Origin of the sequence: Tsukamurella strandjordii, assembly GCF_039525985.1 — a bacterium.
Taxonomy (GTDB): domain Bacteria; phylum Actinomycetota; class Actinomycetes; order Mycobacteriales; family Mycobacteriaceae; genus Tsukamurella; species Tsukamurella strandjordii.
Genome location: NZ_BAAAII010000006.1, coordinates 171,106 through 228,188 on the forward strand (window position 1 = coordinate 171,106; position 57,083 = coordinate 228,188).

General features: G+C 69.9%; 51 protein-coding genes and 1 tRNA gene (2 of these 52 only partly in view). 29 read left to right on the plus strand and 23 right to left on the minus strand.

Going from position 1 to position 57,083, the window contains the following annotated elements:
• A protein-coding gene (locus tag ABD108_RS12105) for an LLM class flavin-dependent oxidoreductase (protein WP_220659663.1) crosses the window boundary here: on the minus strand, window positions 1–933 show its 5' portion. It extends 186 nt beyond the left edge of the window; 933 of the gene's 1,119 nt are visible here — the first part of the coding sequence; it begins with the start codon at window positions 931–933; the stop codon falls past the left edge of the window.
• A gap of 231 nt (window positions 934–1,164) precedes the next feature.
• Between ABD108_RS12105 and ABD108_RS12110 the strand changes: the two genes are divergently transcribed.
• Both ABD108_RS12110 and ABD108_RS12115 read left to right on the plus strand, forming a co-directional pair.
• Complete coding sequence (locus ABD108_RS12110; protein WP_343930421.1) at window positions 1,165–4,491, plus strand: thioester reductase domain-containing protein; 3,327 nt, start codon at window positions 1,165–1,167, stop codon at window positions 4,489–4,491.
• Window positions 4,492–4,632: 141 nt separating this feature from the next.
• Window positions 4,633–5,226 carry a single-stranded DNA-binding protein gene (locus tag ABD108_RS12115; protein ID WP_343930422.1) on the plus strand — a complete coding sequence of 198 codons (594 nt, stop codon included), beginning with the start codon at window positions 4,633–4,635 and terminating at the stop codon, window positions 5,224–5,226.
• A 606-nt stretch (window positions 5,227–5,832) separates the two neighbouring features.
• On the opposite strand, the gene ABD108_RS12120 is transcribed toward ABD108_RS12115, so the two are convergent.
• The 3 genes from ABD108_RS12120 to ABD108_RS12130 form a co-directional block, all read right to left on the minus strand.
• Window positions 5,833–6,567: a hypothetical protein gene (locus ABD108_RS12120; RefSeq protein ID WP_343930423.1), complete on the minus strand. Its 735-nt coding sequence runs from the start codon at window positions 6,565–6,567 to the stop codon at window positions 5,833–5,835.
• A gap of 11 nt (window positions 6,568–6,578) precedes the next feature.
• On the minus strand, window positions 6,579–6,938 hold the full coding sequence (locus ABD108_RS12125) for a hypothetical protein (RefSeq protein ID WP_343930424.1): 360 nt from the start codon (window positions 6,936–6,938) through the stop codon (window positions 6,579–6,581).
• 214 nt (window positions 6,939–7,152) lie between these two features.
• A complete protein-coding gene (locus ABD108_RS12130) occupies window positions 7,153–8,364 on the minus strand; it encodes a cation:proton antiporter domain-containing protein (protein WP_343930425.1) in 1,212 nt (403 codons plus the stop codon).
• Between the two features lie 155 nt (window positions 8,365–8,519).
• On the opposite strand from ABD108_RS12130, the gene ABD108_RS12135 reads away from it, so the two are divergent.
• Genes ABD108_RS12135 through ABD108_RS12145 form a run of 3 tightly spaced genes read left to right on the plus strand, consistent with a single transcriptional unit; the run spans window position 8,520 to window position 11,842 of the window.
• Window positions 8,520–9,932 carry a nitrate/nitrite transporter gene (locus tag ABD108_RS12135; protein WP_343930426.1) on the plus strand — a complete coding sequence of 471 codons (1,413 nt, stop codon included), beginning with the start codon at window positions 8,520–8,522 and terminating at the stop codon, window positions 9,930–9,932.
• A 26-nt stretch (window positions 9,933–9,958) separates the two neighbouring features.
• A complete protein-coding gene (locus ABD108_RS12140; protein ID WP_305111504.1) occupies window positions 9,959–11,083 on the plus strand; it encodes a uroporphyrinogen-III synthase in 1,125 nt (374 codons plus the stop codon).
• A gap of 12 nt (window positions 11,084–11,095) precedes the next feature.
• A complete protein-coding gene (locus ABD108_RS12145) occupies window positions 11,096–11,842 on the plus strand; it encodes a sirohydrochlorin chelatase (protein ID WP_343930427.1) in 747 nt (248 codons plus the stop codon).
• Here the strand turns inward: ABD108_RS12145 and nirD are convergent.
• From nirD to ABD108_RS12160, 3 genes are all read right to left on the minus strand, one after another.
• Entirely contained in the window at window positions 11,812–12,222 is a 411-nt protein-coding gene (gene nirD, locus ABD108_RS12150; RefSeq protein ID WP_305111506.1) for a nitrite reductase small subunit NirD, read from the minus strand. The genes ABD108_RS12145 and nirD overlap by 31 nt on opposite strands.
• Window position 12,223: 1 nt before the next feature.
• Complete coding sequence (nirB, locus tag ABD108_RS12155; RefSeq protein ID WP_220659456.1) at window positions 12,224–14,773, minus strand: nitrite reductase large subunit NirB; 2,550 nt, start codon at window positions 14,771–14,773, stop codon at window positions 12,224–12,226.
• 137 nt (window positions 14,774–14,910) lie between these two features.
• Window positions 14,911–18,828 carry a bifunctional nitrate reductase/sulfite reductase flavoprotein subunit alpha gene (locus ABD108_RS12160; RefSeq protein WP_343930428.1) on the minus strand — a complete coding sequence of 1,306 codons (3,918 nt, stop codon included), beginning with the start codon at window positions 18,826–18,828 and terminating at the stop codon, window positions 14,911–14,913.
• Between the two features lie 291 nt (window positions 18,829–19,119).
• Between ABD108_RS12160 and ettA the strand changes: the two genes are divergently transcribed.
• The 4 genes from ettA to ABD108_RS12180 all read left to right on the plus strand — a co-directional run bounded on the left by ettA (window position 19,120) and on the right by ABD108_RS12180 (window position 26,344).
• Window positions 19,120–20,793, plus strand: coding sequence for an energy-dependent translational throttle protein EttA (gene ettA, locus ABD108_RS12165; RefSeq protein WP_220659454.1), 1,674 nt, complete (start codon window positions 19,120–19,122; stop codon window positions 20,791–20,793).
• A 299-nt stretch (window positions 20,794–21,092) separates the two neighbouring features.
• A complete protein-coding gene (locus ABD108_RS12170; protein WP_343930429.1) occupies window positions 21,093–25,217 on the plus strand; it encodes an NAD-glutamate dehydrogenase in 4,125 nt (1,374 codons plus the stop codon).
• Between the two features lie 87 nt (window positions 25,218–25,304).
• Window positions 25,305–25,703: an acyl-CoA thioesterase gene (locus ABD108_RS12175; protein ID WP_305111650.1), complete on the plus strand. Its 399-nt coding sequence runs from the start codon at window positions 25,305–25,307 to the stop codon at window positions 25,701–25,703.
• Window positions 25,700–26,344 carry a DUF8185 domain-containing protein gene (locus tag ABD108_RS12180; RefSeq protein ID WP_220659451.1) on the plus strand — a complete coding sequence of 215 codons (645 nt, stop codon included), beginning with the start codon at window positions 25,700–25,702 and terminating at the stop codon, window positions 26,342–26,344. Before ABD108_RS12175 ends, ABD108_RS12180 begins: the two co-directional genes overlap by 4 nt.
• 12 nt (window positions 26,345–26,356) lie before the next feature.
• Here ABD108_RS12180 and ABD108_RS12185 read toward each other — a convergent pair whose 3' ends face one another.
• The gene (locus ABD108_RS12185) at window positions 26,357–26,974 is read right to left on the minus strand and encodes a MerR family transcriptional regulator (RefSeq protein ID WP_305111522.1); all 618 of its coding nucleotides are present in this window, start codon (window positions 26,972–26,974) and stop codon (window positions 26,357–26,359) included.
• Between the two features lie 75 nt (window positions 26,975–27,049).
• On the opposite strand from ABD108_RS12185, the gene ABD108_RS12190 reads away from it, so the two are divergent.
• Window positions 27,050–27,535 carry a DUF4188 domain-containing protein gene (locus ABD108_RS12190; RefSeq protein ID WP_220659449.1) on the plus strand — a complete coding sequence of 162 codons (486 nt, stop codon included), beginning with the start codon at window positions 27,050–27,052 and terminating at the stop codon, window positions 27,533–27,535.
• Between the two features lie 7 nt (window positions 27,536–27,542).
• Here ABD108_RS12190 and ABD108_RS12195 read toward each other — a convergent pair whose 3' ends face one another.
• Window positions 27,543–29,138, minus strand: coding sequence for a glycoside hydrolase family 13 protein (locus tag ABD108_RS12195; RefSeq protein ID WP_343930430.1), 1,596 nt, complete (start codon window positions 29,136–29,138; stop codon window positions 27,543–27,545).
• A 63-nt stretch (window positions 29,139–29,201) separates the two neighbouring features.
• Window positions 29,202–29,606: a globin gene (locus ABD108_RS12200; RefSeq protein ID WP_220659447.1), complete on the minus strand. Its 405-nt coding sequence runs from the start codon at window positions 29,604–29,606 to the stop codon at window positions 29,202–29,204.
• A 79-nt stretch (window positions 29,607–29,685) separates the two neighbouring features.
• On the opposite strand from ABD108_RS12200, the gene ABD108_RS12205 reads away from it, so the two are divergent.
• From ABD108_RS12205 to ABD108_RS12220, 4 genes are all read left to right on the plus strand, one after another.
• Window positions 29,686–31,137: a sensor domain-containing diguanylate cyclase gene (locus ABD108_RS12205; protein ID WP_343930431.1), complete on the plus strand. Its 1,452-nt coding sequence runs from the start codon at window positions 29,686–29,688 to the stop codon at window positions 31,135–31,137.
• 143 nt (window positions 31,138–31,280) lie between these two features.
• Entirely contained in the window at window positions 31,281–31,868 is a 588-nt protein-coding gene (locus ABD108_RS12210) for an HNH endonuclease (RefSeq protein WP_220659445.1), read from the plus strand.
• 63 nt (window positions 31,869–31,931) lie between these two features.
• The gene (gene ctaJ, locus ABD108_RS12215) at window positions 31,932–32,186 is read left to right on the plus strand and encodes an aa3-type cytochrome oxidase subunit CtaJ (protein WP_220659444.1); all 255 of its coding nucleotides are present in this window, start codon (window positions 31,932–31,934) and stop codon (window positions 32,184–32,186) included.
• A complete protein-coding gene (locus ABD108_RS12220) occupies window positions 32,173–32,655 on the plus strand; it encodes a DUF5130 domain-containing protein (protein ID WP_220659443.1) in 483 nt (160 codons plus the stop codon). The genes ctaJ and ABD108_RS12220 overlap by 14 nt, the downstream gene beginning before the upstream one ends.
• A gap of 56 nt (window positions 32,656–32,711) precedes the next feature.
• Here the strand turns inward: ABD108_RS12220 and ABD108_RS12225 are convergent, their stop codons facing one another.
• Window positions 32,712–33,032: a YchJ family protein gene (locus tag ABD108_RS12225; protein WP_343930432.1), complete on the minus strand. Its 321-nt coding sequence runs from the start codon at window positions 33,030–33,032 to the stop codon at window positions 32,712–32,714.
• A gap of 99 nt (window positions 33,033–33,131) precedes the next feature.
• Between ABD108_RS12225 and ABD108_RS12230 the strand changes: the two genes are divergently transcribed.
• On the plus strand, window positions 33,132–33,593 hold the full coding sequence (locus ABD108_RS12230) for a nuclear transport factor 2 family protein (RefSeq protein WP_220659442.1): 462 nt from the start codon (window positions 33,132–33,134) through the stop codon (window positions 33,591–33,593).
• A 59-nt stretch (window positions 33,594–33,652) separates the two neighbouring features.
• On the opposite strand, the gene pepN is transcribed toward ABD108_RS12230, so the two are convergent.
• On the minus strand, window positions 33,653–36,220 hold the full coding sequence (gene pepN / locus ABD108_RS12235) for an aminopeptidase N (RefSeq protein WP_343930433.1): 2,568 nt from the start codon (window positions 36,218–36,220) through the stop codon (window positions 33,653–33,655).
• A 157-nt stretch (window positions 36,221–36,377) separates the two neighbouring features.
• Here pepN and ABD108_RS12240 point away from each other — a divergent pair, with 157 nt between their 5' ends.
• On the plus strand, window positions 36,378–37,010 hold the full coding sequence (locus ABD108_RS12240) for a mycothiol-dependent nitroreductase Rv2466c family protein (protein WP_220659440.1): 633 nt from the start codon (window positions 36,378–36,380) through the stop codon (window positions 37,008–37,010).
• 71 nt (window positions 37,011–37,081) lie between these two features.
• On the opposite strand, the gene ABD108_RS12245 is transcribed toward ABD108_RS12240, so the two are convergent.
• A complete protein-coding gene (locus tag ABD108_RS12245; RefSeq protein WP_343930643.1) occupies window positions 37,082–38,083 on the minus strand; it encodes a M48 family metallopeptidase in 1,002 nt (333 codons plus the stop codon).
• 452 nt (window positions 38,084–38,535) lie between these two features.
• Here ABD108_RS12245 and ABD108_RS12250 point away from each other — a divergent pair, with 452 nt between their 5' ends.
• The 6 genes from ABD108_RS12250 to ABD108_RS12275 all read left to right on the plus strand — a co-directional run bounded on the left by ABD108_RS12250 (window position 38,536) and on the right by ABD108_RS12275 (window position 42,327).
• Window positions 38,536–39,018, plus strand: a complete 483-nt coding sequence (locus ABD108_RS12250) for a ribose-5-phosphate isomerase (RefSeq protein ID WP_220659439.1) — start codon at window positions 38,536–38,538, stop codon at window positions 39,016–39,018.
• Window positions 39,019–39,822, plus strand: a complete 804-nt coding sequence (locus tag ABD108_RS12255) for an Fpg/Nei family DNA glycosylase (protein WP_343930434.1) — start codon at window positions 39,019–39,021, stop codon at window positions 39,820–39,822. It begins immediately after the preceding gene.
• Window positions 39,823–39,929: 107 nt separating this feature from the next.
• Window positions 39,930–40,901, plus strand: coding sequence for a PE-PPE domain-containing protein (locus tag ABD108_RS12260; protein ID WP_305111530.1), 972 nt, complete (start codon window positions 39,930–39,932; stop codon window positions 40,899–40,901).
• Window positions 40,902–40,919: 18 nt separating this feature from the next.
• On the plus strand, window positions 40,920–41,195 hold the full coding sequence (locus tag ABD108_RS12265) for a DUF3618 domain-containing protein (RefSeq protein WP_305111531.1): 276 nt from the start codon (window positions 40,920–40,922) through the stop codon (window positions 41,193–41,195).
• A gap of 83 nt (window positions 41,196–41,278) precedes the next feature.
• Window positions 41,279–41,602: a hypothetical protein gene (locus ABD108_RS12270; RefSeq protein WP_220659435.1), complete on the plus strand. Its 324-nt coding sequence runs from the start codon at window positions 41,279–41,281 to the stop codon at window positions 41,600–41,602.
• Window positions 41,603–41,643: 41 nt separating this feature from the next.
• Complete coding sequence (locus ABD108_RS12275; protein WP_305111533.1) at window positions 41,644–42,327, plus strand: hypothetical protein; 684 nt, start codon at window positions 41,644–41,646, stop codon at window positions 42,325–42,327.
• Between the two features lie 6 nt (window positions 42,328–42,333).
• Here the strand turns inward: ABD108_RS12275 and ABD108_RS12280 are convergent, their stop codons facing one another.
• Both ABD108_RS12280 and ABD108_RS12285 read right to left on the minus strand, forming a co-directional pair.
• Window positions 42,334–43,002 carry a hypothetical protein gene (locus tag ABD108_RS12280; protein ID WP_220659433.1) on the minus strand — a complete coding sequence of 223 codons (669 nt, stop codon included), beginning with the start codon at window positions 43,000–43,002 and terminating at the stop codon, window positions 42,334–42,336.
• A complete protein-coding gene (locus tag ABD108_RS12285) occupies window positions 42,999–43,589 on the minus strand; it encodes an HhH-GPD-type base excision DNA repair protein (RefSeq protein WP_220659432.1) in 591 nt (196 codons plus the stop codon). Before ABD108_RS12285 ends, ABD108_RS12280 begins: the two co-directional genes overlap by 4 nt.
• Before the next feature lie 101 nt (window positions 43,590–43,690).
• Between ABD108_RS12285 and ABD108_RS12290 the strand changes: the two genes are divergently transcribed.
• Window positions 43,691–44,482, plus strand: a complete 792-nt coding sequence (locus ABD108_RS12290; protein ID WP_220659431.1) for a crotonase/enoyl-CoA hydratase family protein — start codon at window positions 43,691–43,693, stop codon at window positions 44,480–44,482.
• A 6-nt stretch (window positions 44,483–44,488) separates the two neighbouring features.
• Here ABD108_RS12290 and ABD108_RS12295 read toward each other — a convergent pair whose 3' ends face one another.
• Both ABD108_RS12295 and ABD108_RS12300 read right to left on the minus strand, forming a co-directional pair.
• Window positions 44,489–45,157, minus strand: coding sequence for a response regulator transcription factor (locus tag ABD108_RS12295; protein ID WP_220659430.1), 669 nt, complete (start codon window positions 45,155–45,157; stop codon window positions 44,489–44,491).
• The gene (locus tag ABD108_RS12300) at window positions 45,154–46,317 is read right to left on the minus strand and encodes a sensor histidine kinase (RefSeq protein WP_343930435.1); all 1,164 of its coding nucleotides are present in this window, start codon (window positions 46,315–46,317) and stop codon (window positions 45,154–45,156) included. Before ABD108_RS12300 ends, ABD108_RS12295 begins: the two co-directional genes overlap by 4 nt.
• 175 nt (window positions 46,318–46,492) lie before the next feature.
• Here ABD108_RS12300 and ABD108_RS12305 point away from each other — a divergent pair, with 175 nt between their 5' ends.
• Both ABD108_RS12305 and ABD108_RS12310 read left to right on the plus strand, forming a co-directional pair.
• Complete coding sequence (locus ABD108_RS12305; protein ID WP_220659428.1) at window positions 46,493–46,645, plus strand: hypothetical protein; 153 nt, start codon at window positions 46,493–46,495, stop codon at window positions 46,643–46,645.
• A gap of 61 nt (window positions 46,646–46,706) precedes the next feature.
• On the plus strand, window positions 46,707–48,173 hold the full coding sequence (locus tag ABD108_RS12310) for a cytochrome P450 (RefSeq protein ID WP_343930436.1): 1,467 nt from the start codon (window positions 46,707–46,709) through the stop codon (window positions 48,171–48,173).
• A 3-nt stretch (window positions 48,174–48,176) separates the two neighbouring features.
• Here the strand turns inward: ABD108_RS12310 and ABD108_RS12315 are convergent, their stop codons facing one another.
• The 4 genes from ABD108_RS12315 to speB are packed head-to-tail and all read right to left on the minus strand — an operon-like array spanning window position 48,177 to window position 53,114.
• Window positions 48,177–49,874 (minus strand): flavin monoamine oxidase family protein, encoded by a 1,698-nt coding sequence (locus ABD108_RS12315; protein ID WP_425579783.1) that lies wholly within the window; start codon window positions 49,872–49,874, stop codon window positions 48,177–48,179.
• On the minus strand, window positions 49,871–50,698 hold the full coding sequence (locus tag ABD108_RS12320) for a carbon-nitrogen hydrolase family protein (RefSeq protein WP_343930437.1): 828 nt from the start codon (window positions 50,696–50,698) through the stop codon (window positions 49,871–49,873). The genes ABD108_RS12315 and ABD108_RS12320 overlap by 4 nt, the downstream gene beginning before the upstream one ends.
• Window positions 50,695–52,155 (minus strand): amino acid permease, encoded by a 1,461-nt coding sequence (locus ABD108_RS12325; protein ID WP_343930438.1) that lies wholly within the window; start codon window positions 52,153–52,155, stop codon window positions 50,695–50,697. Before ABD108_RS12325 ends, ABD108_RS12320 begins: the two co-directional genes overlap by 4 nt.
• A complete protein-coding gene (gene speB, locus ABD108_RS12330; protein WP_220659424.1) occupies window positions 52,152–53,114 on the minus strand; it encodes an agmatinase in 963 nt (320 codons plus the stop codon). Before speB ends, ABD108_RS12325 begins: the two co-directional genes overlap by 4 nt.
• Window positions 53,115–53,265: 151 nt before the next feature.
• On the opposite strand from speB, the gene ABD108_RS12335 reads away from it, so the two are divergent.
• Window positions 53,266–53,823: a helix-turn-helix domain-containing protein gene (locus ABD108_RS12335; RefSeq protein ID WP_343930645.1), complete on the plus strand. Its 558-nt coding sequence runs from the start codon at window positions 53,266–53,268 to the stop codon at window positions 53,821–53,823.
• Here the strand turns inward: ABD108_RS12335 and ABD108_RS12340 are convergent.
• Both ABD108_RS12340 and ABD108_RS12345 read right to left on the minus strand, forming a co-directional pair.
• The gene (locus ABD108_RS12340) at window positions 53,810–54,610 is read right to left on the minus strand and encodes a crotonase/enoyl-CoA hydratase family protein (RefSeq protein ID WP_343930439.1); all 801 of its coding nucleotides are present in this window, start codon (window positions 54,608–54,610) and stop codon (window positions 53,810–53,812) included. The two genes, ABD108_RS12335 and ABD108_RS12340, sit on opposite strands and share 14 nt — an antisense overlap.
• Window positions 54,607–55,431 carry a helix-turn-helix domain-containing protein gene (locus tag ABD108_RS12345; protein WP_343930440.1) on the minus strand — a complete coding sequence of 275 codons (825 nt, stop codon included), beginning with the start codon at window positions 55,429–55,431 and terminating at the stop codon, window positions 54,607–54,609. Before ABD108_RS12345 ends, ABD108_RS12340 begins: the two co-directional genes overlap by 4 nt.
• A gap of 83 nt (window positions 55,432–55,514) precedes the next feature.
• Between ABD108_RS12345 and ABD108_RS12350 the strand changes: the two genes are divergently transcribed.
• The 3 genes from ABD108_RS12350 to ABD108_RS12360 all read left to right on the plus strand — a co-directional run.
• Complete coding sequence (locus tag ABD108_RS12350) at window positions 55,515–56,306, plus strand: sulfite exporter TauE/SafE family protein (protein ID WP_343930441.1); 792 nt, start codon at window positions 55,515–55,517, stop codon at window positions 56,304–56,306.
• Window positions 56,307–56,359: 53 nt separating this feature from the next.
• Window positions 56,360–56,433 (plus strand) — tRNA-Gly (locus ABD108_RS12355).
• A 92-nt stretch (window positions 56,434–56,525) separates the two neighbouring features.
• On the plus strand, window positions 56,526–57,083 hold the beginning of the coding sequence (locus tag ABD108_RS12360; protein WP_343930442.1) for a DUF7847 domain-containing protein. 726 nt of this gene lie beyond the right edge of the window; 558 of the gene's 1,284 nt are visible here — the first part of the coding sequence; its start codon is at window positions 56,526–56,528; its stop codon lies beyond the right edge, outside the window.

Sequence of the window (57,083 nt, forward strand, 5' to 3'; positions counted from 1 at the left end):
GATGAGGTCGGCCACCTCGTCGTGCGAGCCGACCAGGGCGGTCCCGGCGCCGCCGCGGACCAGGCCCACGCCGGTCCACAGGCCCGGATACACCTGGAGGCTGCGGGCATCGGCGGCTTCGTCGAAAGCCGCACCGCCGCCGTGCAGTTCGCGCATCAGCCGCTGGCCCTCGGACTCGCTCCTGGCGAGGTTGGCCTGCGCCGCGCGGACGGCCGCGGGATCGAGATTGCCGAGCAGGCGGTTCGCCTCGGCCCAGGCCTCCTCGGACGTATCGCGAGAGATCACGTGCAGCCGGATGCCGTAGGTGAGCTCGCGTCCCTGGGCTGCGGCCAGTCCACGGATCCACTCGATCTTCTTGGCCACCTGGGCGGGCGGCTCGCCCCAGGTGAGGTAAGTGTCGGCGTGCTGGGCGGCGACGTCGCCGGCGGCGGGGGAGCTGCCGCCGAAGAAGATCGGCGGCGCGGGCTCGGGGCGCCGCGCCAGCAGGGCGTTCTCCGCCGAGACGTACTTCCCTGCGACGTTCACCGGCTCCGAGGACGTGAAGAGCTGCCGGGTGATGTCGAGGAACTCGCCGCACCGGGCGTAGCGCTCGTCCTTGGTCAGGGTGTCGCCGAAGGCGCGCTGCTCGGACGACTCACCGCCGGTGACCACGTTGAGCAGGACGCGGCCTCCCGACTGCCACTGCAGCGTGCTCGCCATCTGGGCGGACAGCAGCGGGCTCACCAGACCGGGGCGCAGGGCGACGAGGAACTTCAGGGTCTCGGTGGATTCGGTGAGCAACGCCGCCGTGAGCCAGGCGTCCTCGCACCACAGGCCGGTGGGGATGAGCACCGCCTCGAACTTGTTCGCCTCGGCGGCCAGCGCGAGCTGCTTGAGGTAGTGCAGGTTCGCGGGGCGATCGCCGCTCATGCCGCTGCCGTGCCCTCCCGCCATCAGGTTCCGCGAATCGCCGTAGGTGGGCAGGAACCAGTGCAGATGGAGGGGGTTGGGCGAGCTCACGGCAGCCTTCCGTCGATGGGGCGGGGTACGGGGCGCCAGTCCACCACCGCGGGGGCCGTGGGGGCCAGGTTTCGACTCGTGATGCGTCGAACGTGCGGAGCTACCGATCAGTAGCTAAGCTAGGGAATGAGTTAGTTAGAGTTCCGTAGTGAAAAGAGGTGTCAGATGTCGATCGAGACGGTGCAGAACGGTGACCCCGCGACCACTGGAGCCGGCGGGGCAGGGGCCGCCGGCCCACAGGCCGAACGACTCCCACAGGTGATCGCGCGGATCTTCGACCAGTTCGCGGATCGTCCGGCGTTCGCGACGCGGGAGGGCGGTCCGGGCACGCCCTACGTCACGGTCTCCTTCGGCGAGATCTGGCGGCGGGTCACCGCGCTGGCCGCCTCCTGGCGAAGCGAGCTCGACCCGGGCGACTTCGTTGCGATCCTGGGATTCACCAGCGCGGACTTCGTGACCGTCGACCTCGCGACCACACTGCTGGGAGCGCCGAACGTGCCCCTGCAGGCCGGAGCGCCCGCCGCTCGGATCGCCGCGATCCTCGACGAGACCCGACCGAAGATCTTCGCCGTCAGCGCCGATCAGGTGGAGCTCGCGGAAGAGGCGCTGCGCGAGTCCACGGCGACGCCCCGCGTGGTGGTCTTCGACGGTGGGTACGAGGGTTACGAGGGCATCGAGGCCGACGTCCTCGCAGGCGAGGCATTGCCGCAGCCCGAGTTCTTCGCTCCCGAGCCCGATACCGATCCGCTGGTGACCCTGATCTACACCTCGGGCAGCACCGGGACGCCCAAGGGTGCGATGTACACGGAGAAGCTGGTGGTGGACGCCTGGCTCAAGGTGGACAGCATCGTCGATGTGGACATGCCGTCCGAATCACTGCTGCACTTCCTGCCGATGAGCCACATGTACGGCCGCAACTGGCTGATCGCCGGGCTGGCCTCGGGCGGCACCGGTTACTTCGCCGGTGCATCCGATATGTCCACGCTGTTCGACGACCTCGCGGCCGCCCGTCCCACCGCCATCGGGCTCGTTCCGCGCGTGTGCGAGCTGGTACACCAGCGTTTCCTGGCAGTGGAGGCCGAGACCGATGCCGAGACCGCGCGCGTCGAGCTGCGCGACCGCATGCTGGGTGGCCGGCTGCAGGCTGCGATGTGCGGCAGCGCCGCGCTGTCCGCTGAATTGCAGACCTTCATGGAGTGGTTGCTGGGCATCGACATCCAGATCGGCTACGGCTCCACCGAAGCGGGCGGGGTCATCCGGGACGGCGTGATCGTGCGGCCGCCGGTGACCGAGTACAAGCTCATCGACGTTCCCGAACTCGGCTACTTCACCACCGATACCCCGCATCCCCGCGGTGAGCTCCTGGTGAAGTCGAACCAGCTGATCCCCGGCTACTACCACTCCGATAAGCAGGTGCGCGACGACGAGGGCTTCTACCGCACCGGCGACGTGATGGCCGAGCTCGGCCCGGACCGCCTCGAGTACGTGGACCGGCGCAGCAACGTGATCAAGCTGGCGCAGGGCGAGTTCGTGCCGATCGCGCAGCTCGAGGCGGTCTACGCGACCAGCCCCGAGGTGGAGCAGATCTTCGTCTACGGCACCAGCGAGCGGTCGTACCTGCTGGGCGTCGTGGTCCCCGCGGGAGGTCGCGAGGGAGAGACCGATGCCGAGACCCGGACGCGCGTGCTCGACAGCCTGGCGGCGATCGCCCGTGAGAACGACCTCGCCGCTTACGAGCTGCCGCGCGATGTGATCATCGAGCGGGATCCCTTCTCCCAGGAGAACGGGCTGCGTTCCGGCATCGGCAAACTCGTCCGTCCCGCGCTCACCGCCCGCTACGGCGACGCGCTGCACGCCCTGTACGCCGAAGCCGATGCCCGCCAGCGCGAGGGCCTGCGGGCGCTCGACGCGTCGGGTCCCGTGATCGACGCGGTGGTCGCTGCCGCCGCACTCACGCTCGGCGCCGAGGCCGATGACTTCGACGCCGGCACCCGGTTCGGCGACCTCGGAGGCGACTCGCTGTCGGCGCTGTCACTGGCCACCACGCTGGAGGGCCTGTACGGCGTCCCGGTGCCGGTGCAGACGATCGTCGGCCCCACGGCGACACTGGGCGGCGTCGCGGACCACATCGAGCGGGCCCGGTCGGGCGCCGTGGGCGCGCCCACCGCAGCCTCGGTGCACGGGACGAACGCCCAGGTCGCCCGCGCCGCGGACCTGACTCTGGAGAAGTTCATCGACCCGCAGCTGCTCGCTGCGGCACCGGCGCTGCCGGCCGCCACCGGCGAACCCGCCACCGTGCTGCTCACCGGCTCGACCGGCTACCTGGGCCGGTTCCTGCTGCTCGAGTGGTTGCGCCGGGTGGCCCCGCACCGCGGCACCGTGATCGCGCTGGTGCGCGGCGCGGACGCCGATGACGCACGCCGGCGCGTGGTCGCCGCCATCGGCGACGCCGACCCCGCGCTCACCGCGGAGTTCGCTGAGCTCGCGCAGGAGCACCTCCAGGTGATCGCGGGCGACTTCGGAAGCCCGTCGCTCGGCCTGGACGAGGCCACCTGGACCGATCTCGCTGCGCGCGTGGACCACGTGGTGCATTGCGGCGCGTTGGTCAACCACGTGCTGCCCTACGACCAGCTGTTCGGACCGAACGTGGTGGCCACCGGCGAGGTGGTGCGTCTCGCGCTCACCACCCGGCGCAAATCCATCGACTACGTCTCGACGGTGGCCGTGGTCCCGCAGGACGACGGCCGCGTCCTGGCCGAGGACGACGACGTGCGCGTGCACGGCGCCGAGCGGCGCATCGGCGCCGATGCCTACGCCAACGGCTACGCCGTGAGCAAGTGGGCCGGTGAGGTGCTGCTGCATGAGGCGGCGGATCTCGCAGGTCTTCCCGTACGCGTCTTCCGGTCCGACATGATCCTGGCGCACAGCAGGTTCCACGGGCAGTTCAACGCGGTCGATCAGTTCACCCGGCTGCTGTTGAGCATCGCAGAGACCGGCCTGGCGCCCCGTTCGTTCTACGCTCCGGATGCCTCCGGGCACCGTCCGCACTACGACGGCCTGCCCGTGGACTTCACCGCCGAGGCGATCACCACGCTCAGTGCCGCCGGCCGTGAGGGCTACCGAACCTTCCACGTGCTCAACGCCAATGACGACGGCGTGAGCCTGGACAGCTTCGTGGAGTGGATCGAGGCATCGGGCCGCGAGATCGAGCGGATCGACGATTACGACACCTGGTTCACCAGGTTCGAGCAAGCGCTGCAGGCCCTCCCGGACGAGGCACGACAGCGTTCCGTGCTGCCACTGCTGCACGCGGTGCGCGAACCGGCCCCGGCTGCGGGCACATCCGCGCTGTCGGTGGATCGGTTCCGCGGGGAGGTGCGCGACGCGGGCGTGGGCCCCGGCGACATCCCGGTGCTCGATCGCGCGTTGATCGAGAAGTACCTGCGCGACTTCGAGACCGCGGGCTGGCTGCCGCCGGCGCAGAACGGATGAGCGGCTTCCTCCACAGGTAAGCGTATGTAACTTCATTCCTCCACAGGGCCCGTCGCGGACACGGTTCGCGGCGGGCCCTGCGCGTGACACTCGACCCGGGGGCCGGACCGTCCGGCCGCCGACGAGGACGAGGAGGGCGTCATGCCCGGAGTGATGATCTACGCCGCCGGATACGTGACCAACGACCTGACCTATCGAGAATCGGCTCGGGGCGAGCGGCACGACTTCCTGAGCTTCACGATGGCGCACAACAACGGCTTCTTCGACGAATCGGGGACCTGGCGGCAGACCAGCACCTTGTGGCTCAACGTCAAAGCCTTCGGTGCCCTGGCCCGCAATGCCCGGGGAGCGATCGCCAAGGGGCGTCCGGTGCTGGTGCACGGTGAGCTCAAGCACGAGACCTTCGACGGTGCGGACGGGCACAAGCACAGCTCCCTGGACCTCAAGGCCGATTCGATAGGGTTGAACCTCCGGTTGTGCAGTGCGCTGTACACCGGATCGGGGGAGCGGACCCGGGAGGCGTCGTCCGGCACCGTCGACGACGCCGGAGCAACCGAGGGGGGAGCGCTCGACGGTGGGACGTCGCCCACCGCGACCGCGACCGCGGGTGCCGGGGGCGCGGACGGCTCGCCCGACGGGGCGGGTCCCGACGGAACAGTCGTGGTCCGTGGCTTCGACGACGCCGAGGACGCCGGGCGGGAACCCGCCGCTGTCGGGGCGGAACCGCCGTTCTAAGCCCAGCCTGCCATCCGGTAGTCGTCAGGGAGCGCGAGGCCGGGAGAACCGTGCCAATAGCGGTGTCAGCGGTCCCTCTCGATCGGTGTGGCGCACCGCAATATGCTGTCTGAGACCGCGCGGTTGTGGTTCGCCCGGAGCGTGGTCGAAGGAGACTGGCTGTGCATCGGGGGCGGAACGGTTCCAGGCTTCGCCGGCTGCGGCACGGTGAGTATGCCTGTATCGCGTTGGTGGCGGTGCGGCGGTGGTCGATCCTCCCGGTCCTCCCTACCGCGGTCCCCGCTCGCACACCGTTGCGAACCGAACGTCGCATCATCGAGGTGCGCGCGCTGCGCCGCAGGGGCCGACGAGAACTGGTCGCCTACTGTATTGAACCGGGGCGCTGTAATGCCGCTGATTCTTATGCGTCGCAGACCTTCCAGGAGTCGCCTTCCTTGACCAATTGGTATTGCCGCGGACGGTCCGGGGCCGCTCGACAGTGGCACTCGCGGGCTTGTGAAGTACCCGATGGGTTGCTGGTGCCCCGGACGCGGACCATAGGGCGGGGGTTGGTTGTAGGTCATCGTGCAAGCCTCAGGAGGCCGTCATCAATCAGCGGTGAATTGTTCATCGCAGATCCGAACCTTCGGCGTACGCGTAGATCGGTGTGATCATTAGTTGATCCAGCATCTTATCGAAGGGGCCGACGCTCAGCTCGCTGTCCTCATCGAGCAGTGCTTGGCCCGGCGGCAGGTCTGGGGAGACGCAGAGGCTGGTCTGTATTGCGTATCCAGTTACGCGCAGCAGCCGACGGGAATCGATCGGGTCGCGGCCCTCCCAGCCGTAGTCCTCCCAGTCTGGGATGCCGTCTGGTAGTCCCGTCCAGTCCGCGAGATTCGTCATGTGTGACGGAGGGGTAAGTCCGCAGGTTTCGGTGTCCGGGGCCGTGAACCCGGCATGAACGTTGCGGAGGAAGTATTGCGCTTCCCCCGGGAGTGCGTCGAAGAACTCGGGGCCTTCGTCGCCGAAGCTGGCGGGGCTCCATCCCAGCCAGATCGCCTTCGGCCCTCCCACGTCTTCGCAGATGTAAACGAGCATCGGATCGTGCTCACCCGGTGTGGATATGACGCGAACATCGAGTAGGGACAGGCGGAACGCTACGGCGAAGCGAGGGACCAGGCTGAGGAATCCCGGGTTCCATAAGCTGAGGGCGCTGTCGATTCGTTCTTGCGGGTCCGTCGACTGCAGCATCGTCGTCCACGTTGCCGGCATGCGAGGGTGTGTTGCGGACTGAGCATCCAAGACGGTGAACTGTGCTCGCCCATACGGTGCGAATGCAGCTTCAACCTCCGCCTGATCCATGGCTCTTCTCCTCATCCTTGCGTATTGCTGTCGGCGAGTGCGCTGATCAGGAGCTTCAGCTCCGCACGCTTCTGCTCTTGTAGTCGGGAGTATTCTTCCTGCCAGGTCTGGAGAACGCCTCCCATGTTCTCCACTGCTCGGGATCCCTCTTTCTTGTTGGGAGTCCTTCCGAGCCATGCAAGGTTCGTTGGTGTATTCATCACTGCCCATTGCTGGTCAGGTGTGAGTTCAGTAAACCGGGGCAACTGGGCAATCTCGGCCTTCGGAACGATGTGATCGGGGCTCACGGCCGCTAACCCGTTCATCGGACCACCCACCACTCTGCCGTATTCCTGCCCTGTCGCTGGATCGGTATCGGTTGGTGATGGCATCGGCTAACCCTGAAGCTCGATCTGGGGATACGGGTATACGGGGCGCTCAGGCCTGCCGCACCGGGCCGGGGAGATCGCTGCTGTCGCCGGGCGACGTACCGGAGGTGGAGGAGGCCGAGGGCGAGGCGATCGAGGAGCTCGGCACCGGGTACCGACGGGGTGGCGGACGAGACGTCCCAGCCCTCGCTCGCCGCCGTGCCCGACTTCTGATCGGCTACTGCGCGGAGCGGTTCCGGACCCGCCGGTCGTGGCCGGCCACGGCGACGGGTGCGCCCACGGTGTGCAGCACGATGCTGCCCAGGACCACGAGGGAGGCGATCGCCAGGACCAGTTCGGCCGGGTCGCCCTCGGGCAGAGTGTTGTACGCGATCAGCGCGAAGACGATCGTGGATGTGCCGCGCGGTCGGAGCCAGCCCAGCGCGAGCACTTCGGACCGGGGGAGCCCACTGCCGATCTGAGCGATCGCCTCCGGCAGCACCCGGAGCACGGTAAGCGCCAGCGCGGCGAAGGCGAGGATCTGCCAGGGCACGCCGTCGCCGAGCGCGACCACGATCACGGCGCCGAAGACGAACCACATCGCGGCGGTCAGTAGCGCACCGACGTCCTCGGTGAGACCGACCTCGGCGCTCGCGGCATCGCCGCGCCGGAACCGGTAGACGATCCCGCAGATGAACGCGGCGACGAATCCGTTGCCACCCAAGCCCACCGCCGCGGCATAGGTGAGGAGGGGGATCGCGACCAGGGCGAGGCGGCGGGTGCGCTCCGTGGACCACCCCGCGCGGTCGCTGTGGATCACGGCGGTCTCGGTGATCAGGCCCATCACGGCACCCACGGCCAGGGCGATGAGGGACGCCGGTGCGGCGTTGACGAGTGCCGCGAGCGGATCGTCGCTGTCGTTGGCGGGGTTGGCCCAGAGCAGGGCGAACAGAAAGATCGGGGTCACCAGTCCGTCCGTGTACCCCGACTCGACCGTCAAGACGTCGCGCACCCGCTCCGGCACGTGCCGATCGCGCAGCAGTGACGGCGCCGAGGCGAAGTCGATCGGGGCGATCACGCAGGCCACCAGGAGGAACATCGACCAGCCGAGGGCGGGGAGCAGGAAGGAGGCAGCCACCATCGTCAGCGCGAGTGCGACGGGGATGCCGATCAACAGCCCGCGCGCCGCGAGCCGGGGGTAGCGGCCCAGCAACGACCCCCGGACCTCGGTGGCGTCGACGAACAGCAGGACCGCCAGGATGATCTCGGCCGCCCGCTGAGCCGCGGTGGTGTTCAACGCGGCGGCGATGGAGCCCTGCGCTGCCAGCCCCACGGCCGCGCCGGCGAGCACCATCACCAGCGGAGCGGAGACCCACCATCGCTCCATCCGGGTCGCCAGGAGGCACCACACGATGAAGGCGCAGGTCCCCGTGAGGATGGCCGGAATCATGCGGCGATTGTCTCACTGCACCGGCTCACCGCCGAGCAGCTGCGGTTGTGAGAACGGGTTTACCGCCGGGACACGCGCCGGTGCGGGCCCGCAACATGGCTTCCCTACCTTCGGGACATTCGATTCGCGTTCCGAAGGTGCACAGGAGGTCGACAATGGCGCGCTCACACACGATCACCGATTGGGATCCCGAGAACACGCAGCAGTGGGAGTCCGGCGGTAAGCAGATCGCCAAGCGGAATCTGTTCTGGTCGGTGATGGCCGAACACGTCGGATTCTCCGTGTGGTCGCTGTGGTCGGTGATGGTGCTGTTCATGCCGCAGGACGTGTACGGACTGACGACCGCCGACAAGTTCCTCATCGGTGCCACCGCCACCCTGGTGGGATCGCTGCTCCGCCTGCCCTACACGCTGGCCACAGCCCGTTTCGGCGGCCGCAACTGGACCATCTTCAGCGCCTTCGTCCTGGCAGTCCCGGTGATCGCGACCATCGTGATCCTCGCCAATCCCGGTCAGCCGCTGTGGGTGTACCTGGTATGCGCGGCGCTCACGGGCTTCGGTGGCGGCAACTTCGCCTCGTCGATGACCAACATCAACGCCTTCTTCCCCCAGCGGCTCAAGGGCTGGGCCCTCGGGCTGAATGCGGGCGGCGGCAACATCGGTGTGCCGGCGGTCCAGCTCGTGGGCCTGCTGGTGATCGCCACCGTCGGCGATCGCCAGCCGTACTGGGTGTGCGCGGTGTACCTCGTGCTGCTCGCCGTGGCGGGGATCGGAGCCGCCCTGTTCATGGACAACCTGCAGGTGCCCACCGTCGACACCGCGGCCATGCGGAAGGCGACCACGGATCGCGACACCTGGATCGTCTCGCTGCTCTACATCGGTACCTTCGGATCGTTCATCGGCTTCTCCTTCGCGTTCGGTCAGGTGCTGCAGGCCACCTTCAAGGCCGGCGGGGACACCGCCGCTCAGGCCTCGCTGCACGCGGCCCAAATCGCCTTCCTCGGTCCGCTGCTCGGCTCGATCTCGCGGGTGTACGGCGGCAAGCTCGCCGACCGCATCGGCGGCGGCCGAGTGACGCTGTACGTCTTCGCCGGCATGATCGCGGGCGCGGGCGTGCTGATCACCACCGCGACGCGGGCGGGTACCGCGGCGCCCACGGGCGCCACGATGGCGGCGTACGTCGCCGGATTCATCGCGCTGTTCCTGCTCAGCGGTCTGGGGAACGGCTCGGTGTATAAGATGATTCCTTCGATCTTCGAGGCGAAGTCGCGTTCGCTCGACGCCGATGAGGCCACCCGGACGCACTATTCGCGAGCGATGTCCGGTGCCGTGATCGGGATCGCGGGCGCGATCGGTGGCCTCGGCGGCGTGGGAATCAACCTCGTACTGCGCGCGTCGTACCAGTCCAGCGGGACCGCGACCACCGCCTTCTGGGTGTTCGGCGCGTTCTACGTGATGGCGGCGTTCGTCACCTGGAAGGTCTACGTGCGTACGCCCGCGCCGCGCGGACATGGCACGCTCGACGGGACACACCGTCGTGGTGCGCTCAGCACAGCCGCTGACACGTGACGGTGATCGAACCGGAGAGGAGTCCGATGACTGAGGCCTCGGCCACCCCACTTCTCGGATTCACCGTGGCAGTGACCGCCGCGCGCCGCGCCGACGAGCTATCCACTCTGCTCGAACGGCGCGGCGCCGCCGTGGTCGCCGCCCCCGCGATCGCGATGGTGCCGCTGTCCGACGATGCCCGGCTGCGGGCCGCCACCGATGAGCTGCTCGCGGCGCCGCCCGATCTGCTGGTCGCGACCACCGGCATCGGGTTCCGCGGCTGGCTCGAGGCCGCCGAGGGCTGGGGCGTGGCCGAGGAACTACTCGGCGCGCTGGGCGGCGGACGGGTGATCTCGCGCGGGCCCAAGGCCACCGGTGCGCTGCGCGCCGCAGGGCTGCGGGAGGAGTGGTCTCCGAAGTCGGAGTCCTCCGCAGAGGTGCTCAGCCACCTGGGTGGGGAGGATCTGCACGGGCAGCGTGTTGCCGTCCAGTTGCACGGCGCCACGGACGACTGGGACCCCAATCCCGGTCTGCTGGACGGCCTTCGCGCACTTGGTGCCGAGATCGTCCCGGTGCCCGTCTACCGGTGGGAGCAGCCCGACGATCTGTCCGGTCTGGACCGGATCGTGGAGGCGATCGCGCTCGCCGACGTGGACGCGGTCACCTTCACCTCGGCGCCCGCCGCCGCCTCGCTCCTGGAGCGCGCCGGCGAACTGGGGGTGTCCGGTTCGGTGCATGCGGCGCTCACCGGCCCGGTCACCGTGTACTGCGTCGGACCGGTCACCGCGACCCCGCTGCAGCGGGTGGGCGTGCCGTCCGTCACGCCCGAGCGAATGCGGCTGGGTGCCCTCGCACGGCTCGTGGAACAGGACCTTCCCACCCGCAATCCCGACCTGCCGGTCGCCGGCCACCGGCTCGGCGTGCGCGCTCGGGGTGCGGTGGTCGACGGTGCGGAGCGCGAGCTCACCCCCACCTCGATCACTCTGTTACGCCTGCTGGCCCGCGAACCCGGGGCCGTCGTCGCGCGTGACGAGATGCTCGCGGCGCTGGGCGGTGAGGACCCGCACGCGGTGGAGGCGGCCGTCGCGCGCCTGCGGACCGGCCTGGGGCACAAGGAGATCATCGCCACCGTGGTCAAACGCGGTTACCGGCTCGCGCTCGACGAGCACTGACAGGAGCACGACATGGGAACCCTCCTCGTGGCGCACGGCACGCGCAGCGCACACGGCGTCGCGATGATCGGTGACCTCGCGGCCGCGATGGCCGACCGGCTCGCCGAACCGGTGCGGGTGGCCTTCGTCGATGTGCTCGGCCCCACCCCGAGGGAGGTGCTCGCCGGTCTCGACGGTGAACCCACGGTGGTGGTGCCGGCGTTCCTGTCCAGCGGGTTCCACGTGCAGCACGATCTGCCGCGGGAGGTGGCGGAGTCCGGTCACCGGGCGGTCACCGTCACGGACGCGCTCGGCCCGTCTCCCGAACTCGCTCGCGCGATGCTCGGCCGCCTGATCGATGCAGGTTGGCGTCGCGGCGGTGCGGTGGTGATGGCCGCTGCCGGGACGCGGGACCCGCAGGCGCAGGGCCAGATCCGGGCCATGGCCGCGATGCTGTCGGCGCTGGTGGGAAGCCGCGTCTCCATCGCCTTCGCCTCGCCGCCGAAGGACGGTTCGGGCTACGCCTGCGTGCCGGAGGTGGTCTCCCGGGTGCGCGCCGACGGTGCGCGCACGGTCGCCGTGGCGTCGTATCTGTTGGCGGAGGGGCTGTTCCAGCAACGTCTGCGTGAATCAGGGGCCGATGTGGTGGCCGAGCCCCTCGGGCTGCATCCCGCGGTGGTGCGCCTGGCGGTGCTGCGCCGCCGGCTCGCGGGATTCGCCGTCACGGGCACGCGCGGGCTGGGCAGCGACTACGCGGACTCCGGCCGAGGCGCCCGGTAGCCGAACCGGATCTCGGGCGAGTTGGCGACGAAGACGGTGCCGTCCAGGGAGATCCGTGTGTCGTAGACCGGGATCGAGACGCCGGGTGCGTCCAGGCAACGACCGTCCAGCAGGCTGAAGGCCTGCTTCTTAAGCGGCGACTGCACCACCGGGAAGCCGCCGCGATCGCCGACGATCCCGCGGGACATGACCGCGGCGCGACCGATCGGGTCGATGTTGCCGATCGCCCGGATGCTGTCGTCCGCGAGCCGGAACAGGGCCACCTGCGCACCGTCGGGCAGCAGCACCGCCACGCCGCGCAGGGGTTCGAGGCGGCTCACCCGGCAGGCGGCGGTCCAATCGCGGGTCCACCGATGCAGATCGAACGGAACCGTGGTCATCTCAGGCCTCCTGTGCGGTGAGCGAGGGCTTGCGGGCGGGGAACGCAGGCGTCCCCATGAGGACGGGGACCTTGCGGCCGTTCTTCTCGCCGAACTCCACGGTGGGATCGGGAGCGCCGGGGGCGTTGACGAAGGACACGAACCGGGCGAGCTTGTCGGGATCGTCGAGCACGCCCTTCCATTCGCAGCCGTAGCCGTCCACGTGCCGCTCGACCGTGGCCTCGAAATCGGCGTTGAGGCCGAGGGCGTCGTCGATCACGACCGCGCGCAGCCGGTCCATGCCGCCGTCGAGGGCCTCCACCCAGGGCGCCGTGCGCTGGAGCCGGTCCGCTGTGCGGATGTAGTACATGAGGAACCGGTCGACGTATTTGATCAGTGTCTCGCGGTCGAGGTCGCCCGCCAGCAACTGCGCGTGCTTCGGAGTCATACCGCCGTTACCACCGACGTACAGGTTCCATCCGGTCTCGGTGGCGATCACGCCCACGTCCTTACCGCGGGCCTCCGCGCATTCGCGCGCGCAACCGGAGACGCCCATCTTGATCTTGTGCGGCGAGCGCAGGCCGCGATACCGCAGCTCCAGGTCGATCGCCATCTGCACCGAATCCTGCTGGCCGTACCGGCACCAATCGCTGCCCACGCAGCTCTTCACGGTGCGCAGCGACTTGCCGTAGGCCTGGCCGGATTCCATGCCCGCGTCCACCAGCCGGCGCCAGATCAGCGGCAGCTGGTCGACCGTGGCACCGAACATGTCGATCCGCTGACCGCCGGTGATCTTGGTGTAGAGCCCGAAGTCCCGCGCGATCTCGCCGATCACGATGAGCTGCTCCGCGGTGACATCGCCGCCGGGCATCCGCGGCACCACCGAGTAGGTGCCGTTGCGCTGGATGTTCGCCAGGAAGTGATCGTTGCTGTCCTGCAACGAGGCCTGCTCGCCCTCGAGGATGTGGTCGGAGCTCGTGGACGCGAGGATGGAGGCCACAGTCGGCTTGCAGATATCGCAGCCCGTGCCCGAGCCGAACCGCTCGATCAGGCCGGAGAAGGTGCGGATGCCGCTCGCCTGGACCAACTCGAAGAGTTCGGCGCGGGACTGGGAGAAGTGCTCGCACAGCGACTTCGAGACGGAAACGCCCTCGGCTTCGAGGAGCTGCGAGAGCAGGGGCACGCACGAACCGCAGGAGGTACCCGCACCGGTGCACCCCTTGAGCTCGGCCACGGTGCACGAGCCGTCGGCGATCGCTGCGCACAACGTGCCCTTGGTGACGTCGTTGCACGAACAGATCTGCGCCGCGTCGGGCAGCGCACCCACGCCGATACCGGGGGAGTCGCCGCTCGACGGTGCGATCAGCGACACGGGATCGCCGGGCAGCGACGATCCGACCAGCGGACGCAGCACGCCGTACTGCGAGGCGTCGCCCACGAGCACGCCGCCGAGCAGGGTGGAGGCATCGTCGGAGAGCACCAACTTGGCGTAGGTACCGCCGATGGGATCGCTGACCACCACGTCCAGCGCGCCCTCGGTGGTGCCGTGCGCGTCGCCGAAGCTGGCCACATCGACACCGAGAAGCTTGAGCTTGGTGGACATGTCGGCGCCGGGGAACTGCGCATCGCCACCGAGTAGGCGATCGGCCACCACCTCGGCGGAGGCGTAACCGGGGCCCACCAGGCCGTAGCAGCGGCCCTCGATCGCGGCGACCTCGCCGATCGCGTAGACGGCCGGATCGGAGGTGACGCAACTGAGGTCGGTGATGACACCGCCGCGCTCGCCCACCACGATGCCCGCGTCGCGGGCCAGCTCGTCGCGGGGCCGCACGCCCGCGGCGAAAACCACGACGGCGGCGTCGATCACGGATTCGTCCTTGAGCGTGACCGCCAACCCGTGCTCGGCGGCGGCGATCTCAGTGGTGCCGGACGACAGGCTGATGTCGATGCCGAGGTCCGCGATCATCCGGGCCAGGTGCTCGCCGCCACCGGAATCCACCTGCTGCGGCATCAGACGCGGGTTGACCTCGACGACCCGTGGGCGCAGGCCCAGCGTGCGCAGGGCATTGGCCGCCTCCAGGCCCAGGAGTCCGCCGCCGACCACGATGCCCACGGCACCGTCGGAGCGGTCCACGGCGGCGTTCGCGTCGGCGCGGATGGCGTCGAGATCGTCGAGGGTGCGGTACACGTGGCAGCCCGGCAGATCGTGGCCCGGAACCGGCGGCACGAAGGCGTACGAACCGGTGGCCAGGACGAGGGCGTCGTACGACGTGGTCTCGCCCGACTCCGTGGTGACCGTCTTCGCCGCCCGGTCGATCGCCGCGATCCGGCTTCCGAGCCGGACGTCCACCAGGTCGTCGCCGGCGTAGTCGTTGCCGGACAGCGCCAATGCGCTCCGGTCCCACTCGCCGACGTACGAGGTGAGGCCCACGCGGTCGTAGGCGGCGTCGGCCTCCTCGCCGAAGACCACGACGCGCCACTCGCCGCCGCCGTCGCGGGCTCGCAGTGCCTCGACGAAGCGGTGGCTGACCATGCCGTGTCCCACCACGACCACTGTGCGCGGGGCGTTCATTCGAGTCTCCTCTCGCCGGGATCGATTGCCCGAAGCTGATGGAAGCCACGCTATGGAGCGGGTGTTGCGCGCGGGTTCTGTCGCGTTGCGCCGCCGTCACGGCTTCCTCACACCCGCCGCTTCCGCGGTGTGAGCTGTCAGTAGACGTCGCGCACGTAGCGGTGCTCGGCCGAGAGCGCCGCCACGTAGGCATCGGCGCTGCGCGGCGCCATGTGGCCGTGCTCGGCGACGATGCCGCGCAACGCCTCGTCCACATCGCGGGCCATGCGGCTCGCATCGCCGCAGACGTACACGTACGCACCGCCCCGGATCCATCGCCACAGCTCGGCGGCGTTCTCCCGCATGCGGTCCTGCACGTAGACCTTCTCCGCCGTGTCCCGCGAGAAGGCCGTGTCGATGCGGGTGAGCACGCCGTCGGCGGTGAGTGCGTCCAGTTCCTCGCGGTAGTAGAAGTCGGTGGCGGCGTGCTGCTCGCCGAAGAACAGCCAGTTGGGGCCGGTCGCGCCGGAGTGCGCGCGATCGCGCAGGAAGCCGCGGAAAGGCGCGACACCGGTGCCGGGACCGATCATGATGACCGGGGCCTGCGGGTCGTCGGGTGGGAGGAAGGCACGCGTCGGCTGCACGAACACCCGCACCTCGTCACCCGCCGTCAGGCCGGCGAGGTGCGACGAACACACGCCGGCGCGGCGAACGCCCTCGTGCTCGAAGCCGACCACCGAGACCGTCACCGATACCCGATCGGGGTCCTCCCGTGGGCTCGACGAGATCGAGTACAGCCGGGGAGTCAGGGGCCGCAGCAGCGCGGTCCACTCCTCGGCGTCCGCGGTCACCGGGTGCGCGGCGAGCAGATCGGGGAGCTGGCGGCCCCAGGTCCACTGCGCGAATCGGGTGGGTTCGTCGATCACCGGCTGTAGCTCGCCGCCCGCGGAGGACCGGCTCGCCACGAACCGCAGGAGCTCCGGTGTGATCCGGGTGAGGTCCTTGTGCTCGAGCCCCTCGGTGTCCCGGTCGACTCCGGTGCGGGCGCAGAACTCCTCGATGATCGCGCCCGAATTCCGCGGCCACACGCCGAGCGCGTCACCGGCGCGGTAGCTCAGCTCCGACGCCGGGAGCGCGAAGGTGAACCGGCGGACGTCCTTCGCAGACCCGGGGCCCGAGAGCCGCTCGGACTCCAGGAGAGTGGTGCGCAGTGGATGGTTCCGCGACGGCGCCGAATCCGCCGGGGACGGGGTACTGGCGGGTGCCGTTCCCGGGGCGAGCGCGGTGGTGACGGTGCCGAGCCACGCCGCGGCGGTGTCCGCGTAGTCGGGTTCGCAGGAGGCGCGCGGCGCGATCCGCGTGGCCCCGAGATGTTCCAAGCGGGCGTCCAGCTTGCGGGCGAAGCCACAGAAGTCGGCGTACGACGGGTCCCCGAAACCGAGAACGGAGAACCGCAGGTCGGTGAGGTCGCCGGGTTCGGCCGCAGCGAGTGCGTCCCACAGCGCCACGCCGTTGTCGGGTGCGTCGCCATCGCCGGTGGTGGCCACCACGAAGACCACGGTCCCGGTCAACTGGGACGGTGCGAGCAGCTCCGCGCCGACCACCGTGGTGGTGAGCCCCGCGCCGGCCAGGGCGGTAGCGCAGTCGGCGGCGTAGGCCTCGGCGGTCCCGGTCTGCGACGCCCAGACGATGGTGACGGCAGGATCCTCGTCCGGGGATCCGGTGTCCGCGGCGGAGCCGTACACACCGGCGAGAACGCCCTCGAGCCAAGCGCGGGCGATCGGTTCGAGGGGCGCCGAGTGCGGCACCGTCGGAACGCCGGACGGCGGAGCTGCACTCAGTCCGGTGAGGAGGCCACCGAGGAATCCGGACGCCTCCGCGCTGAGCTCGCCGGGCCCGGAGGTGTACGGCGCGAGCGCCGCCGCCAAGGGCGAGGCCGGCTGTTGCGGGGCCGGGGCGGCCGTCGTCGATTCGGCGGGGACCGGGGTCAGCGCGACGGCGCTCACCTTGAATTCGGGCTGCAGCGACTCGGGATCGACGGCGTCATTGGTCACCGCGTTCACGGCCACCTCCTCTCCGAAGGCATCGGCGAAATGCATGGGGGCGAAGCAGACTCCGGGGCGTACCGCCTCGTCCACCTCCACGGGCAGGGTGGCACCGCCGCGCCGGCTGGACACCCGCACCTGCGTCCCCGCACGCAATCCCATCCGCTCCGCGTCCTCGGGATGCAGCTGGAGGAAGGGGGCGGGGTTGAGGCGGTTGAGCTTGGCGACGCGGCCGGTCTTGGTCATGGTGTGCCACTGGTGCGCGAGCCGGCCGGTGGTCAGCAGCATCGGGTACTCGTCGTCCGGCAGCTCCGCCGGTGGCAGGTAGGGGCGCGGCAGGAACCGGGCGCGCCCCGACGGGGTCGCGAACCGCAGACCGCGGTCGGCATCGAGGTAGCGGATGGGGTTGCGGTCGGGGGCGCCCGGCGGCGCGGGCCACTGGACCGACCCCTGCTCCAGCCGCGCATGGTCGACTCCCCGCACGTCCCATCCGGTCCGCGGATTGTCGAAGGCCTTGAGCTCGTCGAAGACCGCCTCGGCATCGGGGTAGTCGAAGTGCTCGCCGTAGCCGAGTTCCGCGGCGACGAGACAGATCAGCTTCCAGTCCGGCAGCGCGTCCCCGGGCGGCGCGACCGCGGCGACGGTGCGGGTGAGGTTGCGCTCGGAATTGACCATGACCCCGTCGGTCTCGGCCCACAGCGCCGCGGGCAGCACCACATCGGCGTACTCCGCCGTCTCCGACCCGGTGTACGCGTCCTGCACCACCACCAGGTCGACGGATCGGAGCGCGTCGATCACGGTGGACCGGTTCGCCATCGACGCCACCGGATTGGTGCAGATGATCCACGCCGCCTTGATGTTTCCTGCGGCCATCTCGCGGTACATCTCGACGGTGCCGGTGCCCGCCTCGGTCCGGATGGTGCCCGCCGGCAGGCCCCACAGTTCCTCGACGTGCGCACGGTCGCCGTCGTCGAGGGCGCTGCGCTGGCCCGGAAGGCCCGGCCCCATGTAGCCCATCTCGCGGCCACCCATGGCGTTCGGTTGCCCGGTCAGTGAGAACGGTCCCGAACCGGTGCGGCAGATCGCGCCCGTCGCCAGGTGCAGGTTGCACAGGGCGACGGTGTTCCAGGTGCCGTGGGTGGACTGGTTCAGGCCCATCGTCCAGAGGCTGGTCCAGTTCGCAGCCCCCGCGATGAGCTCGGCGGCGGCATCGATGTCGGCGGCGGCGAGACCGGTGATCTCGGCGACGCGATCGAGCGGGTACTCCTCGAGGAGCGGTGGCATAGCGTCCCAGCCCTCGGTGTACCGGTCGACGAAATCCCGGTCCACGGCGCCCTTGCCGACCATCAGCGCGAGCAGCCCGTTGAGCAGCGCGAGGTCGGTGCCCGGACGGATCGGCAGGTGCAGGTCGGCCTTTGCAGCGGTCGCCGTGCGCCGCGGGTCCACCACGATCAGCTTCGCGCCGGCCTTGACCCGGTCCATCATCCGCAGGAACAGGATGGGATGGCAGTCCGCCATGTTGGCGCCCATCACCAGGAAGACGTCGGCGTGGTCGAGGTCGTCGTAGCTGCCGGGCGGCCCGTCGGCGCCGAGCGACTGCTTGTATCCGGTGCCCGCGCTGGCCATGCACAGCCGTGAGTTCGATTCGATCCACTGCGTGCGCAGGAAGCCCTTGGCGAGCTTGGTGGCGAGGTACTGCGCCTCCAGCGTCATTTGGCCGCTCACGTAGAGGGCGATCGCGTCCGGCCCGTGCGCGTCCCGGATCGCGCGCAGGCGGCGCCCGGTCGCGGCGATCGCCTCGTCGAGGGCGACGGTGCCCCGGGCGTCGTCACGGGTCCCTCGCATCTCGGCGCGGGCCTGCCGGCCCCCGGCCGTCAGCAGATCGACGGTGGTGCTGCCCTTCGTGCACAGGCGGCCGCGGTTCGCCGGATGGCTCGGCGTGCCGAAGGACTTGGTGACCACGCCGTCGCGTACTTGAAGTGTGAGGCCACAGCCCACCCCGCAGTACCCGCACACCGTGTCGATGTCCATATCGCACACGGTGCCCGCGCGGTGTTTCCGGGTTCCGGCCTCATTGTTACGGCGGTGTGTCGACCTCCGCCCGCCCGTGCGCCCCACGGTGTGAGCGAAATCGGCACCGAAAATTCACAATGCGAAGCAATGGCAGTCGTGATCGCGGGCGAGCGTGTCGCCGCGGCGGTACGCTCTCGCGACTGACGGCACGCCTCGGCCGGTGTGGACGACGCCGGAGGAGTCGGTAGGCTGGAGACGTTTGCCCCCGGCACCCCGGTGGCAGTATTCGCGTGAGACAGGGCAGGGACTGTGGCTGAGTTCATTTACACGATGAAGAAGGTGCGTAAGGCGCACGGCGAGAAGGTCATTCTCGATGACGTCACGATGTCGTTCTACCCCGGTGCGAAGATCGGCGTGGTCGGCCCGAACGGTGCGGGCAAGTCGTCGATCCTCAAGATCATGGCCGGACTCGACCAGCCGAGCAACGGCGAAGCCTTCCTGGACCCGGAGGCCACCGTCGGCATCCTGATGCAGGAGCCGCAGCTCGACGAGACCAAGACGGTCCGCGAGAACGTCGAGGACGGCCTGGGCCAGACGATGGTCAACCTGCGCCGCTACAACGAGGTGGCCGAGCTCATGGCCACCGATTACACGGACGAGCTCATGGAGGAGATGGGCAAGCTGCAGGAGCAGCTCGACGCCGTCGATGCCTGGGAGGTCGATTCGCAGATCGATCAGGCCATGGACGCGCTGCGCTGCCCGCCGGGCGATGCCCAGGTGACCAACCTCTCCGGTGGTGAGAAGCGCCGCGTCGCGCTGTGCAAGCTGCTGCTCAGCAAGCCCGACCTACTGCTCCTCGACGAGCCCACCAACCACCTGGACGCCGAGTCGGTGCTGTGGCTCGAGCAGCACCTCGCCAGCTACCCCGGCGCCGTCCTCGCCGTGACCCACGACCGGTACTTCCTCGACCACGTGGCGCAGTGGATCTGCGAGGTCGAGCGCGGCAAGCTGCACGGCTACGAGGGCAACTACTCCACCTACCTGGAGAAGAAGGCCGAGCGCCTCGAGGTGCAGGGCAAGAAGGACCAGAAGCTGCAGAAGCGCCTCAAGGAGGAGCTGGCGTGGGTCCGCTCCGGTGCGAAGGCCCGGCAGACCAAGAACAAGGCCCGCCTCGAGCGCTACGACGAGATGGCCGCCGAGGCCGAGAAGCACCGCAAGCTCGACTTCGAGGAGATCCAGATCCCCACGCCGCCCCGTCTGGGCAACGTGGTGGTCGAGGTCGCCGACCTGGACAAGGGCTTCGACGGCCGCGTGCTGATCAAGGACCTCAGCTTCACCCTGCCGCGCAACGGCATCGTGGGCGTGATCGGCCCCAACGGTGTCGGTAAGACCACGCTGTTCAAGACCATCGTCGGCCTGGAGGCCCCGGACTCGGGCGATGTGAAGGTGGGCGAGACGGTCAAGCTCAGCTACGTCGACCAGAACCGCGCCAACATCGACCCCAAGAAGACCGTGTTCGAGGTGGTCTCGGACGGACTGGACTACATCACCGTCGGCCAGAACGAGATGCCCTCGCGCGCCTACGTCAGCGCCTTCGGCTTCAAGGGCCCGGACCAGCAGAAGCCCGCGGAGGTGCTCTCCGGTGGTGAGCGCAACCGCCTGAACCTGGCCCTGACGCTCAAGGAGGGCGGCAACCTGATCCTCCTCGACGAGCCGACCAACGACCTCGACGTGGAGACCCTGAGCTCGCTCGAGAACGCCCTGCAGGAGTTCCCCGGCTGCGCCGTGGTGATCTCCCACGACCGGTGGTTCCTGGACCGCACCTGCACCCACATCCTCGCGTGGGAGGGCAATGTCGAAGAGGGCCAGTGGTTCTGGTTCGAGGGCAACTTCGAGGCCTACGAGGCGAACAAGGTCGAGCGGCTCGGCGCCGAGGCGGCGCGTCCGCACGCGGTGACGCACCGCAAGCTCACCCGCGACTGATCTCCGCGGTCCCACTGCGCACCGGCGACGGCGCCCACTCCTTTCCGAGGTGGTGGGCGCCGTCGTCGTTCATTACTGGCCCGTAGCCCCCGGTCCGGCCGTAGTGTGGTCGGCGGAGCTAGAAGCTCCGTCACACCTTGGCAACGGCGCCGCGTGCTGACCCTGCATTTCGCGTGTCCGCTGCCACGACCCGCAGGAGGAGCACGCCCGTGGCGCTGTCCGCGATCGATCAGTCCGCATTTTCCCGAACCGCTGCGTCGGTGTCGACGCAGCCGCCGGGACGGTCCCCGTCGGACTTCATGACGTGGCTCGCGGACGGGAACGCCCGGGTGCTCGGCAGTTGGAGCGACGGTGCCGGTACCGGCGTGCTGACCGAACCCGCGCCTGCCGTGCGCGCCGTGCTCGACGCCCTGCCGACTCCCGCCCCCGGCGACATCTCGGTGGTCGAGCTGGCGCAGCCGCTCGGCGACGCAGCGGGCGCCCCGTTCCTGCTCGCCGCCACGCCCGGCGACGGTGGTCCCACCGTTTGCTACGCGATGGCGCTCACGGTGCTCGGCCTGCACGACAACGTTTTCGACATCCCGATGGTGGGAGCGAAGATCGAGCGCGTGCTCACCCGCATCGGCGTGGACCCGGCGGATTCGCAGAACCAGCGGCTCATGGAGTACATCCAGACCTTCCCCCGGCTCCGGCTGATCGTGGGCGACGAGGACGAGCTGGCGCGGGTGTTCGGCGGCCTGCGCGAACTGAGCGACGGCGACCTCGCCCTGTTCCTGCGCACCGACAAGCTCGCCCGGTTCGCCACCGCCCTGGTCTACCTGCCCCGCGATCGGTACACCTCGCGCGCGCGGGGCGTGTTGATCGACGTCCTCGAAGACGAGACCGGTATGCGGGTCGATCGGTTCACCGCACGGGTCACCGAATCAGCCATCGCCCGAATCCAATTCGTACTCCTCCCGCGCGACGAATCGGCCGTCCCGGTGTTCCGGGCGGAGGACGAGGCGCGCATCCGGGGCCGGCTCGGTGAGGCCAGCCGCACCTGGGACGAGGACGTCCTCGCGGCGGCGGCAGCATCCGGCGCCGACGTCGACACCGTTCGCACCTACCTCCCCGGCTTCTCCCCGAACTACAAGGAGGACCAGGCTCCCGAGCTCGCGCTCGCCGATGTCGTGCGCATCGACGCCCTCCCCGCCGAGGGCATGGACCTGGTGTTCTACGAGCCGCCCGGCGACCAGGGCGGGTTGCGGTTCGCCATGTTCCTCACCGGGGGACGGGTCACCCTGTCGCAGCTGCTCCCCGTGCTCCAGTCGCTCGGCGTGGAGGTGCTCGACGAGCGGCCGTACACCGTGCGCCGCCCCGACGGCGTGACCTGCACCGTGTACGACTTCGGTCTGCGCGCCCCGAAGGCGCTCCGCGACGCCGTCGTCGCCGGAGTACCCGAGGCCGATCTACCGGCGCACCTGCAGGAGCGCCGCGGCCTGGCGAGCGCCGGCGCGGCAGCCGTCTGGCGCGGCGAGTGCGAGGTGGACCGGTTCAACGAGCTGATCCTGGCCTTCGGACTCGACTGGCGCCGGGTGGCGCTGCTGCGCGCCATCGGCCAGTACCTGCGGCAGTGCGGCTTCGGCTACAGCCCCGGCCACATGGCCCAGGTGCTGCTCGACCACCGCGACGCCGTCCTCGCGCTGCAGCGGCTCTGGGGCGCCGCCTTCGACCCGGTGGCTGCGGACGCGGACGCCGCCGTCCGGGCCGAGTCCGATGTCCAGGCGGCGCTCGCGGCCGTCACCAGCCTCGACGCCGACCGGATCCTGCGGGCCTACCTGCACGTGGTGCAGGCCACCGTGCGCACCAATTTCTTCGCCGAGAAGCCGGTGATCTCGCTCAAGCTCGAGCCCGGCCGGATCCCCGAGGCGCCCAAGCCGCGGCCCCGCTTCGAGATCTTCGTGTACTCGCCGCGCGTGGAGGGCGTGCACCTGCGGTTCGGCATGGTCGCCCGCGGCGGCCTGCGCTGGTCGGATCGGCGGGAGGATTTCCGCACTGAGATCCTCGGCCTGGTCAAGGCCCAGGCGGTGAAGAACGCCGTCATCGTTCCCGTGGGCGCCAAGGGCGGATTCGTGGTCAAGAACCCGCCCGAGCTCATCGGCGACGCCGCCGTCGACCGCGATGCGCAGCGCACCGAGGGCGTGGCCTGCTACCGGGCCTTCATCTCCGGCCTGCTGGACGTGACTGACAACCTCGGACCCGACGGCGAGGTGCTGCCGCCCGAGCGCGTGGTCCGCCGCGACGGGGACGACACCTACCTCGTGGTGGCTGCCGACAAGGGCACCGCCTCGTTCTCCGACATCGCCAACGACGTGGCCTCCGGATACGGATTCTGGCTCGGCGACGCCTTCGCCTCCGGCGGCTCCGAGGGCTACGACCACAAGGGCATGGGCATCACCGCCCGCGGCGCGTGGGAATCGGTGAAGATGCACTTCCGCGAGATGGGGATCGACACCCAGGCCGAGGACTTCACCGCGGCCGGCGTGGGTGATATGAGCGGCGACGTCTTCGGCAACGGCATGCTGCTGTCCGAACACATCCGGCTGGTGGCCGCGTTCGACCACCGCGACATCTTCCTCGACCCGAACCCCGATGCGGCGGTGGGCTTCGCCGAGCGGCAACGCCTCTTCGCGCTCCCGCGCTCGTCGTGGAAGGACTACGACACCGACAAGATCAGCAAGGGCGGCGGCGTGTACAGCCGCGACCAGAAGTCGGTGCCCATCAGCCCGGAGGTGCGCGCCGCGCTGGCCCTGCCCGACGACGTCACCGAGCTGACACCGCCCGAGCTCATGCGCGCCGTGCTGCTGGCCCCCGTCGACCTGCTGTGGAACGGCGGAATCGGCACCTACGTCAAGGCGTCCACCGAGACCGATCTGGCGGTGGGCGACCGCGCCAACGACGCCATCCGGGTGAACGGCAACGAGGTGCGCGCCAAGGTGATCGGCGAGGGCGGCAACCTGGGCGTGACTCCACTCGGCCGCATCGAGTTCGACCGCAACGGCGGCCGGATCAACACCGATGCCATGGACAACTCCGCCGGTGTGGACTGCTCCGACCACGAGGTGAACATCAAGATCCTCCTGGACCGGCAGATCGCGGCGGGCGCCATCGAGCCCGCGGAGCGACACGACCTCCTGGTCTCGATGACCGATGACGTCTCGCGATTGGTGCTGGCGGACAACGTGTCCCAGAACCTCGCACTGTCGGTGGAGCGCTCGCTGGCACCGAAGATGGTGGACGTGCACGCCCGCATCCTGACGGACCTGTCCCGCAACCGCGGCGTGGACCTGCGCCTGGAGGCACTGCCCACCAAGAAGGAGACCGACAAGCTGCAGGCGTCCGGCCAGGGGCTCAGCTCACCCGAGCTGGCGAACCTCATGGCACACGTGAAGCTGTCGATCAAGGACGATCTGCTCGCGGGCGATCTGCCCGATAACGACGCGCTCGCCGCGCGTCTGCCCGATTACTTCCCCGACCGGCTCCGCGAGCGCGCCGGCGAGGCCGTCTTCGCGCATCCGCTGCGCCGGGAGATCGTGGCCACCCAGGCCGTCAACGAGCTGGTGGACAACGCCGGGGTCAGCTTCGGTTTCCGGCTCTCCGAGGAGACGGGTGCGGGTGCGAGCGATGCCGTGCGGGCCTTCGTGGCCGTGAGCCGCGTCTTCGACCTGCCCGCCACCTGGGGCCGGATCCGGGAGCTCCCGGTCTCGGCGGCCGAGACCGCCGCGCTCCTCGCGGAGAGCCGCCGGGTGCTCGACCGTGGAGCGCGGTGGATGCTCAACAACCGGCCGCAACCGATCGCGATCGGCGCCGAGGTCAACCGGTACGCGACCCGCATCGCCGCCTTGACCGCGGCGATGGGCGAGTGGGGGATCGAGTACGACTCGCAGGCCTGTGCGTCCGCCGACCGGGCCGAGACGGCCGGGGTTCCCACCGATCTCGCGCTCAGCGTGAGTCGCGCCCTGTACCGGTTCAGCCTGCTCGACGTGATCGACATCGCCGACATCACCGAGCGGGAGGACGATGAGGTGGGCCGCCTCTACTTCGCGCTCATGCAGCACCTGCGCGTGGACCGGATGCTGGGCGCCGTCGCCGAGCTGCCGCGCGGCGACCGGTGGAGCGAGATGGCGCGGCTCGCCCTGCGCGACGACCTGTACGGGGCGCTGCGCGCCATCACCGTCGAGGTGCTCAACTTCACCGACCCGGAGGAGCCCGCCGACCAGAAGATCGCGGACTGGGAGTCGCACAACGCGCGCAGCCTGCAGCGCGTGCGGTCGCTGCTGGCCGAGATCCTGGACGCCGAGGACGGCGACGCGCGCGTGAACCAGGAGTCGACGCTGTCGGTGGCCACGCGGGCGCTGAGGTCGGTGCTGCGCAGCGTCGGCTAGCGTGGCGGGGTGACCGAGTACAGCTTCACCGCAGCGGGCGTCACCGGCGTCCGGACCACCTTCGACGACGGCGGTGCGGGCCTCACCGTGCCGGTCGATGTGCGCTGGTCCGATATGGACGTCTACCAGCACATCAACAACGCCCGCATGGTGACGCTGCTCGAGGAGGCGCGGATCCCGCTGCTGTTCGCACCCGATGCGCCCACCCGCGACCTCCTGGACGGGCTGCTCCTGGCCAAGCTGGAAGTGGAGTACCGGGGGCAGCTGCGGCACCAGGACTCGCCGCTGCAGGTGACGCTGTGGACCTCCGCCGTGCGAGCGGCCGACTTCGTGGTGCACCACGAGGTGCGGCCGGTCGGTGCCGACCCGGGGACGGCGCCCGCGGTGGTCGCGACGGTGCGGCTGGCCGCCTTCGACGTGGCCGAGCAACGGGTGCGGCGCCTCTCCGGTGATCAGCGCGACTACCTGAAGTCGTTCTCCCGGTGAGTGATCGGCGGCTCACCGTCCCGGGGCCGGCGCGGGCCGACCTCGCGGCCTTCGCCACCCGGCTGCTGCGCACGGACGATTCGGCGGTCCTGCGGGTGCGCCGCCGCGACGACGAGCGCGTGGAGATCTGGGGCCGCACCGGATTCGGCGTGCTGGTGGTCCGCGTCCTGGCGGGCTCGGTCGCGCCGGAATCGTTGGTGTGCAGCGCGACGACGGTCCTCGAATCCGTGCGCGCCGATCCGTCGGGCCTGGACGGTGGCTACGTGGACGTGGGCTTCGCACTCGACTCCGCCTGGCGCGGCGCGCTGCCGCCGACCGACGGTTTCGTGCACGTCGACGACGTGCCGGCGGCGGCGCTGCGCCGGGTGGCCGAGCGCGGGGTCGAAGTGGGGCGCGAGGCCGGTGGACCCGCCGGCCCGCCGCAGTCGTTGCTGGACTCCGACGTGGTCAGCGTGAGCGGCGCCGGACAGACGGTGCCGATCGGTCTGCGCACCGCGTTCTCGTTGGAGGCCATGGGGTTCTCCGCCGACGGTGCGGACGAACCCGTCCGAGTATCGGCGTCCACCACCTGGGTGCGGGTGGACGCGCGCTACGGCTCGCTCTACCAGCGACGCGAGGCGGGGCCGAGTCTGCTGGTCTGACGCGCGGCCCGGTCAGTCCACCGGATCGAGCCGCCGTGCAGTGCAGTCCTGTTGTGCCAGGCGGCGCAGGGTCTGCAGGACCTTGTCCGAGAGCACCGTCCCCACCACGGCGGTACGAAGGGCCTGCGCATCGTCGTCGGAGAGGGTGTCCAGATCGGCGGCCGCGATGCTCTCCGCGGCGTCGGCCCACCGGGCGAGCGTCTCCTGCCCGCCCACATCGCAGCTGGCGACCAGGGTCTTGAGCTGCGCGCCGAGCTGCGGGATGAGCACGTCGCCGTCCTGGATGCGCCAGCCGCGGTCGGCGACGAACGCCGCCGCGAGCGCGGTCCACTCGGGATCGCCGACGAACGCGGTGGATTCGGTGAGGGCCTCCTGTGCCACCCCGAGCAGGTCGTGCCGGGGCACCGCCGGACTGTCCAGCGCGTCGAGGACGCGCCGCACCTGCGCCAGGGACAGCCCGCCGGACTCGACCAGCGCACGGATCAGCCGTACTCGCTCGGCGTGCTCGGGCCCGTACTCCGACTGCGTCTTGGTGACCGGTTCACCGGGGGCGAGGAGCGACTCCCGCAGGTAGTACTTCAGCGAGGCGGTGCTGACGCCGGTCTCGGCGGAGAGCTCGGACAATTTCATGCCTCGATCTTGACATGGGATAGTTACACTCTCCAATATGGGTAGTGGTACTATCCAATACTCAGGGAGACGCTCATGAACCACGACATGCAGACCGACACCCACGACGGCGACCTGGTCGTGTTCCTCCTGGGCATGCAGCCCAGGAGGACATGGCGGCTGGACCAGACCCTCTTCGTCGGGCGCTCGATGCGGCGCATGCAGGTGGAGATCGAACGCGATCGCGCCCGCGGTGGAGCGATCGGCTACCTCGGCGGCTTCAATGCGATCGCACCCTCCGGCCCGCTCGTGGTGCAGTACTGGCGCAGCTTCGAGGACCTCGAGCGCTACTCGCACTCCACCGATTTCGAGCACCGTCCGGCGTGGCTGAAGTTCTACTCGATGACCCACACGGCAGGGGCGTCGCGGGTCGGCATCTGGCACGAGACCTACCGCGTGCCCGCCGGCGCCCACGAGAGCATCTACGGCGACCTGTCCAACCCCGTCGGCCTGGCCGCGGCGGTCGGTGCCCAACCTCTGGCCCGGCGCGGCCGCACCTCGCGCGAGCGCATCGGCGCCTGATCGCGGGTCAGGCCAGCCAGCAGGACGCGTTCGGCGGTAGCAGGCCGTCGACGAGCGGTGCGCTGGCCAGGATCACCTCGCCGGCGGGCAGCTCGACAGGGGCCTCGGAGGCGTTGAGCACGCAGGTGAGCCGGCCGCCGACACGGCGGAAGGCCAGCGCACCGGGGCGCGGCGAGCCGAACCACTCGATCGCGTCGCCCTGGAACTCCGGCCGCATCCGGCGCAGTTCCAGGGCCGTCCGGTACAGGGTCAGCGTGGAGTCGAGGTCCTCGAGTTCGGCCTCCGCGGTGAGGTCCTTCCAGTCCGCCGGCATCGGCAACCACGTGTCCGGGTTCGTCGAGAAGCCGTACGGCGGCAGCGTGCCCTGCCAGGGCAGCGGCACCCGGCAGCCGTCGCGGCCGCGCTCGGTGTGGCCGGAGCGCTCCCAGGTCGGGTCCTGCAGCGCGTCGTCGGGTAGGTCCACGTTCGGCAGGCCGAGCTCCGACCCGTTGTAGAGGAACGCGGTCCCCGGCAGCGCCAGCTCCACCAGGATCATCGCCCGCGCCCGCGCCTCACCCAACGAACCACCCCCGTACCGCGTGACCTCGCGCGGCACATCGTGATTCGACAGGGTCCAGGTGGGGATGCCGCCCACCGACTCGACCGCGATGAGCGAGTTGTCGATTGCATCGCGGATCTCGCGGGCGTCCCAGGCGGCCTCGGCCAGCCGGAAGTTGAACCCCAGGTGCAGCTCGTCCGGACGGATGTACTCCGCGAACCGGTCGTTGTCCTTGACCCAGATCTCGCCGACGGTCACCCGGCCCGGGAATTCGTTCATCACCGAGCGGATCCGGCGGTGGATCGCGTGCACGCCGGGATCGTTGAACCGCAGATCGTTCTCGTCGTTGTCCATGATCTTGTTGTTCGCCAGGTCCATGTCCGGCAGACCGTCCGGCTTGGCCATACCGTGCGCCACATCGATGCGGAAGCCGTCGATCCCGCGGTTCAACCAGAACCGGAGCGTGTTCGCGAGGTCCTGGAAGACGTCTTCGTTGTGCCAGTTCAGGTCCGGCTGCTCGGGCGCGAAGATGTGCAGGTACCACTGCCCCGGCCGGCCGTCGGCCTCCGTGACGCGATGCCACGCGGGACCGCCGAAGATGCTGGGCCAGTTGTTCGGCGGCTGATCGCCGTTCGGTCCGCGGCCCTCGCGGAAGATGTACCGGTCACGCTCGGGGCTGCCGGGGCCCGCCGCCAGTGCGGCCTGGAACCACGGATGCTGATCCGACGTGTGGTTCGGTACCAGGTCCATCGTCACCCGGATCCGGCGCGCGTGCGCAGCCCGGATCAGGTCGTCCATGTCCTGCAGGCTGCCGAACAACGGGTCGATGTCACGCGGATCGGAGACGTCGTAACCGTGATCGGCCATGGGGGAGCGCATCACCGGCGAGAGCCACAGCGCATCGATGCCCAGCAGCTCGAGATACCCCAGCCGGTCGATGACGCCCCGCAGATCGCCGACGCCGTCGCCGTTCGAATCGGAGAACGAGCGCGGGTAGATCTGATAGAAGGTCGCGTCCTTCCACCACGGCGCGGAATCGTCGTACTGGCCGGCGGGCGGCGTCATCTCACTCCTCGTTCTTCCCGGACGGGTGAGCCGGGAATCGTGCTGGGCCTTCGGGTGGGCCGCTCAGGCGCCCATCGGGGTGTTCACGAGCATCTGGGCAGCCATTTCACAGTAGGCCCTGAGCTCCTGCTTGCGGGACGGGTCCATGCGGTCGTCGCCGATCGACGCGATCGCCACGTCCATGCACCGCAGCCATGCATCGCGCTCGAGTTCGGTGATCCGGAAGGGCACGTGGCGCATCCGCAGCCGCGGGTGCCCCCGGCGCTCGGAGTACGTGCGCGGACCGCCCCAGTACTGCTCGAAGAACATGCGCAGGCGGTCCTCCGCGGGCCCCAGATCCTCCTCCGGGTACAGCGGCCGCAGGAGCTCGTCCGCGGCCACCTCCACGTAGAACCGGTGAATCAGGTCGCGGAAGGTCTCGGCTCCGCCGACGGCGTCGTAGAAGGTCGGTTGGCTGGGGCTGCTCACACCCTCCAGTCTCGCACGGCCGACGATGCGCCCCGCTCCGCTGTTGCAGGCTCACAACACAGGATTACGCTGTCGAGCCGTGAAGGAATCCGAAGCAGGTGCTGATCGCGAGCGGGACACCGCTCGCGATGGCGTCGGCGACGGTGCCGTCGGCCTCGAGGAGGCGCTCGCCGAGATCGCTCGGCTGCGTCGATTGGTGGACTCCCTCAGCGCGGCGGTGGACTCGACCGCCGATATGGCGGACCTGCGCCGCCTGCGCCACGTCCAGGCGATCGCCGACGCCGCGCCCGATTCCCTGTACGTCAAGGACACCGAGGGCAAGTACCTCTTCCTCAACGCCGCCGCGCTCGAGGTGGTGCAGGCCACCGACCGGCCGATCTCCGAGGTCCTCGGACACGACGACAGCGGCTTCTTCGCCCCGGAGACCTTCGAGCAACTCCGGGCCAACGACCAGCGCGTCATCACGACCGGGATGCCGCTGGAGATCCACGAGGAAGGGTTGATCGGCGGACAATGGCGGATCTACCGCTCCCTCAAGGCGCCCTACCGCGACCCCTTCGGCCGCATCATCGGCCTGATCGGCGTCTCCCGCGATGTCACCGAGACCTGGCGTTCGGCGGAAGCACTCGCGCGCGCCGAGGCCCGCTGGCAGGTGGCCGTCGACAGCTCGGGCGACGGGATCTGGGACTGGGACCTGGCGACCGGCGCCGTCTTCTACTCCTCCCGGTGGAAGACGATGCTCGGCTACGAGGAGGACGAGGTCGGCGACAGCGCACGGGAATGGGAGAGCCGGGTGCATCCCGATGATCTCGAGGCGGCACTGATGGCGATGAGCAGCCACATGCGCGGCGAGAGCCCCGAGTACTCCTGCGAGCACCGGTTGCGCACCCGCTCCGGCGAGTGGCTCTGGGTGCGCGGCCGGGGACGCGTCATCGAACGCGACCCCCGCGGCAGGATCCTGCGGATGGTGGGCGTCTCCGCCGACATCAGCGCCGAGGTCGCCGAACGGCGCCGGGTCGAGCGGGAGGCGCTGGAACTGGAGCGGCTCGCGGAGATCGACGACCTCACGGGCATCGCCAATCGCCGCGGATTCACCCGGGCGCTCAGCGCCGCCTGGCATTCGGCCGGTGCCACCGGCCAGGACGTGCACCTCGCCCTCATCGATGTCGACGACTTCAAGCGCTACAACGACACCCACGGCCATACCGCGGGTGACCGGGCGCTGCGGCAGCTCGCCTCGGTGGTGGCGCGGGTACCGATGAACGGCGGCGACATCGCGGCCCGCTACGGCGGCGACGAACTGGCACTGATCATGGTGGGAGAACTCGATTTCGCAGCGGTCCTCGAGACCATCCGCGCCGCGGTGCTCGAGCTCGGGCTCGCGCACGACGGTTCGCGACCGGTCACGGTGAGCTGCGGCGGAGCGTCCGGACCGGCCGCCGCCACCACACCGGGCCTGCTGTTGCGCGAGGCGGACCGTCGGCTGTACCAGGCCAAGGCCGCGGGCCGGAACCGCGTCGTCGCGGACTAGGTCACCCGTCGTTCACCGTCCGTCCGCCTGTTCGCCCGGGGAAATGCGCCGAAATCAGCGTGCGGAACCGCCGTCGGCGTGGTGCACTACTTACGGCGACTCCGCCGGGTGCGGCGGGGCCGTGACAGACGTGAGGAGAGTCGATGAAGCGAACGCACGGCGCGGGTGTCACCGCGACGACGGCGCTCGCCGACTCCCGCCCCGATCGCACGGCGTGGGGTAAGCGGCGCGTCCTGCTCCTCAACGCCACCTACGAGCCACTGACCGCGGTCTCGATGCGGCGGGCGATAGTCCTCATGCTCAGGGATAGGGCCGACGTGGTCCATGACGATCCGAACGGTCCGCTGGTGCATTCAGCGGACCGTTCCTTGTCTGTGCCCTCGGTGATCCGGCTGCGCACCTATGTGCGGGTGCCGTACCGGGCGCAGGTGCCGATGACGCGTGCCGCGCTGATGCATCGAGACCGGTTCCGGTGCGGCTACTGCGGCGGCAAGGCCGACACCATCGATCACGTGCACCCGCGATCGCGCGGGGGAGGCCACGGCTGGGAGAACTGCGTGGCCTGCTGCGCCTCGTGCAACCACCGCAAGGCCGACCGCCTGCTCTCCGAGCTGGGCTGGACCCTGCGCACGGAGCCGCGTGCACCGCAGGGGCGGCACTGGCGGCTGCTCTCGACGCTCAAAGAGGTCGACCCGATGTGGAGTCGGTATCTCGACCTGGATGCGGCATAGGCTAAGTTGATTCACGAATGACCGCACGCCGCCGGGTGCCTCGGCGGCAGGAAAGGGGCTGAGGTGAGCATCCTCAACATCGTCGGCACGATCACGGTGATCGCCACGATCGTGATCGTCCTTCTCACGGTGATCTCGATGGCGACCGGTCGCAACGAGAAGTACCAGCAGCCGGGTGAGTACAAGCTGGGCGAGCCGTGGACGCGCGAGCCCCTGCTGTTCAGCGCCGTCGACGAGGCCCCCGTGGCCCCGTACGGTGCGCATCACGACGGTGCGGACGAGAACCTGATCGGAGGTGCCGCAAGTGGCAAGTGGTGATCACGGCAACGCTGTCGCCGTTCCCTCGTCGGACCTGCCCATGGGCACGGTCGTTACGTCGAGCGGACGCATCTCGGCGGCCCGTCAGGCCGGCAACAGCCCGAGCAATCCGCCCTTCTCCCGCGAGGAGCTGATCGGCCTCGACGAGGCACTGATCCGCGCCACCCGCGACGCCAAGGCCCGCTTCTCGGTGTACATCGGCGACCTGGGTGACGACATCCACGCCGGCGCCGAGGCCGTGCTGCGGCAGGCACCCGAGCCCGAGTACGGCGCACTGATCGCGGTGTCGCCGAACACCAAGGACATCGTGGTCGTCACGGGCCGCGAGGTAGCCGACCGCCTCGGCGACAAGGTCGCCCAGCTCGGTGTGACCGCCGCGATCCCGCCCTTCCAGAAGGGCGACCTGATCGACGGCCTCATCGCCGCCCTGCGCGTCATGGCTTCGGCCGTGAAGCCGCCCACGGCGTAACCCGCTTCGCGAAGAGCCCCGGACCACATCGGTCCGGGGCTCTTCCGTGTGCGCGGTCAGTCCGGAAAGGTGCCGTCGACGTACAACCAGCGTCCGTCCTCGCGGACGAAACGCGATCGCTCGTGCAGTACGCCCAGCCCACCGTCCTCGAGGAAGGTGGCACGGAATTCGACGATGCCCTCGGCATCGTCCTCGGTGCCCGCCACGGTGTCCACGATCTGCAGGCCGCGCCAGGTGCGGTCCTCGTCGAGCGTGAGATCCCGCGGGCGGGTATCGGGGTGCCAGGACGCGAGGAGCCACTGCACATCGCCGTCGCGGAAGGCGGCGAACCGCGAACGCATGAGTGCCTCGGCTGTGCGGGGTGGGGTGTCGGTCACGGCGGCAGCCTACCGCTGTCGGCGGGATCACCTTGTGGGCTCGCGTCCGCTGGTGGTTCGATGACAGTGATACTTGAACCTTCAATGATTGGTGGATTCATGACCGAGATCCGACGCGGTCTGCGCACCGCGATCGCCGCCCTGCTGGCCATCGGCGCCCTCCTGTTCGCCGCGGCGCCGGCAACGGCGGCCCCCACGACGCCGAAGCAGGTGGTCACCGCCTTCTACACCGAGGGCTTCGTCAACAAGGACATCGCCGGGGCCGCGCAGCGCTACATCGGCGACACCTACATCCAGCACAACCCCGAGGTCGCCGACGGCCGCGAGGCCTTCGTCAAGGTGCTCGGCCCCGTGGTCGCCGACCCGAAGTACAAGTCCAGCATCGTGCGGATCGTGGCCGAGGGCGACATCGTGGTGGTCTACGCGAAGTCCGTCTACGACGGCAAGGCGCAGGCCGTCGCCGACATCTTCCGCGTTCAGAACGGCAAGATCGTCGAGCACTGGGACGTGATCCAGGACGATCCGGGCAAGACGGTGAGCGGACACCCGTTCATCAGCTGACCCCGACGGCCGCGGCCCCCGGAATCGATTCGATTCCGGGGGCCGCGGCGTCGCGTGGATCAGCCGGCGTCGAAGGCCCGCGCCCGCAGCGACCGGACGACGCCGTCGCGGCCCTCCAGAACCAGACGGCGCAGCGCCGACGGGTGCTCCCCGGCCAGCCACGCGTCGGCGGCGGCCACGGCACCGTCGGAGATGTCCCAGCTGGGGTACAGGCCGATCACCACGGTCTGCGCCACCTCGGACGACCGGCGGCTCCACACCTCGTCGATCGCGGCGAAGTAGCGCGCGGTGAACGGGGCCAGCAGCTCGGCCTGCCCCGGTGCCGCGATGCCCGCGGAGATCGCGCGCGTCATGGTGTTGGAGATCGAATCGTCGCCGAAGACCTTCTCCCAGGCCTCCTCCTTGACCCGGCCGTCCGGACGCGCCGCCAGCGCGGTCGCCGCCGCCCGCTCACCGGCCGCCGTGGGATCGCGCAGCACCTCGGCCTCGATCTCATCGGCCGTGAGCGCACCCGAGCGCGCCAGAGCGTTCACCAGCCGCCAGCGCAGATCCGTATCCACCGACAGTCCCGCGAGCCCCACCGAGGCGGGATCGGCACCGTCGAACAGCGACCGCAGCACCTGCACCTGGTCGGTGCCCAGCGCCGAGGTGGCGAGCGCGTTGACGAAGGCCAGCTGGAAGTCGGAACCGGCCTCCGCATCGCGGGCCAGCTGGAGCAGGCCCGAGGCCAGGCGGTCCCGCCCCTCCGCCGCGGACCAGGCCGGATCGGCGTACGACTCGACGGCGGTCTGGGCCTGCAGCACCACGCGCTGCACCACTCCGACCTCGGTCTCGGCGCCGATGCCGCCCAGCACCAGCGTCACGAAATCGCGGGCCTTCATCTCGGCCTGCCGAGTCATCTCCCACGCGGCCGACCAGCCCAGGGTGCGGGGGAGCGAATCGGCGATATCGGCGATCCGGTTCGTGACCGTGGCCAGCGACACCGGGTCCAGCCGCACCGAGCAGTAGGTCAGATCGTCGTCGTTGATCAGCACCAGCTCGCCCCGGTCAACGCCCACCAGCTCGGCCACATCGGTGCGCTCGCCCTCGACGTCGAGCTCGACCCGCTTCGTGCGCACCAGCTTGCCGCCCTGATCGGCGTACACGCCCACGGCCAGACGGTGCGTGCGGGTCTCGCCGGCACCGGGCTGCGCGCCCTCCTGGACGATGGTGAACCGGGTGAACCGGCCCTGATCGTCCAGCTCGAAGTCCGGGCGCAGGATGTTGATGCCGGTGGTCTTGAGCCACTGCGCACCCCAGCCGGACAGATCGCGGCCGGACGAGGCCTCCAGTGCCCGCAGCAGGTCGTCGAAGGTGGCGTTGCCGAACTTGTGCTCGGCGAAGTAGGCGCGCAGGCCGGCCAGGAAGGGATCGAGGCCCACGTACGCGACGAGTTGCTTGAGCACCGAGGCGCCCTTGGCGTAGGTGATGCCGTCGAAGTTGACCTCGACGGCCTGCAGGTCCGGGATGTCCGCGGCCACGGGGTGCGTCGACGGGAGCTGGTCCTGCCGGTAGGCCCACGACTTCTCGACGTTCGCGAAGGTGGTCCACGCGGAGGTGTACTCGGTAGCCTCCGCCTGGCTGAGCACCGAGGCGAAGGTCGCGAACGACTCGTTCAGCCACAGGTCGTCCCACCAGCGCATGGTCACCAGGTCGCCGAACCACATGTGCGCCATCTCGTGCAGCACGGTCTCGCAGCGCCGCTCGTACAGGTACCGCGTGACCTTCGAGCGGAAGACGTAGTCCTCCAGGAAGGTCACGGCGCCCGCGTTCTCCATCGCGCCCGCGTTGAACTCGGGCACGAACAGCTGGTCGTACTTGCCGAAGGCGTAGGGGATGCCGAAGTTCTTGTGGTAGAAGCCGAAACCCTGCTTGGTCTCGGTGAACAGCCGCTCCGGGTCCATGTGCTCGGCGAGGCTCGCGCGGCAGAACAGCCGCAGGTCGATGGTGCCGTGCTCGTCGGTGTACGCGTCTTTCCACACCGCGTACGGTCCGGCGATGAGGGCCACCAGGTAGGTCGACATCGGCTCCGTGGTCACGAAGGTCCACCGCTGCGCCCCGGTGGCGAGCGTCGCCGTGGCGGACTCGGCGCCGTTGCTCACCACGGTCCAGGACGACGGCGCCGTGACCGTCACGTCGAAGACGGCCTTGAGGTCGGGCTGGTCGAAGCACGCGAACATCCGCTTGGCGTCGGCGGTTTCGAACTGCGAGTACAGGTACACCGCATCGTCGGTCGGATCGGTGAAGCGGTGCAGGCCCTCGCCGGTGTTCGAGTAGTGGAACCGGCCGGAGACCACGAGCTCGTTCTGCTCCGCCAGACCGGTCAGGCGCAGGCCCTGCTCCTCGGTGTAGCCGGAAACGTCCACCGGTGCCCCGTTGAGCGTGGCGGTCACGTCCGAGGCGATCAGATCGATGAAGGTCTCGGCCCCGGCCGTGGCGCCGAAGGTGATCGTGGTCGTGGAACCGAAGGTGCCGGTACCGGGGGAGTTCGACCCGTCGGTGAGGTCGAGGTCGATGGCGTAGCGGGCCACATCGATGATGCTCGCGCGCTCGGCGGCCTGGACCTGGGTGAGATTGGGGGCGGACAAGGGCGACGCTCCTTCATGCTCGTACACGGACTACTTCGGCTCGGCTCCACAATGCCACCTCGCACCGTCGTGCGCGTGCGCGGGAAGCGGTTGGGGGTGCCGTGCGTTGGACGTAGTGCAAGAGGTGCCGTCGAATCCGTTCGCCCTAGGAGAATCCGTGACAGAAACCGCCCCGACCACCCCGTCCCGGGACCGCGTCGACTTCTGGTTCGACCCGCTGTGTCCGTGGTGTTGGATCACCTCCCGCTGGATCCTGGAGGTCGAGAAGGTCCGCGACATCGACGTGAACTTCCACGTGATGAGTCTCGCCGTGCTCAATGAGGGCCGCGACGACCTGCCGGAGATCTACCGCGAGCTGATGACGACGGCGTGGGGCCCGGTGCGCGTCCTGATCGCCGCCGCCCAGCGGCACGGCGATCAGGTGCTCGCGCCGCTGTACACCGCGCTCGGCACCCGTATCCACAATCGCGGTGAGAAGGACAACGCAGCGATCATCGCCGAGTCGCTCGCCGAGGCGGGTCTGGAGCCCGACCTCGCGGAGGCGGCGACGAGCACCGAGTACGACGAGGCCCTGCGCGCCAGCCATCACGCGGGCATGGACAAGGTGGGGCCCGATGTGGGCACGCCGACGATCCACGTCAACGGCGTCGCCTTCTTCGGCCCCGTGCTCTCGCGCATTCCGCGCGGTGAGGTCGCCGGAAAGGTGTGGGACGGAACGGTTCTGCTGGCGAGCTACCCGCACTTCTTCGAGCTGAAGCGCACTCGTCACGAGGACCCGCAGTTCGACTGACCCCCGACGATCGGCCGTACGACGACGAAACCCCCGGTTCGACCGTGAACCGGGGGTTTCGTGTGTCGCCGCTAGGACGCGGGCGGCGCCGGGGGAGCCGGCGGCGTCGGAGGGGTCTGATCCGGGCCCTGCTGGGGCGGGACCTGCCCCTGCGGGACCTGTCCCTGATGGGGCGGCAGCGCGTGTGCCGGGTGCCCGCCGGGCGGCAGCTGGTGCGCCGGCTGCTGGCCGGGTGCCGGCGCCAGCACCTCCTGCGTGTTGAACGTGGGCACGGGACCCGAGGGGACCACGGCGCCGCCGCCGACCCCGCGGACCGTCTGGCCCGGGGCGAAGAACAGCGACCCCGCCTTGGTGCGGTTGCGCAGCGCGGCGGCGCGCCAGGTGAGCACCGGGTGCGAGGCCATGAGGTTCACCAGCCAGGTGAAGAAGCCGCGGTCGGTGGTGGCCCGGTCGGCGAGCTGATCGAAGTCGATCTGCTTGCCGAGGTACTTGCCGGCGCCCAGCAGACCCATGCCGCCGGTGACGCCCGAGGGCTGGTTGAAGTAGCCGTAGTTGTCGGCGGTGTACTCCTGCGAGCGGGACAGCGCCGGACCGATCACGGGGAGGTAGCTCATCGCGAACGAGCCGATCTGCCGCCAGTAGGACACGTGGCCGGCGGCGATGTGGCCCACCTCGTGGCCGATGATGTACGCGAGGGCCTCGGGGTCGCGGGCCTTGCCGCCGATCTCGAACAGGTCGCTGTAGACCACCACGAACCGGCGGAAGGTGTGGCCGGAGGCGAAGGCGTTGATCTGGCCGTTGCCGATCACCACGAAGGCGTCGGGCACCTCGCGCAGGCCGTAGCGGGCCGCGGCGTCGCGCACGATCTGATAGCCCTCGGGGAACTGCGTGGGCGTCATCTGAATGCCCTGCACGCGCGGGCTGGCCCAGTTCAGGCCTCGGCCGATGAACAGGATCAGCGGGAGTGCGAGCACCACCAGCGCGTACGAGCTCAGCGAACCGAGCAGCACCAGGACCAGCGAGCCCACGTAGATCACAGCGGTCGTGAGGATCACCAGGATCAGCAGCGGGATCTCACCCGGGTGTCGGCGGGGCGCGTCCGCGTAGCGCGGCGGCTGGTACGCGGGGGCGACGGGGCCGCCCGGGTACTGCGGCGGGACGGTGCCCTGCGTGTGCCCGGCGGTGACCGCCGGATCGTGCGCACCGAGATGCGGCAGCGCGTGGTGCGGCACGTTGCTGTGCTGCTCGGTGGGGAAGTCCGCCGCGGGGAAGGCCGCGGTGGTGGCGTCCGATCCGGCGTCGGTCCCACCGGTGCCGCTCGGCTGGACGACCGGGAACGTGCCGGTGGCGGGCATGCTCGTCGAGTCCGTTCCGAAGGCGGAGCCGGTGCTGCGGGCGGACTCGGTGGGGGCGGAACCGTCGTCCGGTTTCCCGCCCGGGGTCTGCTCGGTGCTGTCATCCATGCCATCGAATCTAGGCTGTGCCGCCGTCGAGCGCTAAGGCGACGCGTGCAAAACTTGTATTCATGCGCGTTTACCTCGGCGGCGACCACGCCGGATTCGAACTCAAGTCCCAGATCGCTCAGCACCTGACCGACGCCGGCCACGAGGTGGTCGACTGCGGTGCCCACACCTACGACGCCCTCGACGACTACCCTGCGTTCTGCATCGATGCGGCCAAGCGCGTCGTCGCCGATCCGGGCAGCCTCGGCATCGTGCTCGGCGGCAGCGGCAACGGCGAGCAGATCGCCGCGAACAAGGTCCCCGGGGCGCGCTGCGCGCTGGCGTGGAGCGTGGAGACCGCGCAGCTGGCGCGCCAGCACAACAACGCGCAGCTGATCGGCCTGGGCGGCCGCATGCACAGTGTCGACGAGGCCCTTGCCATCGTGGACGCCTTCCTCGCCACCCCGTGGTCGGACGAGGAGCGCCACCAGCGCCGCATCGACATCCTCTCCGAGTACGAGCGGACCGGTGTCGCGCCGGCCGTTCCCGGCTCGCCCGAGGCCTAATTGCCCGAGGGGCACACACTCCATCGGCTCGCCCTCGCCCACGACGCATTGTTCGCGGGCGAGGGCGTTCACGTCTCCAGCCCCCAGGGGCGATTCGCCCCGGAGGCCGCCCGACTCGACGGCCGCGTCTTCGAACGCGCCGACTCCTGGGGCAAGCACCTGTGGCACCGCTATGCCGGTGGCGCGATCGTGCACGTGCACCTGGGGCTGTACGGCTCCTTCACCGAGTTCGACCTGATCGACGGTGCCGCGCCCGCTCCGGTCGGCCAGGTGCGCATGCGCATCGTCGGGCCGAACGGCGGCACCGACCTGCGCGGGCCCACGGCGTGCCAGCTCGTCTCGGAGGAGCAGGTCGACGATGTGCTCGCCCGCCTCGGGCCCGACCCGCTGCGCGCCGAGTCCGATCCCGACGACGCGTGGCGGCCGATCAGCCGCTCCCGCCGCCCGATCGGGGCACTGCTCATGGACCAGAAGGTGCTCGCGGGCGTCGGGAACGTCTACCGGGCCGAGGTGCTCTACCGCGCCGGCATCGACCCGCACCGCGAGGGCCGGAGCCTGTCCCGCGACGAGTTCGACGGGATCTGGGCCGACCTGGTGGCCCTCATGCCGATCGGCGTCGAGCGCGGGCGGATGCACGTGGTGCGCGCCGAGGACGACCACGGCGCACCCTCGTACGCGCCCGACCGCCCCAGGACCTACGTCTACCGGCGCACCGGCGAGCCCTGCCGGGTGTGCGGAACGCCGGTGCGCACCGCGACGATGGAGGCCCGCAACCTCTACTGGTGTCCCACCTGTCAGTCCTGACTGTGCCGCCGTCGAGCCTGTGACCTGCACTGTTATCTGCGACACATCACGGATTCCTTAACTGCTTCTTCAGGCCCCGTTCAGGTGGGCCGACAAGAGTCGGAGTCATGGACGCGGTCACCGTTCCCACCAAGCAGGCTCGGCACCTGGCAAGCCCGGGCCGGGCGGAGATCACCGTGCTCGCGGTCGGCGGGACGGGCGAGTCGGCGATCGACGACGTCCGTACCGAGGTCACCGGCATGCTCAGCCACGTGGTCGCCGAGCTCGACGAACGCTTCGCCGCCCGCTGGGTGGGCTATCCGGCCTCGTACGGTCCGGTCCCCGCCCGGGACGGCATCTCCTTCGCCGAGTCGGTGGCGATCGGCGTCGAGCGGCTCACCGCCGCGATCGCCGAGACCGATGGGCCGGTCGCGCTGATCGGCTACTCGCAGGGCTGCACCGTGGTGCGTCGGGTGCTGGGCGCACTGGCCACCGGCGAACTCGTCGCGCCGAACGTGGCGGCGGCGGGCCTGGTCTCCGACCCCGAACGCCCCCGGGGCAGTGACCCCGCGCTCGCCGGATCAGGGGTGGCGGGCGACGGTCCGCCCATCCCGGATGACTTTCCGGTGCAGTGGATCTCGCATCCGCAGGACGTGATCTGCAATGCCAGCATCGACTCCTTCGTCCGCGATATCGCCGACGCGACCGCACTGCTCACACTGCGGGATCTGGCGACCTGGGCCCCGCGGGCGCTCGGCGGCTACCTCGGCGACAAGTTCCAGAACGCCACGCGCACCGCGTTCGGTTCGCAGCAGTGGCGCCGTGATGTGGTCCGGCTGCGCACCGCCGGTCGCGAGATCCTCGGGTACCTGCCACGGGTGAAGTTCCGGGGCCGGGACTACAACCTGCGCGGCAGCAGGCACGTGGCGTACGCGACCGAACCGCTGACCCGGCTGCGCCACGAGGACTACCAGCTGACGGGCTGTGAGCTGCTGGCCCAGTGGCTGCAGGTGCAGGCGACCTTTGCGATCCGGGCCCCGCGCAGCGGTGCGGACGAGCGTGCTGGTCTATTGTCGGAGAAGTATTCCGAAGCAGGCTGACCCCGGAGGTTGAAGCTCGTGGCACGTGACACCGAGAGCATCGAGCGCGACATCGAGCGCGCCCGTGAGCAGTTGGCGGCGACGCTGGATCAGCTGGGTGAGCGCGCGGACCCCAAGAAGCTGGCCGCCCAGGCGCAGCAGTCGGTGGTCTCCACGCTGACCAAGCCGCCCGTGCTGGCCGCGGCCGCCGGGGTGGCGCTGCTCGCCGTGCTCGCCGTGGGATCGCGGTTCAAGCGCGGCCGTCGCGAGAAGAAGATCATCCGCGCGCTGGCCGACGGGAAGATCTCGATCTGATCCGCGCGATCCGGGCCCGGCCCGGCAGGACAGCGATCAAGGGCGGTGCCGGTATCGGCGCCGCCCTTGTCGTCTCCGTCCTAGTGGCGGGGTGCAGCGAGCCGACGAGCGGCCCCACCCGCCTTCCCGACGGTTACCCCGCAGGCCAGGTCCCGGTGGTGGGGGAGATCCGCAAGGCCGAGACCATCGAGGTGGGCCACGTGATGTGGCGGATCACCGTGGCGGGTGACGACACCATCGCCGGTTCCCGTGCCCTGCTCGACGCCGGTCTGGCGCCGGTCGCCCCGAACGTGCCCCTCGACGCCGGCGCGGTGGGCGCGGTGTACCGCGGCCGCGGCTTCACTGTGGCCATCTCCTCGAACGCCGGAGATGTCACCTACGTGGTGAGCCCGACCCCCGGCGTCTGAGACGCCGCCGCCTCGCCCGAGACCGGCGCTACTCTGGATCCATGGAGATTCCGAAGGTGCTGGCGGCACCGGCCCGTCTTGGCCTCGCCGCGGCGGGTCTGGGCCTGGCCGCCGCCGAGCAGACCGCCGCGATGGCCCGCGATGTGGTGGGCATGGCCGCAGATCGGCTCGATCCCGAGGCGGACAAGGACGTGCGCCACGAGAACATCGTGACCGCGGTCCAGCGGGTTCCGTTCATCGTGCACCGCATGTCCGACCTGCTGAGCGCGGGCGGCGCGATCGACCGGCTGGTCGGTGAGCAGGGGGCCGGTCATCGCGTGGCGGACCTGTTCGACGAGGACGGCCCGGTGGACCGGGTGATCAAGCCCGGCGGACCGCTCGACCGGGCCACCCGCGAGGGCGGCATCGTGGAGACCTTCACCGCGGAGGACGGTGTGATGCAGCGGCTCGCCGATATGACCGACGCACTCAACCGCCTCACCCCCACGATCTCGGCGATGAATCAGCGGATCGTCGACATCGAGGGCGTGGTCGGTGCCGCCAACACCGTCGCCGAACCGGTGGGCGATCTGCTCTCGAGCCTGCCGAAGTTCGCGCTGCGCACCGCCAGCGAGGTGGCGCGGGCCGCCGGTCAGCCGCCGCGACGGGCGCGGCCCGCCGCTGTCGTGGACGCCGAGGTCGCCGAGATCGAGGTCACCGACGTCCGCGACGCCGGCGACCACTGACGCGCGTCACGTGTAGGACTTCGCGCATACCGTGTAGACGGGCTCATCGAAGGTGTACACCACGTCGCCGCCGGCCGAGCACCGCTTCGGGTCCTTGAATCCGGGGACCACGGAGACCACCGCGATGGTGCCGGGCTCGCCGCACCGCGGTGCGGCCTTGATCCACGTCCCCTGCACCGGGGTCGTGTAGCAGTAGTTCACATTGAGATTGGGTGTCAGGCAGTACCAGCGCTTGCCGTCGGGCAACGAGGCCTGCTTCTCCTGGCACTTCTCGCCGACCGGCATCACCTGCGTCACCTTGTACGGGGACCCGCCGTCGTCGCAGTTCCCGACCTTGGGCGATTCCGGCACGTCGTAGAGGCAGTCGTTGGGGCGGAACTGTGCGGGGGCGCTGTTGTTCGAGGCGGGTGCGGCCTTCTTGTCGTCGCCGTCCTTCGAGCCGCTCAACAGCGCCGCCACCACGATCGCCGCGGTGAGTGCGACGACGGCGGCCGCCGCGACCAGACCCACGATCACGTTGCGGCCCGAGTTCGGCTTCTGCGGGGGCGGCGGCGGAGCTCCGGGTACCGCGCCGGGAGCGGCCGGGCCGCGCGGGGGTGTCGGCAGCGGAATCGCCTGTGAGTACGCCTGACCCGATTCGTACCGCGGATCGTTCTGGTTACCCGGTCCGGTCATGCCCCTGCCTTCTCGCTCGCGGCCTTCTTCGCGGCGGCCTTCATCTCCTTCTTGTGCGTGCGCACCTTCTGAAGCGACTCGCCGTCCACCACATCGGCCACCGAGCGGTACCCGGCCTTGCCGTAGTCGCCCACCGCCGTGGCCCAGCCACGGGGCTTCACACCCAACTGCTTGCCGACGAGGGCGGCGAAGATCTTCGCCTTCTGCGCGCCGAACCCGGGCAGGGCCTCGACCCGTTTGACGAGATCGTCTCCCGACTTCGCCTCGGTCCAGATGCGTTCGGCCTCGCCGTCGTACTCGTCCACCACGATCTGTGCCAGCGCCTGCAGCCGCGCGGCCATGGCCCGGCCGTACCGGTGGATCGCCGGGGGCGTGGTGCACAGTTCCTCGAATCGGACCGGATCCGCTGCAGCGATGTCCCTCGGATCGATGCTGCCGAAGCGGTCGAGCACCTTCCACGGACCGGCGAAGGCCCGCTCCATGGGGAACTGCTGATCCAGCAGCATGCCCGCGAGCAGCGCGAACGGGTACTCGGAGAGGACGGCGTCCGACTCGGGTTCCCCCGTGATGTGCAAGGTGACGGCCATGCCGCCGAGTTTACCGAGCCGCGCCTTCCCGTACGCGGACCAACGCGGCGGATAGGCTGCTTCCATATCGGGACGCATGACGAGGAATCGAGGAGAAGCGAATGTCGGACATCGACTACGAGGTGCGCGACGAGGTCGCCTACGTGCGACTCAACCGCCCCGAGAAGCACAACGGCCTCACCCTGGACATGATCGACGATCTGGCGAAGGCGGCTGATCGCGCGAAGAACGACCGCTCGCTGCGCGCCGTGGTGATCAGCGGCGAGGGCAGCTCGTTCAGCTCCGGTCTGGACTTCGCCTCGGCAGGCAAGGAGCAGCGTCGCCTGTTCATGAACTTCGTGCCCAAGCGCATCTCGGCCGCGAACAACTTCCAGGCCGCGGGCTGGGCGTGGCGCAGCGTGCCGGCGCCGGTGATCGCCGTGGTGCGCGGGCACTGCTACGGCGGCGGCCTGCAGATCGCGCTGGGCGCGGACTTCCGGTTCGCATCGAGCGAATCCGATTTCTCGATCCTCGAGGCGAAGTGGGGCCTGATCCCCGACATGTCGCTGTCGGCGTCGATCGCGCAGCTCACCACGATCGATCTCGCGAAGCGGCTCACCATGACCGGTGAGATGTTCACCGCGAAGCAGGCGCTCGAGTGGGGTCTGGTGACCGGCGTCTCCGCCGATCCGATGAAGGACGCCCTCGCGCTCATCGCGAAGCTCAAGGAGCGGTCGCCCGATGCGGTCGCCGCTTCCAAGGCGCTGTTCGAGAACACCTGGTACAGCGGCTCGCGGCTGTCCTTCCCGGTGGAGCAGGCGCTGCAGCTGGGTCTGCTGCGCGGCAAGAACCACGCGATCGCCCGGAACGCGGCGATCAAGAAGGAGAAGCCGGACTTCGTCGAGCGGTCCTGATCCCGCTCAGCCGCGCGGCCGGACCACGCCGTTGTCGAAGGCCCACACGATGGCCTCCGCGCGGTTGCGCACGCCGAGCTTGGTGAAGATCGATCCGATGTGGCTCTTCACGGTCACGATCGAGATCACCAGCTCGGCGGCGATGTCGTCGTTCGAGAGACCGCGGCCGACGAGCGCCAGCACATCGGCCTCCCGGGCGGTGAGCGGATCCGGCGCCGTGGGCGGGGTGGTGTCGGATTCCTGTGCGGCGCGGTAGGTCTGCAGGACCCGGCCGGTGACGGCGGGGTCGAGGACGGCCTCGCCCGCCGCGACCAGCCGGACCGCTCGGATCAGCTCCTCCGCGGGTGAGTCCTTCAGCACGAATCCCGCGGCCCCCGCCCGGAGCGCGGACGAGAGCAGGTCGTCGTCGCGGAACGTGGTGAGCACCAGCACCGGCGGCGCGTCCACCTGCGCGGCCAGCCGCCGAGTGGCCTCCATACCGCTGGTGCGCTTCATCCGAAGATCCATGAGCACCACATCGGGCCGCGCTGCGGCCACGGCGTCGGGAACCTCATCGCCGTCGGCGCATTCGGCGACCACCTCGAAGCCGTCGCGCCGCCGCAGGATCCGGCGCAGGCCCACGCGCACTAGGTCCTGATCGTCCACCAGCACCAGCCGGATCGGCTCGTCGGTCATCGGTTCTCCTCGGCCGTCGGGAAGGTGGCGGCCACCAGCCAGATTCCGTGCACGGGACCCGCTTCGAGCGTGCCGCCCGCGCTCTCCACCCGGGCACGCATTCCCGCCAGGCCCGAGCCGCCGGGGGAGCGCCGCGCACCGTCGGGCACGGGACAGCTGACCCGGATCGAGACACCCCGCCCCGGCTCGGGAGCGACGGCGACGTCCACTCGGGCGCCCGGGGCGTGTTTCACGGCGTTGGCGAGCGACTCCTGGACCACGCGGAAGGCGGCGAGGCCGCTGCTCGCCGGCAGCGGATCGGCGGGTGCCAGGAGGTCGAGTTCCACCGGCAGACCGGCGCGTTCGTAGGAGGCGACCAGTTCGGGGATGTCGGCGATCCCGGGCTGTGCGGCGTCACTGCCCTCGGTGCGGAGCAGCTCGATCGTGCGGCGGATGTCGTTCATCGCGGTGCGGCCCTGCGTCTCGGCGTCGCGCAGCGCATCGACGGCCTCGTCGCGGTCGTCGTCGGCTTCGAGGGACCGCCGGGCGGCCGTGACGTTGAGCAGGACCACGGCGAGTGAGTGCGCGACCACGTCGTGCACCTCGCCGGCGATCGTCGCTCGGTCCAGCGAGATCCGTGCGGCCTGCGCATCGCGTTCGGCCCGCAGGAGCAGCAGCTGGTTCTGCAGCAGTCGGCCGACGGCGGCGCCGAACGCGACGGTGAATCCGATGAGCCAGGCCTGGTGGATCGCCCCGGTGAGTCCGGCGCCGAGGACCAACGCCTCGTACGCGATGAGGTGCAGCGCCGTGGTCCTCGACCGCGAGACCGCGGCCACCTGGGTCATGCCGAGCACAACGATGAGCGGGACCACGTCGTACGGGGTGTACACCGTCCAGAACAGGGCTGAGGTGGCGATGGTGACCGCGGTGTGGGCGGTGATCGACACGGTTCCGGCGCGGATCAGTGCGGCCTCCATGTGCGCGGCCGACAGTACGACCGCGGCGATCAGCCAGATCCATTGCTGCCCCTGCGGTCCGGCGAGGAATCGGGGTACCGCGGCACCGATGGTCAGCGCCACCATCGCCGACTCGGTGATCAGCATGTAGTACGGCGGGTACTCGTAGCCGAGCCGGGCCAGCACCGTGCGGTACCGCGCCTCCAGCCATCTCAGCCCGCGCATGCGATGGATCGTAGCCTCCGGTGCAAGCTCCGTCGCCCGTCCTGGGGCGGATCTTCGTCCCCTCCTCAGGACGGATGCCGAGTTCCTCCCTGAGCACGCTGACCTGCACGGGCACGGTCGATAGCGTCGAATGTGACCGCGAACACAGACCGCGGGCTCAGGAACGGAGTCGGAGATGCTCACTGTCTATCTCATCGTCGCCTTCATCGTCGTGCTGGCGTGGTTGACCCACGACAGCGACGGACTCGACTTCCGCGCGCGGGACCGGCACCGGGCTCAGGGGGAACGGGATTCGGGTGCGCGTGGCGCACGCGGACTCCTGGTCTGATCCGCCGGAGCCGCCCCGCGGAACGACGGCGTTCCGCACAATCGACGCAGGAGGACCTTCGATGACCACGACGCTCACCCGCACCATGACTCGCTCACTCGGCATCCCCGAGTACGCGTGGCACCTCCGTCCGGCGGACGCCGCGAGCGGTATCCGGTCGTCCGGCGAAACGGCGGACGAGGCCGGCCCGCTCGAATCGATCGCCGGCCTGGCACCGGCGCCGCGCGTCGCGGGCGACGCGGTGCGGACCTCGGTCGGATTCGTGCTCCGCGAGGGTGACCTGATGTTCCGCAGCACCGCCCGCCTCGGCGAGGTCTATCGGGCGGACTTCCTCGGAGGGCCGGGCCGGGCCGTGTTCCTCTCCAACCCGGCCCATATCGCGTCGGTGATGTCCGCTCCCGATCTCGCGCCGTCGGCCACGCGATTCTCGCCGCTGCGCCCCATCATCGGCCCGGATTCGGTGCTCACCTCGATCGGCGCCCGGCACAAACAACAACGCGGACTGCTGTTGCCGCAGTTCCACGGCCGTGCCGTGACCGCCTATCAGCAGCGGATCGAGGAGGCCACCGCCCATCGGATCGACGAGTGGCTTCCCGGGGAGCCGGTGGCCCTGGCCGATATCGGCCAGGCGATCACCCTGGACGTGATCATGTCCGCCGTCTTCGGGATCGAGGGGGCTTCGTCCGCGACGAGGGCCGAGACGGCGGTCCGCACGGCGATGGTGCGTCTGCTGCGGCTGTCGACGAAGAAGTTCGCTCCGCTCGTCCAACTGCTCAACGCCCGCAGTCCCGAACCGCGCGGTGTGCTCAAGCTGGTGCTCCGCCCGCTCGATCGGGCGATCTACGCGGTGATCGCCGAGCGCCGCCGCGAGGGGGCCGACGGTGCCGACGGCGCCGGACGCAGCGACATCCTCACCGTGCTCATGGCGTCACGTGGAGACAACGGTGCGCCGCTGTCGGACAGCGAGATCCGCGATGAGTTGTTGACCCTCGTGCTCGCCGGCCACGAGACCACCTCGAACAGCGTGGCGTGGACCTTCGAGCGGCTCACGCGCAATCCCGAGGTGTACGCGCGCGCCGTCGAGGCGGCACGCACCGGCGACGAGGCCTATATCGACGCGCTGCTCAACGAGTCGATGCGCAGCCGCCCGGTGGTCCCCGCAGTCGCGCGGGAGCTGCTGGCCCCCTGGCGGTTCGGCCCGTGGGCGGTGGACGAGGGCATCGTGGCGCTGGTGTCGATCCTGCTGCTGCACCACCGCGACGACCTGTACCCGCGGCCCTTCGCCTTCGACCCCGAGCGGTTCCTCGGCGTCCGCCCGTCGCCGCAGCGGCTGATGCCCTTCGGCGGCGGCAACCGGCGGTGCCTCGGCGCCGGTCTCGCACTCGCCGAACTGCGCGTGGTCGTCACCGAGATCCTCACGCGCACCGATCTCGCGATGACCGATGCGGCTCCGGAGCGCCCGCAGCACCGCAACGTCACCATGATCCCGGGCGACGGGGGATTGGTGACGGCGGTGGCGCGGCGCTGACGGTCAGGCGCGGGAACCGCGTTCGTCGCCGAGCCGCACCGGGGCGATCTCGTCGAAGACATCGCCCGGGCCGGGATTGCTCGCGTGCGAGGCGCCGCCGAGGTGGCGCACGACGCCCCAGACCGCGTTGAGTGCGGTCTGGAGGGCGCCCTCGGCCCAGCCGGCCGTCCACGAGATGTCGTCGCCGGCCAGGAAGAAGCCGCGGTGTCGCGGATCGAGGCGGTCCTGCTTGAAGTGCGTGAAGAGCCGCTCCTGATACCGGTAGTGGCCCGGGAGGTTCGCCTTGAACGCACCCATGAAGTAGCGCTCGGTCTCCCACGACACCGTCTTCGGGGTGGCGATCACGTGGCTGCGGATGTCGACGTTCGGGTAGATCTCACCCAGGGACTTGAGCATCAGGTCCATGCGGGCGTTCACGTCGAGCGGGAGCAGCTTGAGCGAATCGTCGGACCAGGTGTACGACAGGCAGATCACTGCGGGGCTGTCCGGACCGTGATCGAGCAGGTAGGTGCCGCGGCTCATCCGGTCGGTGAGCGTCATCGACATGGTGTCGCGGCCGGTGGCCGGGTCCTGATCGCGCCAGAACGGCCGGTCGACGAGGACGAAGACCTTGGAGCTGCCCATGTAGTGCGTGCGCTCCACCGCGGTCCAGTGATCGATCGGCAGCAGATCGTCGTCGCAGTCGATGGTGTTGAGCAGCATCCACGACTGGCCGGTGAAGATCGCGGCGGGGTAGGTGCGGGTCTCGCCGCCGGCATCGACGATGGTGTAGCGCGGCCCGCCGTCGGGCCCCGAGGTGCGCCGGATAGCGGTGACCGCCGGACGGTGCTCGCCGCCGTTGAGGTCGCGGACCGACCGCTTACCGTCGAACGGTGTGTCCCACAGCCGCTTCGGCAACTGGTCCGATCCACCTACCACTCCGCGGTGATGATCGTCGGCCGCGGTGCAGGTGACGCGGAGGATCTCCAGCATCGAGTTCGGGTAGTCGGTGTCCCAGCCGCCGGTGCCGAATCCCACCTGACCGAACAGCTCCCGGTGTGCGAACGAGCGGAAGTGCTCGGAGGCGGTGAGGAATCCGTAGAAGGTCTGATCGTCGAGCTGGTCCACCAGGCGCGACCACACGGCGCGGATCCGCTGCGCGTCGCGATCGCGGATCGCGTCCTGGAGCTCGGCGGCGTCGGCGTAGTCGGCCAGTGTCGCATCCCACGCCCGTGCCACCTCGCCGTACTCGGGCGGCAGATCGTCCACGGTGTGCGCGTAGTGGCTGCGCCCCTTGAGGTCGATCACGGTGCTGGGGGTGGCGTCCGAGAGCGGGTTGGGGAAGGCGTGCGTCTGCAGCCCCATGGCGTCGAAGTAGTGCTGCAGCGTGGTCGACGACGGCGGGAACCGCATGGCGCCCATCTCCGCGACGAGCTCGTCGGAGTAGCCCTCGAACCGGTCGCTGCGCATGCGTCCGCCGATCCGGTCGGCTTCGTACACAACGGGCTTGAGGCCGAGCTTCGCCAGTTCATAGGCCGCGGTGAGTCCGGAGAGTCCGCCGCCGATCACGGCGACCTCGGTGCCGAGCGCCTCCTCGGGGATGCTCCCGAGGCCGTCGGGGTGCGATACCCAGTCGTCGTAGGCGAAGGGGAAGTCCGGCCCGAACATCGTGAGCGGGCGGGGATCCTCGTCCGAGTGGGCGGGCATCGCGGGCTGGGTCACCGTGCGGGTCCTTTCCGGGTGTCGTACAGGTCGGCGCGCCGATCGCGCAGGTGGGTGTTGACGGTGCGCGAGGTCGCGAGGGCCGCGCCATCGGCGGTGAACAGTTCGAGCGCTTCCCCGCGTCCGGCACGTGCTGCGACGGTCCCGTCGGGGTTCGCAGCGGTGCTCAGGCCGCAGTATTGCAGCGATAGCTCCCGGCCGCAGTGGTTGGTATACGCGATGTACATCTGGCTCTCATAGGCCCGCGCGGGCACCAGCACTTCGGCGACCACGCCGAAGGGCTCCATGAGTCCCGTCGGCACCAGGAGTAGGTCGGTTCCGGCATCGGCGTGGGCCCGCACCGCCTCCGGGAACTCGACGTCGTAGCAGGTGAGCAGGCCGCACGTGAGATCGCCGAAGGGGAAGGTCACGGTGAGGTCGTGGCCCGGCGCGAAGACCGCGCGGTCGAGATCGCCGAACAGGTGCGTCTTGCGGTAGTGGGCCAGTTCCCGCCAGGCGTGGGGTCCGTCCGGCGCGAGCACGGCGGCGGCGTTGTACGCCGCGCCGCCGTCGCTCTCCGGGTAGCCGAACAGGATGGCGATGCCGAACCGCGCGACGAGCGCCCCGATCTCGGCGTGGTACTCGGCACCGCGCGGGCGCGCGAGTTCCGCCGCGGCGGGACCGATGTCGTAGCCGGTGATCGACAGCTCGGGCGTTACGAGAACGTCCGCACCGGCCGCCGCCGCTCGTGCGGCCGCGTCCTCGATGGCCGCGAGGTTGCGGCTGACGTCGGCATCGGGACCGGTGCCGAACGGTCCCTGGTACATCGCGACGGTGACCGTCATGCCGACGTCTCAGTGGTCCGCAGCCGCGACTTGCGATAGCCGTAGGCGAAGTACACGCCGAGCCCCACGAGGGTCCAGAGGGTGAAGGCGATCCAGGTGGGCGCCTGCATCTTCGACATGAGGTAGCTGCAGAAGGCGACACCCGCGACGGGGACCAGCGGCAGCTGGAAGGTGCGGCCGTCGTAGGGGATCTTCAGGGTGAAGGGGGTGGTGAAGGTGCGATCGAGATCGGGCCGGGTGTTGCGCAGCACGATCACGCCGATGTTGACCAGCGCGAAGGCGAACAGTGATCCGATCGAGGTGGCGTTGGCCAGCTCGCCCAGCGGCACCAGGCCGGCGAGCAGTGCCACGATCGTCCCGACGATGAGGATGTTGCGCACCGGAACCCGGGTGCGTGCATTGACTTTCGCGAACACTGACGGCACCAGGCCGTCTTTGCCCATGGTGTACAGGATGCGGGTCTGGCCGTACATGACGGCGAGCACCACGCTCGCGATGGCGATCACGGCGCCGATGGACAGCACCACGGCGGGCCAGGTGCTCTGCGTGACATCGGTGAGCACCTTGGCGAGTGACGCCTCCGTGCCACCGAATTCCTGCCAGGGCATCGCGCCCACGGCGGCGAGGGCGACCAGGCAGTACAGCACTGTGATGATGCCGAGCGAGAGGATGATCGCGCGCGGCAGGTCGCGGCGCGGGTCCTTGGCCTCGTTGCCTGCGGTGGAGGCCGCGTCGAATCCGATGTAGGAGAAGAACACCATGGCCGCCGCGGTCCACACCCCCGCTGTGCCGAAGGGCATGAACGGCGACAGGTTGCTCGCCTTGAAGGCGGTGAAGGCGATGGCGCAGAAGAACACCAGGATGCACACCTTGAGGATCACCATGGCGGTGTTCAGGCGCGCGCTCTCGGTGGCACCGCCTACCAGGATCAGGCAGGCCAGGGCGACGATCACCATCGCGGGAACGTTGACCAGGCCCCCGTCGCCGGGCGGCGCGGAGAGTGCGGTCGGCAGCTCCACGTCGAACAGCGTGCGGGAGAGCTCATTGATGTACTGGCCCCACCCGACGGCGACCGCGGCGATGGAGACGCCGTACTCCAGTAGGAGGCACCATCCGCAGACCCAGGCGAAGAACTCGCCGATGGTCGCGTAGGCGTAGGAGTAGGCGCTGCCGGAGACGGGGATGGTGCCGGCGAGCTCGGCGTAGGACAGGGCGGAGAACAGCGCGGTCACGGCGGCCAGGATGAACGCGACGATCACGGCGGGGCCCGCCTCGGGCGTCGCCTCGCCGAGGATCACGAAGATGCCGGTGCCCAGGGAGGCGCCGATGGAGAGCGCGGTGAGGTGCCCGAGGCCCATCGAGCGCTTCAGCGTGGGGCCGTCGCCGTGTTCGGCGGCGCTGTCGGCCAGGATGCGGTCGACCGGCTTGCGCGCCACCAGCGCGTCCATGATCGTCATCGATTCGCCGCTTCGTTGCGCGCGAGCACCGAGAGGAGCTCGTAGGCGACGTGTGCCGCAGCGATGCCGGTGAGTTCGGCGTGGTCGTACGGCGGTGCGACCTCGACGACGTCGGCGCCCACCACATCGGTGCCGACCAGTGCGCGGAGGGTGTTGAGCAGCTCGCGGCTCGTCATGCCGCCGGCCTCGGGGGTGCCGGTGCCGGGGGCGTGCGCGGGATCGAGGACGTCGATGTCCACGGAGACGTACACGGGGCCGTCGCCCAGGCGGCGACGCATGCGTTCGATCACCGCGTCCAGGCCGTCGTTCTCGTAGTCGTCCGAGCGCACCACCTGGAAGCCGAGCACGCCGTCGTCCGTGAGGTCCTGCTCGCTGTAGAGCGGGCCGCGGATGCCGATGTGCATCGAGCGGTGCAGGTCGATCAGCCCCTCCTCGCTGGCCCGGCGGAACGGTGTGCCGTGCGTGTAGGGGGCGCCGAAGTAGGTGTCCCAGGTGTCCAGGTGGGCGTCGAAGTGCAGCACCGCGACGGGGCCGCGGTCGGCGGCGACGGCGCGCAGGATGGGCAGCGCGAGCGTGTGATCGCCGCCGAGGGTGAGCACCTTCGAGCCGGCCGACCGCAGGCGGGAGATCTCGGCCTGCACGGTGGCGAGCGCCTCTTCGATGTTGAACGGATTCACCGGCAGATCGCCCGCGTCGGCCACCTGATGCACCGCGAACGGCGAGACGTCCAGGGCCGGGTTGTACGGGCGCAGCAGCTTGGAGGAGGCGCGGATGTGGCCGGGGCCGAACCGTGCGCCGGGGCGGTAGCTCACCCCGCTGTCGAACGGAATACCGAGCACCGCGACCGCGGCGGAGTCCACCTGGTCGAGGCGGGGTAGGCGCGCGAAGGTCTCCGGTCCGCAATAGCGGGGGATCGCGCTGGCGTCGACGGGGCCGATGGGCTGGGAGTCGTGGGGCACGGGTCGATCCTCTCGCACAGGGCTGCGTTTGTGGGTTGGATCACATAGTGTGGGACACCGACCGGGATGTCAACTCGAGTTTCATGAAAGGATACCGGTGTTGGACGACGCTACCGTCGGTGCGGATGCCGTTCTGGCAGCGCCGGATCGGATGGGCCCGGCGCTCAATGCGGCGCGCCGATCGCGGCGGTTGACCCTGGCCGATGTCGCCGACGGCGTCGGGGTCACCAAGGGGTACCTCTCGAAGATCGAGCGCGGCCTGGCGGCGCCCTCCGTGGGAACGCTCATCAAGTTGTGCAGTGTTCTCGATGTTCCGGTGGGTTCGCTCTTCGACGGCGGGACCGGCGGCGATGTGGTGCGTGCCGACGCGTACCCGCGTATCCGGTTCGGCGGTACCGGACTCGCCGAGTATCTACTGACCCCGGTCGGTGAGCGACGCGTGCAAGTGCTGCTCAGCGACATCGAGCCGGGCGGCGGCAGCGGCGATGACGCCTACGGGCTCCCCGCCGAGGTCTCGTTCGTCCTGGTCCAGCGCGGCACGCTGCGGCTGGGCTTCCCGCCCGACCGCACCGTCGATCTCGCGGCGGGAGACGCGCTCACCTTCGATCCGGGGGCGCCGCACACCTTCCGCGCCGGACCCGACGGTGCCCGGGTGCTCTGGGTGATGGCCCCCGCACTACCGGGTGGGGAGCGGTCTACCGCCCGGTGAACTCGGGCGGCCGCTTGTCGAGCATCGCGGCCACGGCCTCATGGTGATCGGCGGTGGTGTGCGCGATGGCCTGCATGGCGGCCGAGAGTTCGAGGAGCGCATCCAGGCTCTGATGCTGGCCCTCGCGCAGCAACCGCTTCGTCATCCGCAGCGCCTGCGGCGGGTTGGCGGCGATCCGGTCCGCCAGCGCCCGGGCGGCGGGCAGCAGATCGTCCGGTTCGACGACGCTCGAGACGATGCCCCAATCGAGCGCGGTCTGCGCGTCGATCGCCTCGCCGGTGAACGCCATCTCGGTGGCGCGGGCCATCCCCACGATGCGGGGGAGCAGCCACGCGCCGCCGTCGCCCGGGATCAGTCCCACCTTGACGAAGCTCTCGGCGAAGACCGCGCGGGTGGACGCGACCCGCAGATCGCACATCATCGTCAGATCGCAGCCGGCGCCGATCGCGGGGCCGTTGACCGCGGCGATCGTGGGAACCTCACAGTGGTACAGCGCGCGTGGGATACGTTGGATGCCATGGCGATAGCCCTGCCGCTGTTCGGTGGGTGTGCCGCCGAACATGCCCTCCTTGTCGCGCATGTGCTTGACGTTGCCGCCCGAGCTGAAGGCTGAACCCGCTCCGGTGAGGATCACCGCACGCACCGAATCGTCCCGGTTCACGTCGGCGACGGCGGTCTCGATGGCGGCGATCACGGCCTCGTCGGACACGGGATTGCGGGCGGCGGGATCGTTGAGCGTCCAGGTCACGACGGTGCCGTCGCGCTCGATCAGCAGTGGCTCGGTCATGGCTCGACCCTAAGCCGTGCAGCGGTACTGGCGGTGCCGGTCCCGTGTTCCCGCGAGGGCCACGCACCGCTCGCGCGAGACGGTGGAAGCCCGAATTCGGCGGTGAATGCCGCGGTGAACGCGGCGGGCGTGGCATAACCAAGGGCGGAGGCGGTCTCGGAGACGGTGGCGGTGCGCAACATCGGCAGTGCCGCGAGTAATCGCGCCCGGCGGCGCCACTGCGCCGGGGCCGTACCCGTCTGCACCCGGAATCGTCGGGTGAAGGCGCGCTCGCTGCGGCCGACGCGGGCGGCCCAGGCGGCGTTGTCGATCGCCACATCGGGCGCAGCGAGGTAATCGCGGCACAGGGCCGACAACTCGGGGTCCGCCGGGAGTGGAACGTGCAGCGGGAGCGGGGCGAGCGCGGCGATCTCATGGAGCATCAGTGTGATCACCGCGCCGTCGCGGCCGGCGGTGTCGTAGTCTTCGTCGAATTCCACTGCGGTGAGGAGGAGTTCGCGCAGGAGCGGGGTCATATCGACCACGGTGCACTGCTGCGGCCACCACGGCACGGCGGCGGGTTCGATGTACAGGCTGCGTGTGCTCACGTGATGAGTGCGCATCAGATGCCGCTCACCCGGAGGGATGAGGACCGCGCGGTCGGTGGGCACGGACCACGCTCCGCCGGAGGTCTCGAGCTGCATGACTCCGGTTGCGCTGTAGAGGAACTGGGCTCGACGGTGCCGGTGCCAGTCCAGCACGTACCCGTCGGCGTAGTCGGTGCCCACAGGGAGCACATCCCTGGGCAGCTCCTCGATCGTGGCGATGGGGATGTTGCGCACGGGGCCAGCGTACCGACTCTCGAAGATCATCGGCCGGATTTCGATTGCCGGACGCTGTGTGTGCACGGTGCACTGGACGGGTGATGGTTCTGGGCTTAGTGATCGTGGGTATCGCGTCGGGTGTGACCACCGCATTGTTCGGGTTCGGGGGTGGTTTCGTGGCCGTCCCCGTGCTGGTCTGGGCGGAGGTCGCGCTGGGCGACGATGCCGCCCGTGTCGCCGTGGCGACATCGTCGGTGCTGATGGTGGTGGGAGCGCTGGTGGCGACGGCCTCGACCTCGCGCGATGTCGTGGCGGAGTTGCGGGGGAGTGGACCGCTTCTGGTGCTGCTCGGCCTGGGTGGAGTGGCCGGTGCGGTGGCGGCGCGGTTCGCGGCCGGCCCGGTGATCGCGTGGGGATTCCTGGTCTATCTGGTGCTCACGATCGCCTCCACGCTGGTGCGGCCCGGCTTCCTGCAGGTGGCCGACGGTCCGGTGCGGCCGCTGCAATCCTGGGTGGGGCTGCCCATCGGCGCTGTGGCGGCGTTTCTCGGCGTGGGCGGCAGTGTGCTCACGGTGCCTGTGATGCGGCGTGCCGGCCACCGGATGTCCACGGCGACAGCCTTGGCGAATCCGCTGACCCTGGCCGTGGCGGTGCCGGCCGCGATCGTCTTCCTACTGGTATCGGGCGGGCGTCCGATGGGTGCTGGCACCGGATTCGTCGGTGCGGTCGATCTCCGGGCTGCGGGGGCTCTGCTGCTCGGATCGCTTCCCGTGATCGTCTACCTGCGGCGACGCGGCCCACACATCCCCGACGCGGTGCACGCGCGCTGCTACGTGGGACTGCTCGTGGTGGTCGCGATGGCGATGGCGGCGAACCTGGTGTGGGGGCTCTGAGCACCTGAATTTCCGGCCGCCGTGCGTACCGGGTAAGCTGACTCGCGCACTACGCGGGCGTAGCTCAATGGTAGAGCCCTAGTCTTCCAAACTAGCTACGCGGGTTCGATTCCCGTCGCCCGCTCCACTTCCGAGTCGGGGCATCGTCGATCAGACGGTGCCCCGACTCGTTTCTTCGGTTCACTTGTCTGAATTCGACGGGCCAGGCACGATGTTTGCGTGAGCAGCGACGACACGCCCCAGGCGAGCCCGCACGAACCGACGAACGGCACCGAAGGGACTCCGCAGGACGGCGCAAACGCGCCGACAGGCCAGTTCCCGGCCGCGTACCCGGCACCGGGCTACGTCGCGCCCGGTGCCCCACCCGCGGGCTACCCTCCGCAGCAGCTAGTCGGCCCGGGGTATAACGCGCCCCCGCCGGGGTATTCCGCACCTCCGCCGGGATACCCGGCCGGTTATCCGCAGGGAAACGGATACCCTGCGTATCCCCAGCAGCAATACGGTTGGGGCGCACCGTCGGCGCCCGAGCCCGGTAGCGTGCCGCTTCGTCCGCTGAGCCTCGGTGACATCTACGGCGGAGCCATCACTGCTATTCGTACGAACCCGGGGGTCATGATCGGGTTCACGGCGATCATCGTCGTTCTTTCGAATCTCGTGGCGTTCATCGGCCAGATTCCCCTGACCGACGTCACCGTCGACCCGGGCTCCGAGGACGAACCGGCGATTCTGTCGACGTCGATCGCATCCGGCGCGTCCGCCCTCGGGGGCACGCTGATC

Coding starts and splice junctions, on each gene's coding strand:
- ABD108_RS12110 (WP_343930421.1), top strand. CDS start 1,165: ATGTCGATCGAGACGGTGCAGAACGGTGACCCCGCGACCACTGGAGCC.
- ABD108_RS12115 (WP_343930422.1), top strand. CDS start 4,633: ATGCCCGGAGTGATGATCTACGCCGCCGGATACGTGACCAACGACCTG.
- ABD108_RS12120 (WP_343930423.1), bottom strand. CDS start 6,567: ATGGATCAGGCGGAGGTTGAAGCTGCATTCGCACCGTATGGGCGAGCA.
- ABD108_RS12125 (WP_343930424.1), bottom strand. CDS start 6,938: ATGCCATCACCAACCGATACCGATCCAGCGACAGGGCAGGAATACGGC.
- ABD108_RS12130 (WP_343930425.1), bottom strand. CDS start 8,364: ATGATTCCGGCCATCCTCACGGGGACCTGCGCCTTCATCGTGTGGTGC.
- ABD108_RS12135 (WP_343930426.1), top strand. CDS start 8,520: ATGGCGCGCTCACACACGATCACCGATTGGGATCCCGAGAACACGCAG.
- ABD108_RS12140 (WP_305111504.1), top strand. CDS start 9,959: ATGACTGAGGCCTCGGCCACCCCACTTCTCGGATTCACCGTGGCAGTG.
- ABD108_RS12145 (WP_343930427.1), top strand. CDS start 11,096: ATGGGAACCCTCCTCGTGGCGCACGGCACGCGCAGCGCACACGGCGTC.
- nirD (WP_305111506.1), bottom strand. CDS start 12,222: ATGACCACGGTTCCGTTCGATCTGCATCGGTGGACCCGCGATTGGACC.
- nirB (WP_220659456.1), bottom strand. CDS start 14,773: ATGAACGCCCCGCGCACAGTGGTCGTGGTGGGACACGGCATGGTCAGC.
- ABD108_RS12160 (WP_343930428.1), bottom strand. CDS start 18,828: ATGGACATCGACACGGTGTGCGGGTACTGCGGGGTGGGCTGTGGCCTC.
- ABD108_RS12170 (WP_343930429.1), top strand. CDS start 21,093: ATGACGTGGCTCGCGGACGGGAACGCCCGGGTGCTCGGCAGTTGGAGC.
- ABD108_RS12185 (WP_305111522.1), bottom strand. CDS start 26,974: ATGAAATTGTCCGAGCTCTCCGCCGAGACCGGCGTCAGCACCGCCTCG.
- ABD108_RS12190 (WP_220659449.1), top strand. CDS start 27,050: ATGAACCACGACATGCAGACCGACACCCACGACGGCGACCTGGTCGTG.
- ABD108_RS12195 (WP_343930430.1), bottom strand. CDS start 29,138: ATGACGCCGCCCGCCGGCCAGTACGACGATTCCGCGCCGTGGTGGAAG.
- ABD108_RS12210 (WP_220659445.1), top strand. CDS start 31,281: ATGAAGCGAACGCACGGCGCGGGTGTCACCGCGACGACGGCGCTCGCC.
- ABD108_RS12230 (WP_220659442.1), top strand. CDS start 33,132: ATGACCGAGATCCGACGCGGTCTGCGCACCGCGATCGCCGCCCTGCTG.
- ABD108_RS12250 (WP_220659439.1), top strand. CDS start 38,536: ATGCGCGTTTACCTCGGCGGCGACCACGCCGGATTCGAACTCAAGTCC.
- ABD108_RS12260 (WP_305111530.1), top strand. CDS start 39,930: ATGGACGCGGTCACCGTTCCCACCAAGCAGGCTCGGCACCTGGCAAGC.
- ABD108_RS12275 (WP_305111533.1), top strand. CDS start 41,644: ATGGAGATTCCGAAGGTGCTGGCGGCACCGGCCCGTCTTGGCCTCGCC.
- ABD108_RS12280 (WP_220659433.1), bottom strand. CDS start 43,002: ATGACCGGACCGGGTAACCAGAACGATCCGCGGTACGAATCGGGTCAG.
- ABD108_RS12285 (WP_220659432.1), bottom strand. CDS start 43,589: ATGGCCGTCACCTTGCACATCACGGGGGAACCCGAGTCGGACGCCGTC.
- ABD108_RS12290 (WP_220659431.1), top strand. CDS start 43,691: ATGTCGGACATCGACTACGAGGTGCGCGACGAGGTCGCCTACGTGCGA.
- ABD108_RS12295 (WP_220659430.1), bottom strand. CDS start 45,157: ATGACCGACGAGCCGATCCGGCTGGTGCTGGTGGACGATCAGGACCTA.
- ABD108_RS12300 (WP_343930435.1), bottom strand. CDS start 46,317: ATGCGCGGGCTGAGATGGCTGGAGGCGCGGTACCGCACGGTGCTGGCC.
- ABD108_RS12305 (WP_220659428.1), top strand. CDS start 46,493: ATGCTCACTGTCTATCTCATCGTCGCCTTCATCGTCGTGCTGGCGTGG.
- ABD108_RS12310 (WP_343930436.1), top strand. CDS start 46,707: ATGACCACGACGCTCACCCGCACCATGACTCGCTCACTCGGCATCCCC.
- ABD108_RS12320 (WP_343930437.1), bottom strand. CDS start 50,698: ATGACGGTCACCGTCGCGATGTACCAGGGACCGTTCGGCACCGGTCCC.
- ABD108_RS12325 (WP_343930438.1), bottom strand. CDS start 52,155: ATGACGATCATGGACGCGCTGGTGGCGCGCAAGCCGGTCGACCGCATC.
- ABD108_RS12335 (WP_343930645.1), top strand. CDS start 53,266: ATGGGCCCGGCGCTCAATGCGGCGCGCCGATCGCGGCGGTTGACCCTG.
- ABD108_RS12340 (WP_343930439.1), bottom strand. CDS start 54,610: ATGACCGAGCCACTGCTGATCGAGCGCGACGGCACCGTCGTGACCTGG.
- ABD108_RS12350 (WP_343930441.1), top strand. CDS start 55,515: ATGGTTCTGGGCTTAGTGATCGTGGGTATCGCGTCGGGTGTGACCACC.